Genomic DNA, 56,586 nt, shown 5'->3' with positions numbered 1-56,586 from the left:
TGAAATCCGAAATGTTTTATGGTTATGAGAAGACGTTTCAGTCACTTGAACAATTGAAACAAGCTATTGTAGACTATATTGATTACTACAATAACAAACGAATCAAAGTCAAACTAAAAGGACTTAGTCCTGTACAATACAGAACTAAATCCTTCACTTAAATTATTTGTCTAACTTTTTGGGGTCAGTACACTGCCGAAGGGCCTCTTTTTTATATGCCAATCTGATTGAGGTCCGCCAAGAGCAGCTGGCGGCGCTCATCTTGATTAGTAGCTGGGTCAAAGAGAACTTCTTTTTTGATCTTGCCATCTAAAATGAGTAGGATCTTGTCTGCATAGGTAGCCACGCTGGCATCATGCGTCACTAGGAGAATGCTTGCGCCCTGCTGGTGGAAGTGCTGCATGAGCTCCATAGCTTGACGGCCAGCCTGAGAGTTGAGCGCTCCTGTCGGCTCGTCAGCAAAAATGATTCGAGGATGGTTCATGAGAGAGCGGCAGATGCCGGCTCGCTGGATTTGGCCGCCCGATACCTGATGGATAGAGCGGTGAGCAATGTCCTTAATCCCAGTCAGAGCCATTAATTCCTTGGCTCTTTCGTAGGCTGCCTTTCGCTCATTGCTTTTCTTACCAATGATACTCGGTAGACAGATATTGTCTAGGATATTGAGATTTTTCAGGAAGGTTGCCTGCTGGAAGACAAAGCCGAAAGCCTCTCTGCGAAGGCGGTCTAAGTCTTTATCTTTCATGGCTAGCAAGTCCTGTTCCTGGTAAAGAATCTGGCCTTGGTCAGGTCTGTCAATGGTGGACAGAAGATTGAGCAGAGTGGATTTCCCGCAGCCAGACGGCCCCATGATGGCGATGAATTGGCCACTTTCAATCTTTAGCGATAAATCACGAAGAATGGGCTCCTGATTTTCCTGATAGCTTTTGCTGAGGTTGTGTGCTTCTAATAACATAGGCTTTTCCTTGGATGTAAAATAAGTGCTAAGCGCTTGGAAGCTATCTGCTTAAGGTCAATATTCCTTGAGATAGCGTCCAATTTCCAGCTTGTTCAGAGCTCGGAGACTGATGTGTGCTGCTGTAAGTCCGCTAAGAAGCAGAGCCAGCGGTGTCCATAGAAAAGTAAGGGACTTATTGATGATGAGCTGGAGTTTGCTGATACCGAAGCTGCTGAGCAGCAGACTGCAGACTTCTTGCCCTAGACTAAGGAGCAGCAGGTCGGCTATTGCCAGAGCCAGCATCAAGATGAAACAGACAGCGAGCAGGTAGTGGCTCCTGAGTCGTTCACTGCCAAATCCCAGCATCCGATAAAGTGCCAAGTCAGCTTGGTCCTTGGTGAAAATCATATAGACAAAGAGAGTCATAAGGATGAAGACAATGCTGAGTCCTGTCCAGAAAACGCTGGTCTGAATCAAGCGGAGCATGGCTAGAGTGTCATCAAAAGTCTGATGGAAAAAGTCTTCTACGTCGGTTAATTTATAATTGGAATAGCGTTTTTTCCATTCGTTGATTTTTTCAGCGTTTTTACTAGCATCTTTAAGGTGGATGGTCGTCAGACTATTGAGTGTTTGCGCTTGCTTTGTCACAAAGACAGCCTTGGCGGTCTTGCCGCTGTAGGTCAGGTCTGAGTAAATACCGACTACTTTTAATTTTCTGGGTTGACCGTCTACCGTCAAGGTCAGGCTGTCTCCTACTTTTAGCTTGAGCTCTTCTGCCTTAAGCTTGGAGAGGGCAATTTCATGCTCGTTTTTAGGATAGCGGCCTTGGCTGTATTTGACTGGAAATCCCGCATGGTTTCCCAGAGTTACCCGCAACTGCTGGGTCTGACCTTGCTGGTCTTGATAGGAGAAATTCTGGCTCTGGTACTGATTAATCTCTGCGATATCCTTGTCTGCCTGCAGTTCTTTCAGAAGCTGGGCAGCCTTGGTATCAATGTCTTCAGTCTGAGAAATATCAACCAACACATCTGCCTGACCAGCTCCCAGATACTGAATGAAATTCTTGTCCATCACAGTGCTGTAGAGACTGGCTGGCAGCAGGATAAGCAGGCTAATCAAACTGACAATGAACAACATTGTCAAATAGAGTTTTTTATGATTCAGAATCGTTTTCAGAGCGAAATAGGGCCTGTCTAAGAGGGGGATAGTCGGTAATCCCATTTTGGGAGTAGAAGGAGTCTCGGTCAGACTGTTGGAAGAAGCTAATCTTAAAGCTTGGCCAGGCGTCATTTTCTTAAAAGAGCTGAGAGGCCGGGCAGTCAGCCAGAAGACCAAGAGACAGAGCAGTAGAGCCACTAGCATTTCCAAAAGATAGCTATAGAAGGGCGTCGGACTTTGCCCCATAGACAGTGCCATCTGCTTTTTAAAAGGAGAACTCAGGAGAAAGGACAGTCCCCATCCAGCGATGGTTGCTAGAGCCAGGCAGAAATAATACTTGGTCAGGTAGACTCTGCTGATAAAGCTTTGGGGTAGTCCCATCACCTTCATAACGGCAATCTGCTGCAGTTCTTCTTGAATCTTGGTCAAGAGGGCAAAGCGCATGCAGAGAAAGGTGATGCCAATGATGGCCATAACCAGTAGTCCCATGACTAGGATGACTAGAGCATCATTGAAGCCGTTAATCATCTTGATAGTCGGATAGGTGATCATAGGCGGTCCATTGGACTCGAGCTCGGCATTTTTATAGGCTTGCTCAATGGTAGAGATCTGACTAAGCTTATGTACTCTAAAGGCAATCAGGTTCTCGTTAGATGCAAAAGCTTCTTTTTTTAGAGTCTGCAAATCAGTCTGTGAAATGAGGAAGCGCTTAGAGGAGACTAGACCAGCATTCATCTGGGCATCTCGAATAAAGCCCTGGACAGTCAGCTCTAGCTTGCCGACTTTTATTTGGTCACCGATTTTGATTTTTCCGCTATTGTAATAATAAAGGGGGATATAAACTTGGCCTGGGTGAGGCTGGGCTGGCTGGTTATTCTGATCCAGCAGAAAGTCAAAATTTTGGTTCTGACTGGAAAAGCCATTATCCTGGGAGCTGTCCTGAAGCGAGTCCTGTCCATTGATGCGGATGGCTGATCCTTCCACATTGACAAAGTCTGTCAGCTGCCAAGAGGCAATTTCCGGATGCTGCTGGACGAAGTTTTGCAGGCGTTCTCGATCGACGCTTCCGCTGTGCATCTGTAGCAGGTGAGGACTTTTAGCTGTTTCCACAAAGCGCTCAATTGAGCTAGTGAGGCTGACAGTCAGGCGCGTGGCTGCAAAGCTTAGGGTCAGAGTCAGAAGAAGGAAAAGCCCGATGACCAGCATGCTGACTTTGTTTTCTTTTAAATCATTTTTTATCAAGCGTTGAAACATATTCCAGCTCCTTTACTGAACGTGCTCGGGAGAGCAGATAAGCACCGATGCTGATAGAGATACCGGATAGGATAAAGAGCAGACCGTAGCCTCTGCCTCCTCCAACACCGATGATTTTTCCGACAGAATTTGCCAGCCAGCCAAAGTAAGTCAGTGAGGGCTTGAAAAGAGTATCCGCGACCCAACCCATGCCAGCATAAGCTAGCACATAGCCCAGCTGAGAGATAATGCCGATGGTCCCCCAGACCTTGCCTTGATCGGCTTTGTTAATATTGATGCGGACCAGATAGTCAATGGCTGTATTGGCGAAAGGTAGGGCAGCAAAGAGGAGAAAGCCAAAGCTGCAAATCCAGATGAAGTTTTCCTTCATTCCCAGCCCAACCATGAAGAGTCCCAGTAGAAATAGTGAGAGGCAGAGCATACGATGGAAGTGTTTTTTGATAGCAAATATCCCCAGAACTAAGCCTCCTATCAGCATCCCGCTGCTGGAGATGGTCATGACCCAGCCGGCTGTTTTGGCGTCTGCGAAAGCCAGCACCAAGGGAGAAAGCAGGATTTGGACAGTTCCCAGAAAGAAGGAAAAGCCTGTTCCAGCTAGGACTAAAATCCAGATTCCTTTTTTCCCATAGACGATTTGAAAACCTTTAAGGAAATCCACCCAGAAACGACTGTCACTGCTATAAACTTGCGAATGAATGGCCCTACGAGCCAGCAAGGTGCAGGCTACTGTCACAAAAATCGTTGAAAAATCTAGCACTAGAATCGTGCTGATATGTCCACTGGCCAAAATCATTCCAGCCAAGGCTGGTGAAATCAGATAGCGGGCAATGCCATTAATCTGGGACAAACCAGTTGCTTTTGATAACTGGTCCTCAGGCAGCAAGTCGGAAATTGTAGCTCGAAAGGCTGGATTGACCAAGGCTGAAAAGAGTGAGCTAATGGCAGCTCCGATACAGATAAAAATCAAAGCAGGATTCTTCAGACTAAAGTAAATCCAGAGAACTCCTAAGCCTGACAGACCATCTCCCAGAGCCATCAGCAATCTTCGGTCATAGCGATCTGCCAGAATTCCAGCCAGAGGAGTAACCAAAAGACCGGGTAGAAAAGCACAAAGCGTAACAAAAGAAGAAACAGAAACCAAACCGGTCAGCTGGAAGATATAAACACCTAAAGCGAAAGAAGTCATACCAGAGCCGATTTCCGAGATGAGGCTTCCAATCCAAATCAATAAAAAGAGTCTAAAACCTGATTGTTTCATAGTTGCCTCCTTATGTTTGCAATGGCAAGTAAGTGTAAATAGTGAATCTAGTGCTTAGCTGTCTAGCTGCTTTGAGTCTGAATCAAAGATAGAAAGGGATTGAAGTAGCCTTGCCGGCTGTGAAAAAGAGTTTCTAAAAGATAGAGAAAAGCTTGTAGTTTTTGCTGCTGTTTTTCTGGAGGTAGTGCCTGAAAACTGCTGCCAAAAGCTTGCAGGGAATAGGTAAGAATCATTTCCAAGCTTTCGTAGGGATAGTCGGTCCTCATATCTCCAGCGGTGATGCCGTCTTGGATGATGGGAAGTAGAATCTGAGGTGCCCGTTCAAGAAGAATTTGATTGGTCTTTTCGTGCAGGAGCGCATTTTGCGGCTGATTGAGATGCAGCAGCACTTCCTCTCCCTCTTGATGATTAAGATTCAGAGCAGCCATGCTGCCAAACAAGCGCTCTAGGACAGTTAGTTCACGATTATTGGCAAAGGCTTGAGAAGCCGTAAATGCTTGTTCAATAGTTCGCTCAATGATGGCATCCATTATCTCTTCCTTAGAAGAAAAGTAATAGTAGAGAGTACCGCGGGCGATTTGAGTCGCTTCTAAAATCTGGGAGATAGAGGTCTGGTCAAAGCCTTGCTCCATAAAAAGCTTTTGTGCGGTATCTAAGATAAAGTCTTTTTTATTAGCCATGCTTGCATCCTTTTTATTAGTAAAATTTTATTAGACCGACAGTCGGTTTATTCTTTCCTTTATCGTACATCTTTTCTAAATCAATGTCAAGAATAAAGACAGTTCTACTATTTTTTGATATAATAAGTCTAATCAAAATTGGAGGAGTATATCATGACTTTTATTATTGTTCTTATTATTGTCGCGGTTTTAGCATTCTTCGTTGTTGGTGCTTACAATACCTTGGTTAAAAGCCGCATGCAAACTCAGGAAGCTTGGAGTCAGATCGATGTGCAGCTCAAACGCCGTAATGACCTGATTCCTAACCTCTTGGAAACGGTCAAAGGCTATGGCAAGTACGAGCAGGCAACCTTGGAAAAGGTAACCCAACTGCGCAACCAGGTAGCTTCAGCTGCTTCACCAGCCGAAGCCATGCAAGCCAGCGACGCCCTTTCTCGTCAGATTTCTGGAATCTTTGCAGTAGCTGAAAGCTATCCAGATCTGAAAGCAAATACCAACTACTTGAAGTTGCAGGAAGAGCTGACCAATACTGAAAATAAAATTGCTTATTCTCGTCAGCTTTATAATTCAGTAACTAGCAACTACAATGTCAAGTTGGAAACATTCCCAAGCAATATTGTTGCAGGAATCTTTGGCTTTAAAGCTGCTGACTTCCTCAAGACACCAGAAGAAGAAAAGGCTGTACCAAAAGTTGACTTTGGCAGCACTGGACTAGGTGACTAAGATGCTATTTGATCAAATTGCCAGCAATAAAAGGAGGACTTGGCTCCTCCTTATCGCTTTTTTCGGACTCTTGGCTCTCCTTGGAGCAGCTATTGGCTATCTCTGGCTTCGCTCTGCTGTTGGTGGTGTCTTGCTAGCCTTGATCATCGGAGCGATTTATGCCGGAGTAATGATTTTTCAGTCTACAGAAGTGGTCATGGCGATGAATGGAGCTCGTGAGGTCTCTGAGCAGGAAGCGCCTGAGCTCTATCATATTGTTCAAGATATGGCCATGGTCGCTCAGATTCCTATGCCACGTGTCTATATCGTAGAGGATTCCTCTCCCAATGCTTTTGCGACCGGTTCTAAGCCTGAAAATGCGGCTGTCGCAGCAACGACAGGTATCTTGCAAATCATGAATCGTGAGGAGCTTGAGGGAGTGATAGGCCATGAAGTCAGTCATATTCGAAATTATGATATCAGAATTTCAACGATTGCTGTAGCTTTGGCCAGTGCTATTACCATGTTGTCTAGCCTGGCTGGCCGTATGATGTGGTTTGGTGGCGGACGGCGCAGTAGTAATGATCGAGATAACGATAGTGGTTTGGGAATTATTCTCCTTATCGTATCACTGATTACTATCGTTTTAGCTCCTCTGGCAGCTACCTTGGTGCAGTTGGCCATTTCTCGTCAGCGGGAGTTTCTGGCTGATGCTTCCAGTGTAGAGCTGACCCGCAATCCGCAAGGGATGATTAATGCCCTACTCAAGCTGGATCGCAGCGAGCCTATGGAACATCATGTCGATGATGCAAGTGCAGCTCTCTATATCAGCGACCCTAAGAAAGAAGGCGGACTGAAGAAACTCTTCTATACGCACCCTCCTATCTCAGAGCGGGTGGAGCGCTTGAGACAGATGTAAAAACTGGGAAACTTAAATTATTCCCAAAAGTTAGATAAACAACTAGTAAAAGGATTTAGTTCTGCATTGGACAGGACTAAGTCCTTTTCATTTTACTTCCTTTCATTCATGTCTAAAAAGATGTTTACTCAGATTGTGTTACAGTTTTATTTCAGTCATCTATAAACCTTAGATTATCCAAGTTTATTTTTGTATAAGTAAGGAGGCTAGATTTAAAAAAGCCAATGTTTTCAAGTTGTCAGGTTGAACCCTCCTGACTTTCTTGTAAAATTAGCATTTTCTTGAAAACCATAAAATTTTCAGAAAAAATCACTATATTGAGTTATTTTATTGTTCAAGTTAATCTATTTGTATCATTTAGAAATACAAAGTAGTTTTTTTGTAACAAAACAGAAATATATTACTAGTATATTAAATTTAGTAAAAAATTTTATTGCATATATGAAACCGGGGGTTCGGTATGTTGAAAACATTTGGAAAAATTTTCAAAGTCATTAGAGAATCAAAAAACATGTCTCTTAAAGAAGCGGCGGCCGGAGATATTTCAGTGGCTCAATTGTCCCGTTTTGAGCGGGGAGTCAGTGGTATCACGCTTGATTCTTTCTATTGCTGCTTAAAGAATATGGCTGTTTCTCTAGACGAGTTCCAGTATGTTTACCATAACTACATTGAGGCAGATGATGCGCTTTTCTCAAAAAAAGTAGCTGATGCTTATCAGGAAAACAATGTCGTCAAGCTCCAAAGTATTTTGGCTAGCTCAGAAGCTTTGGCTGAAAAGTTCCCTGAGAAGAAGAACTATAGGCTCAATACAATTGTTGTTAGAGCAGTATTGTCTTCCTGCAGTCCAGATTTTCAGATTAGCAAGAAAGATACAGAATTGCTGACTGATTATCTCTTTTCCGTCGAGGAGTGGGGACGTTATGAACTCTGGCTCTTTACTAATAGTGTAGATTTACTGACCTTGGAAACACTGGAAACCTTTGCTAGTGAGATGATTAATCGAACTCAGTTTTATAATGACCTACCAGAGAACCGCCGGCGTATTATTAAGATGCTGCTTAATGTTATCAGCGTCTGCATAGAAGGAAACCATTTGCAGGTTGCTATGAGATTCCTCAATTATCTTGATCATTCTAAAATCCCTGAGACAGATCTCTATGAACGGATGCTGATTAAGTATCATAGGGCCCTTTATTCCTACAAGGTTGGAAATAGCCATGCTCTAAGTGATATTGAGCAATGCTTATCTTTTTTGGAATTCTTAGATTCCTTCGGTGTTGCCCAGAAGCTCAAAGCTCAGTTTGAAAGAATTTGCCGATCACAATTGCAGATGTGCAAATAAAATAGACTCATTTCTAAAAATATACTAGAATAAGAGTATAACTTTATACCAAATTCAGAAGGAGGTTTTATGATGGAGAAAAAAATTCATTATAAGATGCATAAAGTTAAGAAGAACTGGGTAGCCATCGGTGTGACTACCTTAGCACTTATCGTAGCACCAAAAGTACTTGGTCTCGAAGCAGGTCTTGTCCACGCTGATGATGTCAAGCAGGTGGCAGTTCAAGAGCCAGCTGCAGCTCAGGATAGCAGTTCAGGGCAGCCAGTTCAAGTACAAGCCAACTCAGCTTCTCAGCTGGAAGCAGAAAAAGCAACTTCTGCAGACAAGGTGACTGATGCTGCTGTAGCCAGTGAAAAAACTACTGAAACTGCAGCAAATACGGAAGCAGCGGTTCAAACAGATGCTCAAGAGCCAGCTAAGCAGGCAGCAGCAGAAGCAGCAACTACAGAAAAATCAGCCGTTGCTGAAGAAGCAAAAGCAGCTAATGCAACATCAGAAACTGCTAAACCGGAAGCAACTGATCAGGATAGACAAGCAAGTCCAGCAACTGCTGACAAACAAGCAAAGAAGACTGTTACAGACAAGATTGTTGCAAATCCAAAGGTTGCAAAGAAAGATCGCTTGCCAGAACCGGCTCAAAGACAGGGAGCGATAGCTGAAAGAATGGTGGCTGCTCAAGCCCAAGCGGCACCTGTTAATACTGAGCATGATGATGATGTCTTATCTCACATCAAGACCATTGATGGCAAGAAATACTATGTTCAGGATGACGGTACAGTGAAAAAGAATTTCGCTGTTGAGCTCAATGGAAAAATTCTTTATTTCGATGCAGAGACTGGAGCATTGATTGATTCAGCTGAGTATCAATTCCAGCAAGGTACTAGCAGTCTCAATAATGAATTCACTCAAAAGAATGCCTTCCATGGCACTACGGAAAAGGATATTGAAACAGTTGACGGCTACCTGACAGCAGATAGCTGGTATCGTCCAAAGTTCATCTTGAAAGACGGAAAAACATGGACAGCATCGACAGAAACAGACCTACGTCCGCTTTTGATGGCTTGGTGGCCTGATAAGCAAACGCAGGTTAGCTATCTCAACTATATGAACCAGCAAGGTCTGGGAGCAGGAGCTTTTGAAAACAAAGTGGAACAAGCTATCCTGACAGGTGCTTCTCAGCAGGTTCAGCGCAAAATCGAAGAAAGAATCGGTAAAGAAGGCGATACTAAATGGCTGAGAACACTGATGGGCGCATTTGTCAAAACTCAGCCAAACTGGAACATCAAGACAGAGTCTGAAACAACTGGTACTAATAAGGACCACTTGCAAGGCGGAGCTCTGCTTTATACCAATAGTGATAAGACTTCTCATGCTAATTCTAAGTACCGCATCCTTAACCGCACACCTACCAACCAAACTGGTACACCTAAGTACTTCATTGACAAGTCAAATGGTGGTTATGAGTTCCTGCTAGCCAATGACTTTGATAACTCTAATCCAGCTGTTCAGGCTGAGCAACTCAACTGGCTGCACTTTATGATGAACTTCGGAAGCATCGTAGCCAATGATCCGACTGCTAACTTTGACGGAGTCCGTGTCGATGCGGTAGACAATGTCAATGCGGACTTGCTCCAGATTGCCTCTGACTACTTCAAGTCTCGCTACAAGGTTGGAGAAAGTGAAGAAGAAGCCATCAAGCATTTGTCTATCTTGGAAGCTTGGTCTGACAACGACCCTGACTACAACAAAGACACCAAGGGTGCACAATTACCGATTGATAATAAGCTTCGTCTATCCTTGCTTTATTCGTTCATGCGCAAGCTTTCTATCCGTAGTGGTGTAGAGCCAACGATTACGAATAGTCTGAATGACCGTTCTACTGAAAAGAAAAATGGCGAGCGGATGGCCAATTATATCTTTGTTCGGGCTCATGATAGTGAAGTGCAGACCGTTATTGCCGACATCATCCGGGAAAATATCAATCCAAATACGGATGGTTTGACCTTTACCATGGATGAACTCAAGCAAGCCTTCAAGATCTACAACGAAGATATGCGCAAGGCAGACAAGAAGTATACGCAGTTTAATATCCCAACTGCTCATGCTCTCATGCTCTCCAACAAAGACTCCATCACTCGGGTCTACTATGGTGATCTCTATACAGATGACGGTCAATACATGGAGAAAAAATCTCCTTACCACGACGCTATCGATGCCCTGTTGCGTGCTCGGATTAAGTATGTAGCTGGCGGACAGGACATGAAAGTCACCTATATGGGTGTCCCTCGTGAGGCTGATAAATGGTCTTACAATGGTATTTTAACCTCTGTTCGTTACGGTACTGGTGCTAACGAAGCAACAGATGAAGGAACAGCAGAAACTCGTACCCAAGGGATGGCAGTTATTGCTTCTAACAACCCGAATCTCAAGCTGAACGAGTGGGATAAACTGCAAGTCAATATGGGAGCAGCCCATAAGAATCAATACTACCGTCCTGTGCTCTTGACGACCAAAGATGGCATTTCCCGCTATTTAACTGACGAAGAAGTGCCGCAATCTCTCTGGAAGAAGACTGATGCTAATGGTATTTTGACCTTTGATATGAATGATATTGCAGGCTACAGCAATGTCCAAGTTTCTGGTTATCTGGCTGTTTGGGTACCAGTTGGTGCTAAGGCAGATCAGGATGCTCGTGTAACAGCCAGCAAGAAGAAAAATGCCAGCGGTCAGGTTTACGAGTCTAGCGCAGCCCTTGATTCTCAGCTGATTTACGAAGGATTCTCTAACTTCCAAGACTTTGCAACTCGCGATGATCAATATACCAATAAAGTCATTGCTAAAAATGTCAACCTCTTCAAGGAATGGGGAGTGACTTCATTTGAGCTGCCACCTCAGTATGTATCTAGCCAAGACGGTACTTTCCTAGATTCTATCATCCAGAATGGTTATGCCTTTGAAGACCGCTATGACATGGCTATGAGCAAGAACAATAAATATGGTTCTTTAGATGACCTGCTCAATGCTCTCCGTGCTCTTCACAGTGTCAATATCCAAGCCATTGCGGACTGGGTGCCAGACCAAATCTACAACCTGCCAGGCAAGGAAGTGGTAACAGCAACTCGTGTCAACAACTACGGAACCTACCGTGAAGGCGCAGAAATCAAGGAAAATCTTTACGTTGCCAATACTAAAACGAATGGTACAGACTATCAAGGTAAGTATGGTGGAGCCTTCTTGGATGAACTCAAAGCTAAATATCCAGAAATCTTTGAACGAGTACAGATTTCCAACGGTCAAAAGATGACGACTGATGAGAAGATTACCAAGTGGTCTGCTAAACATTTCAACGGTACTAATATCTTGGGTCGTGGTGCTTACTATGTTCTTAAAGACTGGGCTAGCAACGAATATCTCAACAACAAGAATGGTGAGATGGTACTGCCTAAACAATTAGTTAATAAGAATGCTTACACAGGATTTGTCAAAGATACTACTGGATTCAAGTACTATTCAACTAGTGGCTATCAAGCTAGAAATTCCTTTATCCAAGATGAAAATGGAAATTGGTATTACTTTGATAAGCGAGGTTATTTAGCAACAGGTGCTCATGAAATTGATGGCAAGCAAGTTTATTTCCTCAAGAATGGTATTCAGCTGCGTGACTCTCTCCGTGAAGATGAAAACGGCAATCAGTACTACTACGATAAGACTGGCGCCCAAATTCTCAACCGTTACTATACTACTGACGGCCAAAACTGGCGTTACTTTGATGCCAAGGGTGTCATGGCTAGAGGTCTGGTAACCATGGGCGGCAATCAGCAATTCTTCGACCAAAACGGCTACCAAGTCAAAGGCAAGGTTGTGCGTGCCAAAGATGGTAAACTGCGTTACTTTGATAAGGATTCAGGTAATGCTGCTGCTAACCGCTTTGCCCAAGGTGATAATCCAAGTGACTGGTACTATTTCGGAGCAGATGGTGTTGCAGTAACAGGTCTTCAAAAACTTGGCCAGCAAACACTTTACTTCGACCAAGATGGCAAGCAAGTCAAGGGTAAAGTAGTAACTCTGTCTGATAAATCAATCCGTTACTTCGATGCTAATTCCGGAGAAATGGCAGTCGGCAAGTTTGCAGAAGGATCTAAGAACGAATGGTATTACTTCGATCAGACTGGTAAAGCAGTGACAGGTCTTCAGAAGATTGGCCAACAAACCCTTTACTTTGACCAAGATGGTAAGCAAGTCAAAGGTAAAGTAGTAACTCTGGATGATAAATCTATCCGTTACTTCGATGCTAATTCAGGAGAAATGGCAGTCGGCAAGTTTGCAGAAGGTGCCAAGAACGAATGGTATTACTTTGATCAGGCTGGTAAAGCAGTGACAGGTCTTCAGAAGATTGGTCAACAAACCCTTTACTTTGACCAAAATGGTAAGCAAGTCAAAGGACAGCTAGTAACTCTGGCTGATAAATCTATCCGTTACTTCGATGCAAACTCAGGAGAAATGGCAGCCAACAAGTTTGTTGAAGGTGCCAAGAACGAATGGTACTACTTCGATCAGTCTGGTAAAGCAGTGACAGGTTTGCAGCAGATTGGCCAACAAACCCTTTACTTCGACCAAAATGGCAAGCAAGTCAAAGGTAAGATTGTCTATGTCAATGGTGCTAACCGTTACTTTGATGCCAATTCCGGAGAAATGGCGCGCAATAAATGGATTCAGCTAGAAGATGGAAGTTGGATGTACTTTGACCGCAATGGTAGAGGCAGACGCTTCGGCTGGAACTAATAGCAATAGAATAGGCTAAATGAAACTTAATCTTTAGCTTTCTAATACACAAAAACGATAACTTCTTATTTGGAAGTTATCGTTTTTTATTTATCACATTTTTGAGGAAATCAAAACAAGGGTTAGAACCAACAAGTAAAGTTCATCTCTCTTAGAAAATACCTTGTATTTATAAAATATATAAAAAATTTATAAACTAAATCAATTTATTTACCTTTATTACATTTTTGTCAACAGCTGACAAATAGCATTCAATTTACTTTTATAATATTCTTTGTAATTTGAATTCGTCAGCAAGGATAAAAGTAAGTGATGAGGATGAATTCTTTTATCACAAGCGCTTTACCATCTTGTTATCAGTTTTGAAAAAGGAACTATAATAAGAACAGGTGGGAAAAATTCTCTTACCTCAGGTGCTTTATCATCTTGTTATCGGTTTTGAAAAAGAAACTATAATAAGAATAGGTGAGATAGATTATCCCACAAATTTTAAAAACAAAGGAGAAAAAGAATTTGAAACAAAAGAAAAAATTTTTAGCTTTCATTTATTTTATTATTTTAAAAAAAGGAGATTCACTATTGAAAAATACTGAAAAAAATCTAGTAAAAGTTATAACACATTTTACTCCCTATGAGAAAAAAAGAATCGGAGAAAAATTGCTTAGTTTATCGCATAACATTCTTTCGTTAGCATATTGTGTCTTTCAACTTTATCAATTCGGTAATTCGTTTCCATATATTCTTTTATGTATTTCAAGGATTCAAAGGATTATAGAGCTTATTCAAGAAATAAAAAAGGAAGTTTTGGAGATTATTAAAATTTTCAAACGGAAACGGAAAGAACTTGAAGAAGGCAGTCATATCAAGCGATAGGAGATTATTTTAAGCAGTTTTCCAGCAATATTTTAAAAATTTTTAACAACAATTTTTAAAAAATGCGATTATTTCAAAAATTTATGCTTATAATACTTTTTGTAATTTGAATTTATCAGCAAGAATAAAAGGAGGTGATGAATATGAATCGCTTAACTACCGTTCAATAGCATAAATTTTTTCAGAAGAAAGGACTTATTCAGATGAGCAAAAAATATTTGGTGAATCGTATAAGTATCCTGAATAATAAAATTTCAATAGAATAGAAAGGAAATGTAATTATGAATAATATTTTTATAATTCTAAGCATATTCGAAAAGCTACTGCAACCAGAGTTGCTAACTACGTTGAGCAGTTTTCTAGAGGTTTTTAGTAACTTTCTACAAGTAGCAACTAACTTCGTAAATTCAGTAGTAGCGTTTCTGACTACTCTAGTTACGTTGTTAGAGCTCAATAAGAGAGCAAAAAAAGAGCCTAGAAGAAATCGCCCAACACGCAGATTCAAATAAGCTCTTATCATAAATGAGGAGTGGCAGCTCCTCGCTTATGATTATTTTACCATAATTTCTAGTAAATATGGTAAAAATTCAGCTTAAAATTCGCACGCGCCCCTTTCCCCCACTGACTCCCCTAATTTCGATATTCTCGGTAATTTTTGCAGAAAATACTAAAGAATTATAAGAAAAAGGAAGAATCAAACGAGGGTAGCGAGCGTGTTTTATCTAAAGGAGTAAAAGCCCTCTAAGGGCGATTAGGCGAAAAAAGGAATCAGACGATTATCGCCTGATTCCTTTTTGTTATGACTGTCTTACAGGCGAATAAATTTTGATTTAAAAGAAACAAGATTGATCTATCATATTTCTTTAACATCTTTCTTTTTTTCGATAGATAAGAGCAGAGCAATCACACCGATAATGCTGAAGATGAGCCAGCTAGCGTTCATATTCCAGAGGGCTAGGCTGCTGAAGACCATAGTGCCAAAGGGAACAGAGAAAGAAAAGAGCAGACTCAGAAAGCTGGAAGTCTGAGCGAGAACATCAGAAGGCAATTTGCTCAGTAAGAGGGTGTTGATTTTGGGATTAATCTTGCCGGAGATATAAGCTAGTAAAAATCCAAAAGCAATGCCGACGAAAACAGGCAGATGTAAGAAATTGCTGACAGCAAGCAGAATCATTGTGAGAGCAGCCCAGAGGGTTAGTTGATTTAGAGAGAGACGGCTAAAGTAATCGTTGGGCGTCAGGCTGGCTGCGATTATGGCTAGGACAAGAGTGGTCTGAAGAACCAAGAGAGACTGACTAAAGGACAGCTGGAAGATGGGGTTATCCAGCAAGTAGAGATTATAAAGAGCTATAAGAGAACCTGCCATAGCGTTGACAATCAGGATTTGAGCCAGCAGTTTGAGAAAATTGTTAGAACCTTCCTGCTCAAAAATGAGCTTGGACGATGTGTACATTTTCTTCAATTCTTCTTTCAGAGGAGCTTTTTTCTCAGAAATTACGACGGGGTCATGGGTCAATCGGCGACGGACTAGATAGAGGATGGTGGAGGATAGGAGAAAGGTTAAAGCATTGACCAAAGCCACTAGAAAAAAGTCTTGCTGGCTGATGGTTAAGAGCCAAACTCCCAAAGCTTGTCCGGCCAGGCTGCAGAGAAAGCTGATAAGCTGGGTAAAAGAGAAGGCTTCCATAAGGTCTTTCTCTGGAACATTCTTTTTCAAAATCGGCATTTGCAGGCCGCTGCGATAGTCGCTGATGATATCTGAAAGAATATTCATCAAGCAGACGGCTGAAAAGGCTAGATAAGAGCTAGATCGAGTCATGAAGGCAACGAGGACAAAGAGCAGGGCTTGAAGATAACCAAAATGAATCAACCAGCGAGCCTTATGGACGGTCTTGTCAGCTTTGATGCCGGCAAAGATAGTAAAGAAAGTCGGAACCAGGACGATAAAATTAGCCACAGCAATAGCGAACTTGGGATTGGGCATGCTGGAAGCAAATACCACAAAAACAATGTTGAAAATAGAAGCTCCCAAGGTGTTGAAGATTCGGGAAAGGCTGAGTGAGGCATAGACCCCATTTTTAAAGAATAATTTCATCGTAGACTCCTTTTCTAAACTGCTAGATTGTATAAAAGCTGATTGGGTGCATCTGTAATCTAGCTTTTGTTTTTTCTCTTTCTGATGACCATTATAGACCGTTTAAAGCCAAAAACAAGGGCTTTTCGGCAACTGGTCAGGTCTTGTAAGTAAGTGGTAAAGTTCTGAAAGTGACTTGCGCTAGCTCTTTCTGTTTTTAGTATAAAATAGAGAATCCAATCTGCAGGAAACGTTGCATATATTCAACGAATTTTTGAGTTCAATTGTTAAAATTAGTAAATTTGAGTCTATTTTGCATAAAAAAACCACTGTCCAACTCAAAATAGCTGAGTTTAAAAGTGGAGATTTGCATTATTTGCTATATTTTTGAAAAGCAGTATCAAGTGTGTCTTGATAGTAGTGGGCGCTATGTTGGCAGTTCAAGATTCGGAAAATGTCGACAGCTTGCTTCATTTGAGTGAGTCCCTCTTCTTTTTGCCCTTTCAAACAAGCTAACTCTCCCTGAGCAAAGAGATAGACAATTCGGAAGTAAGTCTCATTTTCTTCGTAAAAGTGTCGCTCAATGACTTGTTGGAAATAGTCTGCCTGAGTGATATTTTCCTGACTGATGGCCAGAAGATAGCCATTAAGAAAGGTGGTATGCAGGGTGTTGCGGTTGTTGGCAAACAAGGCGGCAAAATCCTTTCTTGAGAGGATTTCTTTGGTGTATTGGGAAAACAAGTCTAGAGATAAAACCGGAGTGCAGACAGAGAAAAGATTGAGCTCGTAGCGGCCCCAAATGTCAACTGAAAAGAGGTAATCATGGAGGAAATCCAGTTCTCCTGGACTGGCCTTTTCAGACTCCTTGAGGGCACAGAGATAGGCCTTTACAATCAGGCGCTCAACCCAATCGCTAGCCTTCTTGCTTTTTTGAGTGATTTTTTCTTTTTCCAGATAAAGTTCCTCTAAGAGGTCAAGCTGATTGGCTTGCAACAGGTCTTGAATTTGGCTTAAGAGTTCCTTGTGAGAATGATGATCCTGGATGCCGGCTGCAACGGTAAATTCTTCCGTTTCCGTGCGGATGGCGCTGAGAGCGCTAAAAAGTTTCTGTGCCGAAAGTTCGCTCTGCCCATTTTCAAAGCGAGAAAGCATAGATTTTGAAAATTCTCCGCCAGTCGCCTCGGATAAAGAGATGTGCCTTGCCTCTCGAAAAAATCTAAAAACCTGTCCTAGATGTTCCATTGTCTTCCCTCCTTGCATTTTATTATAACAAAATAATTTTCAATAACATCGTAGCGCCCAAACATGATATAATATAAAGAAAAAACAAAGAGGAACTTATGTTGCATATTCAAGAAATTCGGAAGAATCCAGATGGTCTAGCTTTTGAGAAAAAGCTGGACTTGGCAGAAGAGTTAAAAGAGCGTAATCCTGAGATTTTAGATGTTCAGGATATTGTAGCCAAAGGAAAAGTTCAATATGAAGATGGCCTCTATTTTCTGGATTATGACCTATCTTATACCATCACTCTGACGTCCAGTCGCAGTATGGAGCCCGTGGAGCTCAAGGAGTCTTATCTAGTCAACGAAATTTTCATGGAAGAAGGACAGGCTGCATCGCAGGATATGATTGATCAGGACTTGGTGCTACCAATTGAAAATGGCGAGATTAATATAGCCGAGAGTGTGGCTGATAATATCCTGATGAATATCCCGCTGAAAATTCTAACAGCTGAGGAAGAAGCCGGCCAAGGCTTTCTGTCAGGTCAGGACTGGCAGGTTATGACGGAAGAGGAATTTGCCGCTGCCCAGGAAGCTCAAAAAGAGAAGAACAATCCTTTCGCTGGTTTGCAAGGACTTTTTGATGAATAATTCTTGTAAAAATTTTGACACCGATAAAAAATAAAAGAAAAGATAATTCGCTTTGACTTTCACCCCAAAAGTTAGACAGAAAATCTAACGATTGGGGTGTTTTTAGTATGAAATTAGTTTATACAAATGAACTGAATAGATAACCTAAAAAGAATGGCGCTTCTTGGCTTTAAATATAGCTGGCTCAAATCTTTAATGTTATTTACCTGACTTAAAGCAATAAATAATTGAGAAGATACTAGTAGATGGCCAGCCCCATGTAATAAACTCCCAGACTCAGTTTGGGAGTTTATTGGTTTATATCTTCTGTTTGGCCTTGATAGTGGTAAATGCAGAGTCGGTTTGCTTGGTCTGGGCGACTGACGGTAAAGTGGAAGTAATGGTCCTTCTTGTCCAAACTTTTGGTCTTGGAAAGTTTGAAATGAGTGACCTGGCGGCTGGCCATGTGGAGTAGGATGTCATCTTCCATGACCATCAGAGGCTGGGGAAGATTGGAAAATTGATAAAAATCCTCTTGAAATTGATGGTAGTTCTGGGAAAAATAGTCGAATTGAAGTTCCTCATGTACATTCTGAGTGGTCATCTACGCCTCCTGAAGCATGTATCGAAATAATCTGATGGATAGCAAGGCCTTTGTAATGGTCACTTTCCTGCAGGAAGATCTGCTTGCAGTCCAGATGAAAGACGGTAGCAGTAACGTCGGTCAGCTTGTCTTGGTTTAGAAAGGTGATTCGGATGGGAACTTGCTGACTATAGGCTTGGTTGAGCAAGTGGAATTTCTCCTGTCTGTCAAGCTGGGGCAGACGACTGATATCTAGTTCTTTCTTGGTCAGAGCAGTACTGTGTTCAGAGAGGAAAAAACCAGCCCACTTAGCCATCCCCCGATCCTGAAAGTCACGTGCCGACTGATAGGGGAGATAGGAGCGGTCAGTCATGATAAGCCCTCCAGCCCTCCAGCAGAATGGCCACCGGTCAGCTTGCTTCGAGCGATGGTACGGGAGGAGCCCAGTAAGGCTGTTCCCTTCAGTAGAGAGGCAAAGCCGAAGCGATCTCTGATGCGGTCAATTGTCTGTTGGAGCTCCTCTTCTTTTTGAATTTGCAGAGGATCGTCAAAGAGAGAAATCAGACCATAACCTTGATCGACAAAGTCACTGTAAAAAACGCCAATCTGTCGGATAGCCCCGCCCTGATATTTGGAAAGAAAAAGCTGAACCACGATTTGAGCCAGTCGATCGCTGTTATTGGTAGGCTCAATTTTTCTCTGTGTATGAATGGAAGGCAGGCGCTCCTGTTTGGAATAGCGGGCATAGATGGAGACACGTTGGCATTTTTTGCCAGAGCGTCTGAGACGAATGGTGACCTGCTCAGCCATTTCTCGAAAAACAAGCTCAATCTCTGCCTGCTGTCTATAATCTCGGGGGAGAATTTGCGAATTTCCCAGGCCATGTGACTTAACCTGATAAGGCTTGTGCACATTGCTTTCATCAATGCCGTGAGCGTGAAACCAAAGCTGCAGGCCCATAACCCCCATTTCTTTTTTGAGAATATCGGGGTTAAAGTGAGCTAAATCATAAATGGAGTGGATGCCTAGCTTCTTAAGACGGGTAGCCGTTCGGTGGCCGATACCCCAAAAATCAGTCATGTTTGGAATAGTCCAGACCTTACTGGGAACATCCTCGTAGGACCAGTTGACCCGCATTTTTTTTGTGTGTTTGGCTTCAATGTCCAAGGCTAGCTTGGCGAGAAGAGGATTGGCGTTGCTCAGGCCGATAGAGGCATAAATCCCGGTTTTCTTCCAGATAGCCTGTTGAATGCGGGCAGCCAGCAGGTCCAGTTTGGTCCTGCGGTCCAGCGTCTGATCGGGAATGAAGTAGTTGATAGAGCTTGTCAAATCTAGAAAGCTCTCATCAATTGAGTAGGGGAAAATGTCATCGGGAGCTGCAAAATCCTGGAAAATCTTTTGGATTTCCATGTTTTTCTGGATGTAGTAGTTCATCCGAGGTGGGACCAATAAGGTCTTTTGAGCAGCATCTTCAATAAAGCGCACATAATCTGCTGTAATCGGCAGTCCTTGCTTGCGGGCAGCAGCATAGTTGAACTTACGAGTGTGGACATCGAAAGGAAGATTATAGCTTCGGCTGACATTCTGGCTGCCGAAATTCTTTTTAAAGAGAGGGGTGGCAGCTAGTATCAGTCCAGCAGAATTTTCAATTCGGCTCATGACACAGAGCGAGGTTTTTAAAGGGTCAAGGCCGAGGGAAATGCATTCACAAGAGGCATAAAAACTTTTCATATCCACAAAAGCAATGTCTGAACGAGGCTCGCGTGAATAATCAAATAGGACCATAGCTTATACCTCAATCGGCAGAAAATGTCCAACTACGATACCAACAATGCTAGGCTGGTCTTCATAAGGGGCAAAGAGGTCATCGTAGTCAGGGTTGATAGATTCTAAGCGTAGACCTTCAGCTTCTCGGTAGACTTTTTTGATATAGGTCTTGCCATTCCACATGAGAGCATAGACTGCCCCATCGTAGTCGAATCCCGTCTGTTTCATAAGGGCAACAGAGCCATTGGGATACTTGGGCTCCATAGAATCCCCAGAGACCCAAGATGCAAAGTCGTGCTGGATGTCTTGATCAAAGTAGACAGTTTCGTAGTCTGTCTCATTGTCATAATAACTGTGCCCGCGACCTGCAGCTAGCTCAACGGATAGAACTTTATAGGCTGTAAGAGAGCTAACCTTGCGCTGTCTCTCTAGGAGTTGACTAGCTAGCTGGTCTACTTCCTTTTTATGCGGTGGGGTTAGTAAAGGGTAGGTGTAGAGCGTACTGGTCTCATCCACAAAGTAGTTCTCTTGGACCTTGAGACAGGTGGCCAACCTCCTGAGATTTTTTGCGTGGGGTTCTGCTAGGCCATTTTCCCAGGCAGAGTATGTCTTTCTGGAAATTCCGAGCTCTTGGTAAATGGAAGCCTGTGCCAGATTAAGCTCCAGCCGGCGTTTTTTTAATTTTTCATGCGAAAACATATCACACCTCCTATGTAACGTTTTAAAAGTTACGTATAGTATACCAGATGAAATCGAGAAAAGCAAGTTCTTTATTGAATATTGTTATTTCCATCAAGAGTGTGGTAAACTGTAGGGAGGAATATGACTTGGAGGTAGAGAGATGTTTCCTATGACAGCAAAAACGATCATGACAGAAGAAGCTTATCGCCGTTTCGCTTGGACCAATTTTTGGTATAAAAAGAATGGCATCTTCTCGCTGATTCTCCCTGAGATAGTGGTGCTGATATGCGGTGCAATCTGTTTTTTTATCGGGGAACCTTTACCAGGCGTAGCTTTTCTTGTTACTGTGGCTGTCCTTCCTTTTCTTTACTATCTGTCCATGAATCGACATATTAAAAAGTTTTATAGAGGCAACCCCCTCTGGCATGATATAGAGCAGGAGTTTAGCTTCTATGAGACAGACTTTCGTGTCGTTAATCGGAATAACAATGCCAGATTTTACTACCAAGATATTATGGCGATTATAGACAAGCCAGAAACTTTTTATATTATGGTTGGTCGGTCAATGGGACTGATCTTGGATAAGGCAGACTGTCAGCCTGAATTAATTGATTTTTTACTAAAACTAAAAGAAAACAGAAGTCTCTAATTTGGGGCACTTCTGTTTTTTATCTGTCAAGTTTTCAAAAAATTGGCCTCTTGTGCGATGTGTGTTATAATGTTTTTTATGAGAGTTGTTGCAGGTAAATACGGGGGTAGGCCCCTCAAAACTTTGGACGGCAAGACGACTAGGCCTACGACCGATAAGGTCAAGGGGGCAATTTTTAATATGATTGGTCCCTATTTTGATGGCGGTCGGGTGCTAGATCTCTATGCGGGCAGCGGGAGTTTGGCCATTGAAGCTATTTCGCGAGGTATGGAGACAGCTGTCTTAGTCGAAAAGGATCGCAGAGCTCAGGCTATTATTTCAGAAAATATTCAGATGACCAAGGAGCCGGAACGTTTTGACTTGCTCAAGATGGAGTCTGGCCGAGCCCTAGATACTTTGACAGGTGCTTTTAACTTAGTTCTCTTAGATCCGCCTTATGCCAAGGAGCAGATTGTGGCAGACCTTGAGAAGCTGGAGGAGAGTCGGCTCTTGAGTCAAGATGTTCTGGTAGTCTGTGAGACAGACAAGGAAGTAGAGCTACCGGAGGAAATTGCAGGGCTGGGCATTTGGAAGCAGAAGATATATGGAATTTCAAAGGTGACGGTGTATGTCAGATAAGATAGGATTATTCACAGGGTCTTTTGACCCGATGACCAAGGGCCATGTGGACCTGATTGAGCGGGCCAGCAGGCTCTTTGATAAGCTCTATGTAGGGATTTTCTATAATCGGGAAAAGTCTGGCTTTTTCACAATTGAAGCCAGAGAGCGCATGGTCAAAGAAGCTCTAGAACATTTGGATAATGTCGAGGTCATCATTTCGCAGAATGAGCTAGCAGTGACAGTGGCCAGAAGATTGGGAGCTAAGGCCTTTGTGCGCGGTCTCCGAAATAGTCAAGATCTAGACTATGAAGCCAATATGAATTTTTTCAATCAGGAATTGGCAGAGGAGCTGGAAACGATTTTCTTGCTTAGCAAGCCGGACTATCAGCATATCAGTTCATCACGTATTCGTGAGCTGATTGCTTTTCAGCAGGATATCGCGGCCTATGTGCCCCAAAGTGTAATCAAAGAATTAGAAAGAATCAACCATGAAAAGAATTAAGAAGTATCTATGGCCGACGGTCATTGGCGTTACTATTGCCTTTTTTATAGCAGCTTTTTGGGTTCGTCTGCCTTATTATATAGAAGTTCCTGGTGGTGCCGAGGATGTTCGGCAGGTCTTGCTGGTTGATAATAAGGCTGACAAGGAAGCGGGTTCCTACAACTTTGTGACGGTCGGAGTAGAGCAGGCAACTTTTGCCCATCTGGTCTATGCTTGGCTGACCCCTTTTACCGATATTTATTCCGCCAAGGATATGACGGGTGGCTCCACGGACGATGAGTTTAATCGTATCAACCTATTCTATATGGAAACATCGCAAAATATGGCCAAATATCAGGGATTGACGACAGCTGGTAAAGAGATCAAAATGGACTATCTGGGAGTTTATGTCTTGCAGGTGGCTGATAACTCAACCTTCAAGGGAGTTCTCAATATTGCTGATACGGTAACTGGTGTCAATGACAAGACATTTGAAAGCTCTGAGGAGCTGGTCAAGTATGTCAACTCGCAGAAGCTTGGGGATAAGATCAAGGTAACTTTCCAAGAGGATGGCCAGGAGAAATCGGCAACCGGCAAGATTATCAAATTGGAGAACGGTAAGAACGGGATTGGGATTAGTCTGATAGACCGGACAGAAGTCAGCAGCAGTATTCCAATTACATTTTCAACTGAGGGTATCGGCGGTCCTAGTGCTGGTCTCATGTTCAGTCTCGCTATTTATACCCAGTTGGCTGAACCGACTCTTCGTGATGGCCGCGATATTGCAGGGACCGGCAGCATCAGCCGTGAAGGCGAAGTTGGCGAAATCGGCGGAATCGATAAGAAAGTCGTTTCAGCGGCCCAAAGCGGAGCAGATATCTTCTTTGCACCGAACAATGAACTCACAGAGGAAGAGAAGAAGCTTTCTCCTAATGGGAAAAACAACTACCAAACGGCTCTGGAGACAGCCAAGAAGATTAAAACGGATATGAAAATTGTTCCAGTTAAAACGCTGCAGGACGCCATTGATTATCTAAAAAAGAACAAATAAGATCTTAGCTTTTGCTAAGATTTTTCTTGTGAGACAGACAAAATCAGCTGGTCTTCTCTACTTTAAATCGTCTGACTTTTTTCAGAAAGATATTTTTGATGAAAAGTCCGCGAAATACTGGCTGATTTATGATAGAATAAAGTGTTGTAGATAAACTATCCAAGAGTGTTAAAGGAAGAGTATGCGTAAAGATATTTCACCTGAATTGTATAATTATAATAAATTCCCAGGACCGGAGTTTAAACATATTGATAGCAAGATTGTTGCAGAAAAATTCGAATTTGAATTGATTGAGAACTATAAGGAAGGCTTTGACTTGACGGCCTTTCATCAGCGCTTTTCAGAAATTCTCACCAAGTTTGACTATATTGTCGGTGACTGGGGCAATGAGCAGCTGCGCCTGCGCGGTTTTTACAAGGACGAGCGGGCTAATGAAAGCGATGAGAAGATCAGCCGCTTAGAAGACTATTTGCTGGAGTACTGCAGCTACGGCTGTGCTTATTTTGTCTTGGAAAATCCAAATCCCCAGCGCGCTTCCTTTGATAAGAAATCGCATGGTAAGAAAGAGGCAGAAGGTCGGTCAAAACGTTCTCGCAACAGCCGTTCAGGCGGTAACCGCAATCGCAGAAGCGAGCGAGACCGAGACAGCCGCTCTAAAAGGGACAATAAGCGCTCTCGCAACAATTCCCAGCAAGATAGGCAGAAAAAGCAAAAAGACAGCAATCGCCATTTTGTGATTCGCCAGAATAAAGGAGAAAAATGAAACCATCTATTTATAGCTTAACGCGTCAGGAAATGATTGAATGGGCGGAAGCTCAGGGAGAAAAGAAATTCCGTGCCGCCCAGATTTGGGAGTGGCTCTACCGCAAACGGGTTCAGTCTTTTGAAGAGATGACTAATCTATCCAAGGACTTGATTGCCAAGCTAAATGATCAGTTTGTCGTCAATCCGCTTAAACAGCGTATTGTTCAAGAGTCTGCTGACGGTACGGTCAAGTACCTCTTTGAGCTGCCGGACGGTATGCTGATTGAGACGGTGCTCATGCGCCAGCACTATGGACTTTCTGTCTGTGTGACCACCCAAGTTGGCTGCAATATCGGCTGTACCTTCTGTGCTTCCGGCTTGATTAAAAAGCAACGCGACCTCAATAACGGTGAGATTGTAGCTCAGATTATGCTGGTTCAGAAGTATTTTGATGAGCGTGGTCAGGATGAGCGGGTCAGCCACATTGTGGTTATGGGAATTGGTGAGCCTTTTGACAACTATGACAATGTGCTCAAGTTTGTCCGGACGGTCAATGATGATAAAGGTTTGGCTATCGGTGCCCGCCATATCACGGTTTCGACATCAGGGCTGGCGCATAAGATTCGTGACTTTGCCAATGAAGGTGTGCAGGTCAATCTAGCTGTATCCCTCCATGCCCCCAATAATGATTTGCGGACCAGCATCATGCGGATTAACCGGTCCTTCCCTATCGAAAAGCTTTTTGCGGCTATCGAATACTATATTGAGACGACTAACCGTCGAGTGACCTTTGAGTACATCATGCTTAATGAAGTCAATGACGGGGTAGAGCAGGCCAAGGAACTGGCTGAGCTGCTCAAGAACATTAAGAAACTGTCTTATGTCAATCTCATCCCTTATAACCCCGTTAGCGAGCACGACCAATACAGCCGCAGTCCCAAAGAGCGCGTGATGGCCTTCTACGATACCCTCAAGAAAAACGGAGTCAACTGTGTGGTTCGTCAGGAACATGGTACAGATATTGATGCAGCCTGCGGCCAGCTGCGCTCTAATACTATGAAGCGTGATCGCGAGAAAGCATTGGTAGAAAATGTTCAGCCTTAAGAACTACCTGACTTCAGACGGTGAGTTGACTGCTAAGGGACGGAAATTGCTGGTAGGGGGAAGCTGGCTCTATTTCTTGATGCTTTGCATTCTGTGCTTTATTCCTCAAGTTCCAGAGCCAGGAATGGAAACGCCGGGGATCCAGTATTTTGGTCGAATAGTAGTTTTGTTAATCCCTTTTAATTCCTTTGTCAATATTGGCGAGATTACTTCTTGGATTCAGCTGGTCAAGGTCTTTATCCAAAATCTAGCCAATATTTTCTTGCTGTCGCCTTTAATCTTTCAATTGCTTTGGCTCTTTCCGAAATTGCGGAAGACCAAGAAGGTTGTATGGCTGAGCTTTGGGATGAGTCTGTCTATCGAAGTGACTCAGATTCTGCTGGACCTTCTTATCAACGCCAATCGAGTCTTTGAGATTGATGATCTCTGGACCAATACTTTGGGTGGTTATCTGGCTTGGTGGGCATTTCAGCTTGGTCAAAAAATCTGGGAAAATCGTCAAGGCGACGCTTTCAAAAGAGATTAGCGAGAGAAAGGTTCGGATTTAGGAGAAAAAATTAAATTTTTTCTTGACAAGAAAAAGGGAAAGGCCTATAATAAAATAAATCATCAGAAAAGTAATAATTTTTTCTACTTTCAGGGAGCCTGTGGTTGGTGGAAACAGGTAGTGGAAGATTATGAAGTGGGCTGATGCAAAAGATGAATTTGAAGCAATAAAAATTCGGTGAGCACACCTTACAGTGCAGCTTGTTGTTAGACAAGACAGAGATATGGAGGCAGTCTATACTTTGCTCCATAATTGAGGTGGCACCGCGATTTTACGCCCTCACACAGATTTTTTCTGTGTGTGGGTTTTTGTTTTGCTTGAAAATAAAGAAATGAGGCAATCAAGATGACAGAAACTAAAGGATATTTTGGACAATTCGGCGGCTCCTTTGTACCGGAGCCTATCCAGGCCTTACTGGATGAATTAGAAGCGACTTTTGAGAAGTATAAGGATGATCCAGAATTTTTAAATGAATACCGGCATTATTTGGCAGATTATTCAGGCCGGGAAACTCCGCTTTACTTTGCAGAAAGTCTGACCCAGCATCTGGGGGGAGCTAAGATTTATCTGAAGCGGGAAGATCTCAATCATCTGGGCTCACATAAGCTCAATAATGTTTTGGGGCAGATTCTTCTAGCTAAGCGCATGGGCAAGACCCGAGTCATCGCTGAAACTGGAGCTGGCCAACATGGTGTGGCAACTGCTGCAGCAGCAGCTAAGTTTGGTATGAAGTGTGATGTCTACATGGGTGCAGAGGATGTAGAGCGCCAGCGCCTCAATGTCTTCCGCATGGAAATGATGGGAGCGACTGTTCACGCTGTGGAAACAGGAACCAAAACCCTCAAGGATGCTGTAGATGCGGCCTTTGGAGCGTGGATGAGTGATTTGGAAGCCTTCTATGTTTTGGGTTCTGCTGTCGGTCCTCACCCTTATCCGACGATTGTCCATGAGTTTCAAAAGGTGATTAGTGAAGAATCTCGCCGGCAGATTTTGGACAAGGAAGGCCGCTTGCCGGACTATGTCATTGCCTGTGTAGGCGGTGGTTCCAATGCTATTGGCGCCTTCTCCCAGTATGTGGCGGATGAAGAAGTCAAGTTAGTGGGGGTTGAAGCCGCCGGGCGTGGTCTTGATACAGATCAGCACGCAGCGACCATGACCAAGGGAAGTGTCGGAGTAGTGGATGGTATGAAGACCTACGCTGTCTTTGCTGAAGATGGTCAGGTAGCACCGGTTTACTCCATTTCAGCAGGATTGGACTATCCTGGAGTTGGTCCTGAACATGCTTTCTTTAAAGATTCCGGTCGAGTAGAATACGTGGCAGCGACAGATGATGAAGCTGTGGACGCCTTGCTTCTCTTGACACAAAAGGAAGGAATTTTACCGGCGATCGAAAGTTCTCATGCCATTGCTGAAGCCATCAAGCGGGCTCCGCAATTGTCATCTGACCAAATCATCATTATCAATGTCTCTGGTCGTGGAGACAAGGATGTGGCAGCCATTGCCGAATATCTAGAAAAACGAAAATAAAATACCCAGCAGAAGAGTAGTAACATCCCTCCTTTCAGAGAGTCTGTGGTTGCTGTAAACAGGCAGGAGAAGTTATGAAATGGGCTGTTGGAGTCAACATTTTGTCCTTTAGTTGATCTTTTATCATTTTGTTAGCTTACTTTGCCATGAGCCAGTACGCTGCCTTGTGCTAAAAGGGATCTAAATGACTGTAAATAGGTAAATGAGATGTGGAGCCTGAAAACTCCATAACTGAGGTGGCACCGCGATGACACGCCCTCACAGGATGAACTGTGCGGGCGTTTTTCTGTAGTTATGTGGCAAGTTATGACCGTAAACAGGTGCTATCTGTTCTTGTGAATGCAGTCATGGCTAGCAAATTACTCCTCCTTAAACGCTTCTGATTAACATAGAAAGAAACATTATGCAAAAGATTTTACCAGCTGATATTTTATCGCCGATTCTGGCTTATATGCGGATTCAGGGTGACCACAAGGTGATTTTGGAAAGTATTCCGAGAGATAGCGAGACAGCCCGCTTTTCTATCCTAGCCTATAATCCAGTCTTTGAAGTCCGCTATGAAAATGGCCAGTTAACAAAGAACGGGCAAGTAATCAAGGCAGATCCCTTGGACTATCTGCATGAGTTAGCCGTAAAAAAAGATCATCATTCAGACCTGCCTTTTGGCGGTGGAGCCATCGGTTTTGTTGGCTACGATATGATTTCCCTCTATGAGGAGATTGGTCAAATTCCAGCTGATGTGATTGGGACGCCGGACATGCACTTTTTCGTCTATGAGAGTTACATGGTTTTTGACCATAAAAAAGACAAGGTCTATATCGTTGAGGAGGCGCTCTACAGTGATAGGAGCGAAGCTGATTTGGCTGCTAGGCTGGAGAGGATTATGGCTGAGCTGGCGCAGCCAGCAGCAGATGAATTTTCACCACTGGAACTGTCCAGTTTGAACTTCCAGAGCCATATCGAGCAGGCAGCTTTTGAAAAAATGGTGGAAGAAGCGCGTAGCTTGATTCGGCAGGGCGACATGTTCCAATGTGTGCTCAGTCAACGCTTTTCAGCAGAATATTCTGGTAGACCGCTGGATTATTATCGCAATCTGCGCGTGACCAACCCTTCCAACTATCTCTACTTTTATGACTTCGGGGATTATCAGATTATCGGAGCCAGCCCGGAAAGTCTGGTCTCTGTCAAGCAAGGTCAGGTTACGACCAATCCTATTGCTGGGACCAGACCGCGCGGGAAGGATGAAAGAGAAGATAAAGCCTTGGCGAAGGAGTTGCTGGCTGACGAGAAGGAAGTGGCGGAACACCGCATGTTAGTTGATTTGGGGCGTAATGATATTGGTAAAATTGCCCAGAATAACAGTGTGGAAGTCACTAAGTATATGGAAGTGGAGTATTTCCGCTATGTCATGCACCTGACCAGTGTAGTTCGTGGTCAGCTTCTGCCTCAACTGACAGCTATGGATGCGCTCAAGTCAACCCTGCCGGCCGGCACCGTTTCGGGTGCGCCTAAGATTCGAGCTATGAAGCGCATTTATGAGCTGGAGCAGGAAAAACGTGGCGTTTATGCGGGGGCTATTGGCTATCTGTCTGCGACAGGGGATATGGATTTTGCCATTGCTATCCGGACTATGATTTTGAAAAACGGCAGAGCTTATGTTCAAGCTGGAGCGGGTATTGTTTATGACTCAATCCCTACTAATGAATACCAAGAAACCATCAACAAGGCCAAATCAATGACCAAGATAGGAGAGATGCAATGATTTTATTGATTGATAATTATGATTCTTTTACTTACAATCTAGCCCAATATATCGGCAATTTTGCAGAAGTTAAAGTCTTGCGAAATGATGATGCAGGCCTTTATCAAGCGGCAAAAGAAGCGGATGCCTTGGTGCTGTCTCCAGGTCCAGGCTGGCCAGCAGATGCAGGACGGATGGAGGAAGTTATCCGTGATTTTGCTGGTAAAAAGCCGATTTTGGGGATTTGCTTGGGGCACCAAGCCATTGCAGAAGTATTTGGCGGCAAGCTAGGTTTGGCTCCCAAAGTCATGCACGGCAAGCAAAGCATTCTGCGCTTTGAGGGGAATTCTCCTATCTATCGAGGGATAGAGGATGGGCAGCTGGTCATGCGCTATCATTCGATTTTAATCGAAGAGATGCCGGAGGATTTTGAAGTGACGGCTCGGGCGGCTGATGATAACTCGATCATGGCTATCCAGCACAGGAGTCTGCCTATTTATGGTTTTCAGTATCATCCAGAAAGTATTGGCACGCCGGACGGCTTGTCGTCTATCAAGAATTTCATTGACTTAGTAAAGTAAAGGAGGATGTATGAAAGAGATTATTGCAAAACTAGCTGATTTTAAGGATTTAAGCAGCGCTGAGATGACAGATGTGATTGAGCGTATTGTCACTGGACGGGTGACAGAGTCTCAAATTGTAGCTTTCTTGCTGGGGCTTAAGATGAAGGGGGAGACGATTGAGGAACGAACTGCTTTGGCTCAGGTAATGCGAGGCCACGCTAAGCAGATTCCGACCACTATTCGCACTGCCATGGACAATTGCGGTACGGGCGGAGACAAGTCTTTCAGCTTCAATGTTTCAACTACAGCAGCTTTTGTACTGGCAGGTGGCGGGATTAAGATGGCCAAGCACGGCAATCGATCTATTTCTTCTAAGTCAGGCTCAGCTGATGTCTTAGAAGCTCTGGGGATTAATCTAGACTTGGACGCTGCTAGCTTGGGCAAGGTTTTTGAGCAGACAGGTATCGTCTTTCTCTTTGCAAAGAATATGCACCCAGCAATGAAATATATCATGCCAGCCCGCCTTAGTCTCGGCATTCCCACTATCATGAATCTAACTGGTCCGCTCATCCATCCCATGAGTCTAGAAACTCAGCTTTTGGGGACCAGCCGGCCAGATATGCTAGAGAGCACAGCAGAGGTTTTGAAAAATATGGGCCGTAAGCGTGCAGTAGTTGTGTCGGGGCCAGATGGTCTTGACGAGGCGGGTCTTCATGGCCGAACCCAGTATGCTCTGCTGGAAAATGGGCAAATCAGCCTGCACAGCTTTCTGCCGTCAGATATTGGCATGGAAGAAATACCTCTTGAAGCGATTCGTGGAGGCAATGCCAAGGAAAATGCAGAAATTCTGCTATCTGTCCTGCAAAATCAAGCCAGTCCCTATCTGGAAACGACAGTTCTGAATGCTGGATTGGGCTTCTACGCTAATGGGAAATCAGACAGTATAGAAGCAGGAATAGCTTTGGCCCGCCAAGTGATTGCTAGTGGCGCAGCCTATGAAAAACTCAAGCAACTACAGGAGTATCAGAAATGAGTAAAGAATTTCTCCCAACCATTCTAAAGCAAAAAGAGCAGGAAGTGGCGGCTATGTCCTATGAAGAGCTGCAGCCCCTGCGCTCGACCTATTCTCTCTATGAGTATCTCAAAAGCAAGTTCCAAGAGCTGCAGCTGATTGCTGAGGTCAAAAAAGCCAGTCCAAGTCTGGGAGATATTAATCTCGGTGTGGATATTGTGGAGCAGGCTCGCACCTATGAACGATGCGGTGCAGCTATGATTTCAGTCCTGACAGATGAGATTTTCTTTAAAGGCCATCTGGATTACCTGAGAGAGATTTCCAGTCAAGTGACCATTCCGACCCTCAATAAGGACTTTATCATTGATGAAAAGCAGATTGTTCGCGCCCGCAATGCTGGAGCGACAGTTATTCTTCTGATTGTGGCTGCCTTGTCTGAAAAGCGGCTGCAAGAACTCTATGATTTTGCGACAGGTTTAGGCTTGGAAGTTCTGGTCGAAACCCATAATCTGGCGGAGCTGGAAATTGCCCATAGAATAGGAGCACAGATAATCGGTGTCAATAACCGCAATCTAGTTACTTTTGAGACAGATATCAATACAAGTCTCCAGCTGTCTGCCCATTTCAAAGATGACAGGGTTTACGTATCTGAGTCCGCTATTTTCAGTAAGGAAGATGCTAAGCTAGTAGCTCCTTATTTCCATGCGATTTTAGTCGGAACAGCCCTGATGCAGGCTGAGGATGTGGCAGAAAAAATCAAGGAGCTGAAAATTGACAAAGGTTAAGATTTGCGGCTTATCAACGGCCAGCGCTGTGGAAACGGCATGCCAGGCTGGTGCAGATTACATTGGATTTGTCTTTGCTGAGAGCCGTCGGAGGGTCAGTTTGGAGCAAGCTCAGAAGTTAGCTGCCTTGGTGCCGCCTGCTGTCCGAAAGGTAGGAGTTTTCGTCTCTCCGAGCTTGGCAGAGCTACAGGAAGCTATTTCAGTGGCAAATCTCGATTTGGTGCAGATTCATGGCGATTTTGATGAAGAGTTCCTGACTCAGATTGGCCGGCCGGTTATTCGAGCTTATCAGGTCAAGGGAGCGTTAAAAGATGTCAGCCAACAAGCGGACTACCTGCTCTTTGATGCACCTCTTGCTGGTAGTGGTAAGACCTTTGATTGGCAATCTTTCGACAAGAATCAAATCCACCAGCCCTTCTTTATCGCCGGTGGTTTGAATGCAGGAAATGTCCGAGAAGCGATTCAGCACTTTGCTCCTTACGCAGTTGATGTCTCAAGCGGGGTCGAAACTGACGGCCAGAAGGACTTAGAAAAGATAACAGAATTTATAGAAAGAGTGAAACATGGCATATAATCAACCCAATCAAGAAGGATTTTACGGTGAGTTTGGCGGGCGCTTTGTTCCAGAAACTCTGATGACAGCAGTTTTGGAGCTGGATAAAGCTTACCGTGAGAGTAAAAAAGACCCAGCCTTTCAGGCTGAGCTGGATGAGTTGCTGAAGCAGTATGTAGGGCGAGAAAATCCTCTCTATTTTGCTAAAAATCTGACAGCCTATGCTGGCGGTGCTAAGATTTATCTGAAGCGGGAAGACCTCAACCATACCGGGGCCCATAAAATCAATAACGCTCTAGGCCAGGTCCTATTGGCCAAGCGAATGGGCAAGAAGAAAATTATTGCAGAGACTGGTGCAGGTCAGCACGGAGTAGCCACGGCCACAGCTGCAGCTCTTTTCAATATGGACTGTACTATCTATATGGGCGAAGAAGATGTCAAGCGCCAAGCCCTCAATGTCTTTCGAATGGAACTTTTAGGAGCCAAGGTAGAGTCAGTGATCGATGGCTCTCGAGTCCTCAAGGATGCAGTTAATGCTGCCTTGCGAGCTTGGGTGGCTCAGGTTGATGATACTCACTATATTATGGGCTCAGCCTTAGGTCCCCATCCTTTCCCAGAGATTGTCCGCGATTATCAGAGTGTGATTGGGCGTGAGGCCAAGCGCCAGTTTGCTGAGCAAAATGTAGGTTCCTTGCCAGATGCTTTAGTGGCCTGCGTTGGCGGTGGTTCCAACGCTATTGGGCTCTTTTATCCCTTTGTAGACGATAGCTCAGTGGCTATGTATGGAACAGAAGCAGCTGGGCGGGGCGTGGATACAGATGAACATGCTGCGACCTTAACTAAAGGCCGGCCGGGTGTTTTACACGGTGCCTTGATGGATGTCCTACAGGATGAGCAAGGGCAGATTCTGGAAGCTTTCTCTATCTCTGCCGGACTAGACTATCCGGGCATCGGTCCTGAACATTCTCATTTTAATGCTATCCAGCGCGCCACTTATGTCCCAGTCACGGATGAAGAAGCTTTGGAAGCCTTTCAGCTCCTGTCTCGTATTGAAGGGATTATCCCTGCTCTAGAGTCTAGCCACGCTATTGCTTACGCAGTTAAGTTGGCTAAGGAGTTGGGACCAGATAAATCAATGATTGTCTGCCTATCCGGCCGTGGTGACAAGGATGTCGTTCAGGTAAAGGAACGCTTGGAAAGTGAAGCGGCTCAAAAAGGAGGTGCCCATGACTAAAACACTCACTCAGCATTTAGAAGCCATCAAAAAAGCAGGAAAGGGGATTTTCCTTCCTTATATCATGGCTGGTGATCATGAGAAAGGTTTGGCAGGATTACCAGAAACCATCTCATTTTTGGAAAACTTGGGTGTGTCGGCCATTGAAATCGGTCTGCCGTTTTCAGACCCGGTTGCAGATGGGCCTGTTATTGAAGAAGCCGGTCTGAGAAGCCTGGGCAATCATACTTCGGCCAAGTCTTTAGTGGCAAGCTTGCAGAAGTTGGACACTCAGCTTCCTCTCATTATCATGACCTACTTCAATCCCATTTTCCAGTACGGTCTCAAAGATTTTGTCAAGGATTTGGCTAGGACACCGGTTAAAGGATTAATCATTCCGGATCTGCCCTACGAGCACAGGAACTTTATCTTGCCTCTGCTGGAAGATTCAGATATTGCTCTAGTTCCTTTAGTGAGCCTGACGACTGGCCTAGAACGTCAGCAGGAGCTGATCAAGGAAGCGGAAGGTTTTATCTACGCTGTAGCCATCAACGGTGTGACGGGTAAGAGCGGAAGCTACCGCAATGATTTGGACCAGCATCTGAGTAAGCTTCATGATATTGCAGAGATTCCAGTACTGACGGGCTTTGGCGTTTCAACTTTAGAAGATGTTGACCGTTTCAATCAAGTCTCAGATGGAGTCATTGTCGGATCTAAGATTGTCAAAGCTCTTCATGAAAAGGACGCCAGTATAGCAGCCTTTATCAAAGAAGCAGCAGCTTATAAGAAATAAGAACCACGACACCAAACAAAAGACAGGGTACAAAAGCCAGCCTGTCTTTTTTCTTTTTAAAGCAGAAACAGGCAAGACCAGAGAAGCTAGCGATTTGGATAAGAATGAGAATCTCCGTTAGGCTGAAAATAGCAGAGCAGGACGCCAGAAAGAGAAAGTCGCCAGCTCCAATACGAAGATTATAAAAGAAGGCTAGAAGTCCTAGGGCTAAAAAGAAGAGCATGGGAGGATTGACGCCTGCTGTCACCATCAGCAAGAGCTGAAAAATCAGCCAGACCATCAGGGGATATTGCTGCTCTCTTTGATCGTAGATGGCTAGGGTCAAGCCCATAGTGAATAGTAGGAGTTGACTGATGGAAATCGTGCCAAGCGAAGTTGCCAGAAAAAGACCGCCCAAGGTAGATTCAAAAAATAAATAGCGTAAAGGAATCTGGCCTCCACAGAAGCGGCAACGAAGACGGTTCATGACTTGAGAAAAAATAGGAATCAAATCACGGGGAGCCAATCTTTTCCCGCAGGCATTGCAATGGCTAGCTGGAGCGATGATAGACTGCTCTGGGAAGCGGTCGATGACCAAGCCTAGGAATGAGGCAAAGACAGTACCAACGATAAAAAAGTATAGGTGAATCATACTTATTTATTCGTAATTTTAAACAGAAAAATTCTGAAATTTTGCAACTTTTCTAATAAAGTCTTTTTTTGAATCTTTTGCCTTGACTTTCTTATTTAGAAGCATTATAATTAAACCATAATCTAAAAAGATTAGAATCATTATAAATAAAAACGAGGTAAATACAATGACACAAGTAAAAAATGGTGCAGCAACTGACGTAGCTACTTTCAGCAATCAAAAGGCTTTGCCAAAGACTAAGGCTATTCTTAACCAAGTAGTGGCAGACCTTTATACAGCTCATATCGCTCTTCACCAAGTTCACTGGTATATGCGTGGCGCGGGCTTCATGGTTTGGCATCCAAAAATGGATGAATACATGGAAACTTTGGATACAACTTTGGATGAAGTCAGTGAACGTTTGATTACATTGGGTGGTAAACCATACTCTACTTTGACAGAATTTATCCAACATAGTAAGATCGAAGAAAAAGCTGGTGAATTTAGCAAAAACGTAGAAGAAAGCTTAGCGCGTGTGATTGAGATTTTCCGTTATCTGACAGGTCTTTACCAAGAAGCTTTGGATGTAACAGACCAAGAAGGGGACGATGTAACCAATGATATCTTTGTCGGTGCCAAGGCTGACCTTGAAAAGACTATCTGGATGCTGACAGCTGAAATTGGTCAAGCACCAGGTTTATAAAAATGATCCATGCGAAGCAGAAAGGAAACAGGCTTTCCTTTCTGCTTTTTTCATCTTGAAAAGCGCTGGAAAATCTGATAAAATATAGCTCATGAAAACCCTGTATGATGTTCAGCAATTTCTTAAAAGTTTCGGAATCATTATCTATATGGGCAAGCGCCTTTACGATATTGAGATGATGAAAATCGAGCTGAAGAGAATTTATGATGCTGGTCTAATGGATAAGCTAGCTTATTTTGAGGCAGAGGCAGTCTTGCGCCGAGAACATCGCTTAGAGTTAGAATATTTAGAAAAGAAAAAGGAGACTTGAGATGACAATTTGGATTTTGTGGGCGGTACTTTTGGGAATAATTGGCTGGATGGGCTTTAATTATCTGCGCCTTCGTCAGGCAGCAAAAATCGTGGATAACGGGGAATTTGAAGATTTGATTCGCCAAGGTCAGTTGGTTGATCTGCGGGATCCAGCTGATTTCCATCGGAAGCATATCTTAGGTGCTCGCAATATTCCATCTCAGCAGCTGAAGGATAGTGTCGGTGCACTTCGTAAGGACAAGGCTGTTCTCCTCTATGAAAATAGTCGTGGTCAGCGCGTAACCAATGCTGCTCTGTATCTGAAAAAACAAGGATTTAAAGAAATTTATATTCTTTCTTATGGGTTGGATTCTTGGAATGGCAAGGTGAAGGCTAGCTGATAAAACGCTTCATGAACGGATTGGTGAAATAACAAAAAAAGCTTTACTTTTTAAAGCTTTTTTGTTTTACTAACTTTTCTCCAAATATTTTTTAATAATCGCTAATTCTTCTCGGTTTAAAGGACGGTAATCACCTGTTGCTAGATCTGGGTCTAATGTAAAATCTCCAAACTGAATCCGCTTGAGATAAACGACCTTGACACCAACTGCCAGAAACATCTTTTTGATCTGGTGGAATTTTCCCTCAGAAATCTTGACGGTAGCATGGCTCAGACTGGAGCTGCTAGAGAGGATAGAAAGCTGGGCTGGCTGACAGACGGTGCCGTCTAAAAAGCGAATGCCTTCTTGAAAGGCAATTTTTTCCTGCGAGGTTAAAGGTCCATTGACTTCTACATAGTAAGTTTTTTCGACATGGTATTGAGGGTGCAGCAGCTGAAATCCCAAGGGACCATTATCTGTAATCAGAAGAAGTCCTTCTGTATCTCTATCCAGCCGTCCGATAGAGTAAAGATTTTCTTTCTCTGCCTCCTTGTCCAGTAAATCCAGAACAGTCAATTTTTCAGCGTCGCGATTGGCAGTGACTGCACCTGCGGGTTTATTCAGCATGTAGTAACGGTGGGCAGGACCGCTGACCTGTTTTCCTTGAAAAGTAATCTGCTGCAGGCCGGTATCAACGTTTTGGCTGAGTTTGCAGGCGGGCTTACCATCCACAAAAATCTGTTTTTGTAAAAGGCTTTGTTTCATCTTTTTTCGGCTGATATGATTGGCAGCCAGCAGTTGGTCGAGGCGCATCTGTTTTCCTTCTTTTTTCTAAATCATATCATAAATTTTCAGGATGAGAAATGCAAATCCTCATGGAGCTCCCATATTTTTTAATGAAAACATTTACACTTATCAAAGCCGTGTTTTTTGCCTGCGTCTGTGGTATAATTGTTCAGTTAGAAATAAAATTTAAAAATTCAGAGGAAATCATGACAAAATTAAGAGAAGATATCCGTAACATTGCGATTATCGCCCACGTTGACCACGGGAAAACAACCTTGGTCGATGAGTTGCTGAAGCAATCTCATACACTAGATGAACGTAAAGAGCTGCAAGAGCGGGCAATGGACTCAAACGATATTGAAAAGGAGCGCGGTATCACCATCCTTGCTAAAAATACAGCCGTTGCTTACAATGGAACTCGTATCAATATCATGGACACACCAGGACACGCGGACTTCGGTGGAGAAGTTGAGCGTATCATGAAAATGGTTGACGGTGTTGTTTTGGTGGTAGATGCCTACGAAGGAACCATGCCACAAACTCGTTTCGTATTGAAAAAAGCCCTTGAACAGGATCTTGTCCCAATCGTTGTTGTAAATAAAATCGACAAACCATCAGCTCGTCCAGCAGAAGTAGTTGACGAAGTCTTAGAACTCTTCATTGAGCTTGGTGCAGACGATGACCAGCTTGATTTCCCAGTTGTTTATGCTTCAGCTATCAACGGAACTTCTTCACTTTCTGACGATCCTGCTGATCAAGAAAAAACAATGGCACCAATCTTTGATACCATTATCGACCATATCCCTGCTCCAGTGGACAACTCAGATGAGCCTTTGCAGTTCCAAGTCTCACTCTTGGACTACAATGACTTCGTAGGTCGTATCGGTATCGGGCGTGTCTTCCGTGGTAGTGTGAAAGTTGGGGACCAAGTTACCCTTTCTAAACTAGACGGAACAACGAAGAACTTCCGTGTCACAAAACTCTTTGGTTTCTTTGGCTTGGAACGTCGTGAAATCCAAGAAGCTAAAGCGGGTGACTTGATTGCCGTATCCGGTATGGAAGATATCTTTGTTGGTGAAACCATTACTCCAACAGATGCCGTTGAACCTCTTCCAATACTACACATCGATGAGCCAACGCTTCAAATGACCTTCTTGGTAAACAACTCACCATTTGCAGGTCGTGAAGGAAAATGGGTAACCTCTCGCAAGGTGGAAGAACGCTTGCAAGCAGAACTGCAAACAGATGTATCCCTTCGTGTTGACCCAACGGACTCACCAGATAAATGGACTGTTTCAGGACGTGGAGAGTTGCACTTGTCAATCCTTATCGAAACCATGCGTCGTGAGGGGTATGAACTTCAAGTATCTCGTCCAGAAGTTATCGTAAAAGAGATTGATGGCGTTAAGTGCGAACCATTTGAACGAGTCCAAATCGATACTCCAGAAGAATACCAAGGTTCTGTCATCCAAAGCCTTTCAGAACGTAAGGGTGAAATGCTAGACATGGTGGCTACAGGAAATGGACAGACTCGTTTGGTCTTCTTGGTTCCTGCTCGTGGTTTGATTGGCTACTCTACTGAGTTCTTGTCAATGACTCGCGGTTATGGGATTATGAATCATACCTTTGATCAATACCTGCCAGTAATTCCAGGTGAAATTGGTGGCCGTCACCGTGGAGCCCTTGTTTCAATAGATGCTGGTAAGGCAACGACCTACTCTATTATGTCTATCGAAGAGCGCGGAACGATCTTTGTCAACCCAGGTACTGAGGTTTACGAAGGAATGATTATCGGTGAAAACTCTCGTGAAAATGACTTGACTGTTAATATCACTAAAGCTAAGCAGATGACTAACGTACGTTCTGCAACCAAGGATCAGACAGCAGTTATCAAGACGCCGCGTATCTTGACATTGGAAGAATCTTTGGAATTCTTGAACGATGATGAGTACATGGAAGTAACGCCAGAATCTATTCGTCTGCGCAAGCAAATTTTGAACAAACAAGAACGCGAAAAAGCCAATAAAAAGAAAAAATCAGCTGCAGCTGAATAAGCAAAAGGGAAAGGAGCAGCAAGATGGTTTATCTTATCATTGGGATTTTAATCCTCTTTTTCTACATTTTTGCTGTTCCATCCAGTATTAAAGGGACTGTTAATGCTGTGACCATGGTTTTACTGATTGTGGCCTTAATTATCTTATTTGGTTTAGGCATTTTTAAAATTTTCCAGTTGCCGGCTGAATATTTTGTAGGTTTCGGCCTATCCGTAGTGACCGTCTTGGCTTTGCGGGATATTAATCGTCTCAAGCCGCCTAAAAAATCAAAAAAGAATTTTGATGAAGAATAATAAATGAGCAAGAACTTAGAAGGTCGGATAGACGTTTTAAGCTCTTGTTCTTTTTCTTTTGTTGAATTATTTTTTACAAAAACAATAGGCTTATGTTACAAAATATTTCAAATTGATGAAAACATATCATTTTTTTCAAAACTTGCTAACAGTCGAAAATAAAAGACTCCTATGTCTTTTTTATTTTCACAAAAAAAGGTAAAATAGAATGAAGTATGAATGGAAGAGGTTGCTTATGAAAAAAATAGCAAATTTTGCCAATAAGAAGGTCTTGGTTCTGGGATTGGCCAAGTCGGGTGAGTCAGCTGCTCGCCTTTTAGATAAATTAGGAGCCATCGTGACAGTTAACGACGGTAAACCTTTCGAGGAAAATCCTGCTGCTCAATCCTTGCTAGAAGAAGGTATAAAAGTGGTGACAGGAGGCCATCCTTTGGAGTTATTGGACGAAGATTTTGAACTGATGGTGAAAAATCCAGGTATTCCCTATGACAATGCCATGGTCGTCCGAGCTTTGGAGAAGAAGATTCCAGTTATTACTGAAGTCGAGTTGGCTTATCTAATTTCTGAAGCACCGATTATTGGTATTACGGGTTCAAATGGTAAGACGACGACCACAACCATGATTGCGCAAGTCTTGACAGCTGGTGGTCAAAATGGTCTCTTGTCTGGTAATATCGGCTTTCCTGCTAGTCAGGTAGCCCAAACAGCCAGCAGCAAGGATACACTGGTCATGGAACTGTCTTCCTTCCAGTTGATGGGGATTGAGGCTTTTCATCCGCAAATCGCTGTTATTACCAACCTCATGCCGACTCATTTAGATTATCACGGATCTCTTGAGAACTATGCAGCTGCCAAGTGGAATATCCAGAAAAACATGACAGCTGATAATTATCTGGTTTTGAATTTCAATCAAGAATGGGCCAAGGAAATGGCTAGCCAGACTCAGGCTACTGTTGTGCCTTTTTCAACGACTGAAAAGGTGGATGGTGCCTATTTAGAGGGTGATGTCTTGACCTTCCGTGGAGAAGCGATTATGCAGGCGGCTGAAATCGGCGTTCCTGGCAGTCACAATGTTGAAAACGCTCTGGCTACGATTGCAGTAGCCAAGCTTCGTGGTATTGACAATCTGACGATTAAAGAAGTCTTGTCAGCTTTTGGGGGTGTTAAGCACCGTCTTCAGTATGTGGGGCAGGTAAATGAGGTTGCCTTTTACAATGACAGTAAGTCTACCAATATCTTGGCAACCCAGAAAGCCTTATCTGGTTTTGACAATAGCAAGGTGATTCTGATTGCAGGTGGCTTGGACCGTGGCAATGAATTTGACGAGCTAGTGCCTGACCTCAAAGGACTCAAGAAAATGGTTATCTTAGGACAATCGGCTGCACGTGTAAAGAGGGCGGCTGATCAGGCTGGTGTTTCTTATCTGGATGCGACTGATGTCCGGGATGCGGCTCATAAGGCCTTTGCTCAATCGGAGCCAGGAGACATTGTCTTGCTCAGTCCTGCCAATGCTAGCTGGGATATGTATAGTAATTTTGAAGTTCGTGGCGATGAGTTTCTCGCTGCATTTGAAGAATTAAAAGGTTAAAATGAAAAAGATTGTATTTACAGGCGGAGGAACGGTCGGGCATGTAACCCTCAACCTTCTCCTGATTCCAAAATTTATCAAAGAAGGCTGGCAGGTTCATTATATTGGCGATAAGCATGGTATTGAGTACCAGGAAATCCAAAAGTCTGGACTGGACGTGACCTTCCATTCGGTAGCTACGGGTAAGCTTCGCCGCTATTTTTCATGGCAGAATCTGCTGGATGGCTTTAAGGTTGTTTGGGGCATTTTCCAGTCGCTGGGTATTATGCTCAAGGTTCGGCCGCAGGCCCTCTTTTCTAAGGGAGGCTTCGTATCCGTTCCGCCCGTGATTGCAGCTCGGCTGTCCGGAGTGCCCGTCTATGTTCATGAGTCGGATCTATCCATTGGCTTGGCCAATAAAATCGCCTATAAGTGTGCGACCAAGATGTATGCAACCTTTGAGCAAAGCTCTAGTCTAACCAAGATTGAGCATGTCGGAGCTGTAACCAAGGTCGGCAGTCAAGAGTCAGTCCCACCGCAGGAACTAGAAGAAATTCGTCAGTATTTTGATAAGGAACTGCCAACCCTGCTTTTCGTCGGTGGTTCTGCAGGTGCTAAGGTCTTTAATGACTTTGTCAGCCAGAATCAAGCTGCACTGACCGAGCATTATAACATCATCAATCTGACAGGCGATGCAAGTTTGGATGTTTTGTCTGACCGTCTCTTTCGCAGAGCCTATGTGACCGAACTCTATCAGCCTTTGATGGACTTGGCAGATGTAGTGGTGACCCGTGGCGGTTCCAATACAATCTTTGAGCTCTTGGCCATGGCTAAGCTGAACATTATTGTTCCTCTGGGACGCGAAGCCAGCCGTGGTGATCAGATCGAAAATGCGGATTATTTTGTGAAAAAGGGATATGCCAAGCAATTGGCAGAGGAGCAGCTGGATATGAGCAATTTACAGGCAGCACTTGATGACCTTTTGGCGAACCAGGCTTCTTATCATCAAGCTATGAAAAATTCTCAGGAAATCAAGTCTGTAGATGAATTTTATGCTTTATTGAAAGCGGATATTGATAAAGGAAAGAAATGAGCAAGAAAAACAATGATGAGCCAAAGGAAGAGGTAAGTGAGCACCTCTCTGAATGGCAGAAACGAAATAAAGAATATCTTGAAAAGAAGGCTCAGGAAGAAGCAAGTAAACAGAAGGAGCTGGAAGAAGAGGAAGTAAAAGAAGCTGAAGCTGAGGACTCAATCGAAGGCGGAGAAATAGCTGAAGAGACGGAAGAAGACGACTCATCTTATGAAGAGGAAGAAACAGAATATTTGGAAGATGACTCATCTGAACCTGAGCTAGAGACCGAATTGGGCGAGAAAGAGCGCAAAAAACTGGAGAAACTTCAGAAAAAGGCAGAAAAAGAAGCTGCTAAGGTGCATATCTCGAGGATTCATATTTATCGAGCGCTGCCGGTTTTGCTGGGCAGTGGCTTGATTTTTCTCCTGTCAGTCTATTTTTTGACGCCACTGGCGACCATGAAGACAATCAAATTTTCAGGGAATCAAATGGTCAGTCAGGAAGATCTGCTCAAAAGCAGTAAGATTGATGAGAAGGACTATACTTTAACAACCTTTATCAATGGTGGCAATCATATCCGCAATATGAAAGCTTCTAGTCCTTGGATTAACAACTTGGAGATGGCTTATCAGTTTCCGATTACTTTTCAGGTAAAAGTCAAGGAGTACGGAGTTCTGGCCTATCTGCACGAGGGTGGCCAGTATTATCCTATTCTGACAAATGGGGAGATTATTTCGGAACCAACTGCTGCAAATTCTATGCCGGAAACCCATATTTCGATAGAATTTTCAGATAAAAAATTGATTAAAGAATTTGCTCTTCAAATTGAAAAGGTACCGGCTTCGGTTAAGAAAAATATTAAGATAGTTCAGCTGACCCCGAGCAAGGTGACACCGGATTTGGTTACGCTGACCATGCATGATGGCAATAAAATTTTGGTACCAATTTCACATATTGCCAAAAAACTGCCATATTACAAGGGAATCCAATCGCAGCTGGAAGAGGGTGTACCTAGTGTTGTAGATATGGAAGCAGGGATTTTTAGTTATGTTGAAGGAGCTCAAAACGAGTCGTCGTCTTCTGACGAAGAAAAGCAGAAAGCAGAAGAGGAATCGACGGGACAGCCAACAGAACAAGCGGCTGAGCAGGTGACAGAAAGTCAAGAACAAGAATCTGCAGAGCCACAAAATTCAACAGAAAACCCGGGAAATACCGAAAATCGCTAAATTATATGTAGAAAAACTGCGCATTTTCATTTTCTTTATGTTATAATAAAGCTTGGGTAACTCTAATTTTTAGCGTTATTAGTATAGACTGGAAACATGGAAGATAGAGAGGACTGGTGTAATGGCTAGAGACGGCTTTTTTACTGGATTAGATATAGGAACTAGCTCAATTAAAGTGTTGGTGGCAGAGCACATCAACGATGAAATGAATGTTATTGGAGTCAGCAACGCGAAAAGTGCTGGCGTTAAAGATGGAATTATTGTTGATATTGAGGCTGCTGCTGCTGCCATTAAGACAGCTATTTCTCAAGCAGAAGAAAAAGCAGGCATTTCAATTGGTTTAGTTAATGTCGGACTTCCGGCTAATCTCTTACAGATTGAGCCTACTCAGGGTATGATTCCTGTGACTAGTGATTCTAAGGAAATCACAGATACAGATGTAGAGAATGTTGTTAGATCTGCTCTGACTAAGAGTATGACTCCTGATCGCGAAGTGATTACTTTCATCCCAGAAGAGTTTGTAGTGGATGGTTTCCAAGGGATTCGTGACCCACGCGGTATGATGGGGATTCGCTTAGAAATGCGTGGTCTCCTCTACACTGGACCACGAACTATCCTGCATAACCTTCGTAAGACAGTTGAGCGCGCGGGAGTTCAGCTTGAGAACGTTATTATCTCCCCATTGGCTATGACTAAGTCAATCTTGAACGAAGGGGAACGTGAGTTTGGGGCAACTGTTATTGATATGGGTGGCGGTCAAACTACAGTGGCTTCTGTTAAAGGTCAAGAGCTTCAATATACGAATATATACCAAGAAGGTGGCGACTACGTAACTAAGGACATCTCCAAGGTTTTGAAGACTTCGCAAAAGTTAGCTGAAAGTCTCAAGTTTAACTATGGTTCTGCTTATGTTCCTGAAGCTGGGACAGAGTCTTTCCAAGTAGAAGTGATTGGAGAGATTGAGCCGGTTGAAGTAACTGAAAAGTATCTGGCTGAGATTATTTCTGCTCGTATCCAACACATTTTTGAGCAAATCAAACGCGATTTGGATAGAAGGCATCTCCTCGAGTTGCCAGGCGGCATTGTGATTATTGGTGGAGCAGCTATTCTTCCAGGAGTGGTTGAACTGGCTCAGGAAGTGTTTGGCGTGAATGTCAAGCTTTATGTGCCGAATCAAATCGGCATTCGCAATCCAGCCTTTGCACATGTTATCAGCCTGTCAGAGTATGCTGGAAACTTAACAGATGTGGATATGCTGGCTCAGGTTGCTGTTCATGGTGATGAGCAACTGCGCCACCGACCTGTATCCTTTGAGCGTCCTGCTCAGTCAGTACCACGCTTTGAACCTCAACCAGCTGATGAGATTCCTGAGGAGCCGGTCCAAGAAGTTCCAGTTGCCAGTGCTGATGTGCCAAACCAAGAACCGAAAACCGGTATTACAGATCGGATGCGCAACCTAATTGGCAAAATGTTTGATTAAGGAGAATACAGAGAATATGACATTTTCATTTGACGCTGCTGCTGCACAAGGCGCAGTAATTAAAGTTATTGGTGTCGGTGGAGGTGGCGGTAACGCCATCAACCGAATGATTGATGAAGGTGTTGCTGGTGTTGAATTCATCGCAGCAAATACAGATGTTCAAGCTCTTAGCAGTGCTAAAGCTGAAACAGTTATTCAGCTCGGTCCTAAGCTGACTCGCGGACTTGGTGCTGGTGGTCAGCCTGAAGTAGGCCGTAAGGCAGCTGAAGAAAGTGAAGAAGTCCTGACTGAAGCTCTGCAAGGAGCAGATATGGTCTTCATCACTGCTGGTATGGGTGGTGGATCTGGGACAGGTGCTGCTCCAGTGATTGCTCGTATCGCAAAAAATGTTGGCGCTCTGACTGTTGCTGTAGTTACACGTCCTTTCGGTTTTGAAGGAAGCAAGCGTGGAACCTTTGCAGTAGAAGGAATCAACGAACTTCGCGAGCATGTAGATACACTCTTGATTATTTCAAATAACAACTTGCTTGAAATTGTAGACAAGAAGACTCCGCTCCTTGAAGCACTCAGTGAAGCAGATAATGTTCTTCGCCAAGGTGTCCAAGGGATTACTGACTTGATTACCAGCCCAGGACTGATTAACCTTGACTTTGCCGACGTGAAAACAGTTATGGCAGACAAGGGTAATGCTTTGATGGGAATTGGTGTTGGTAGTGGTGAAGAACGTGTCATCGAAGCTGCTCGCAAAGCTATCTACTCACCTCTTTTAGAAACAACCATTGATGGCGCAGAGGACGTGATTGTCAACGTTACTGGTGGTCTAGATATGACCTTGATTGAAGCTGAAGAAGCTTCAGAAATTGTCAACCAAGCAGCAGGTCATGGTGTGAACATCTGGCTCGGTACTGCGATTGATGAGTCTATGAAGGATGAAATCCGCGTGACTGTTGTGGCTACTGGTGTCCGTCAGGATAAGGTTGAAAAGGTCAGCGGTATTCGTCAGACCCAGCAGCCTACTAGTCCAAGCCGTCCGCAGCAAGTTGAGCCAAATCGCGAAGTTCGCTCAGGACAGTTTGAACGAAACTTTGATATGACCGAAACAATTGATATTCCTGCTCCAACTCGTCAAAGAACGGATGCGCCTAAAGGTTCAGCCTTTGGTGATTGGGATCTTCGCCGCGAAGCGATTGTTCGTCAGGCTGAACCAAGTTCGTCAGCCCGCGTGGAACGCTATGCAGAAACTAATGAAGATGATGATGAATTGGAAACACCTCCATTCTTCAGAAATCGTTAATCTAAATCATGAATTTGCAGAATAATAAAGAGTTGGTCTTTCAATCCGTCGCTCAAGCGGCGGAGCAAGCCCATCGTTTGAAAGATTCAGTAAATATCATTGCAGTTACCAAATATGTTGACTGCGAAACAACTCAGGAGCTTGCACGTACAGGTATTCAGCATATCGGAGAAAATCGGGTAGATAAATTTCTAGATAAATACCATGCTCTGAAAGATGAGAATCTGACATGGCACCTGATCGGCAGTTTGCAGAGGAGAAAAGTCAAGGATGTGATTAACTATGTTGATTACTTTCACGCTTTAGATTCTGTAAAATTGGCCAAGGAGATTGACAAACGGGCTGAACATGTGATTAAATGTTTCCTGCAGTTGAATATTTCTAAAGAAGAGAGCAAGCATGGCTTTTTAGTTGAAGATCTTGAAGTTGTCCTGCCTGAACTTGAAAAATTAGAAAATGTTCAAATTGTGGGATTGATGACTATGGCTCCGTTTGAAGCTAGTCATGAGGAGCTGAACCAAATTTTTGAAAAGGCTCATCAACTACAAAAAGAATTAAAAAAGAAACAGTTAAATAATATGCCCTTTTCTGAATTAAGCATGGGAATGAGCCGTGATTATCCTGAAGCAATTGCCCATGGCTCGACCTATGTCAGAATTGGTACAGCATTTTTTAAATAGGAAAGAAATATGTCATTAAAAGATAGATTTGATAAATTTATAGATTATTTTACAGAAGATGGAGATGAGACTGAGGTTCAGGAGCAGACTGTCAGCAGACCTGCAGCGCCTGTTAAGCAGAAGCCTGAATTGGTTCAGCCTAAGCCAGTCAGAGAGAGCAAGCCAGCTCCTCGTCCGGCTGCTGCGGCGAAGCCACAGCCTAAACCACAGCCACAACAGAAATCTTCGACAGAGAATATTACCAGACTGCATGCACGTCAGCAGGAATTGGCTCAGCACCGTGCAAATGCGGATGAGAAGATTACGATTGATGTTCGCTATCCGAGGAGATATGAGGAAGCGACTGAAATTGTTGACCTGCTTTTGGCCAATGAAAGCATCCTGATTGACTTCCAGTATATGACTGAGGTACAGGCTCGTCGCTGTTTAGACTACCTAGACGGTGCGCGTTATGTCTTGGCTGGAAATTTGAAAAAAGTTGCAAGCACTATGTATTTGCTGACACCGATTAATGTAGTGGTAAATGTGGAAGATATCCGCTTGCCTAACGATGTTGAAATCAGCGAATTCGACTTTGATATGAAGCGCAGTAGATAAGAGATATGTTATATTTTGTAATTCGTGCCATCTCTAATCTTTTCGATCTTTATAGCATTGCCTTGATTGTCTATGCACTTCTGTCTTGGTTTCCAGGAGCCTATCAAACCAAATTCGGAGAGTTTCTAACACGAATTGTAGAACCGTATTTAAAACTTTTCCGCCGTCTTCCCTTGCAGTTTGCAGGGCTGGACTTTACCGTTTGGGTTGCAATTCTGGCTTTAAACCTTTTAAATCGTGTGGTCTTTTATTTAATAAGCGTCTTACTAATGTTATTATGATGAAAGATTTATATCAACATTTTTCGCATGAGGATCGAGAGTTTATTGATAGGAGTCTGGAGCTGCTTCAGCGGGTTCAAGATACCTATGCGTTTGAAACAACGTCTTTTCTGAATCCCCATCAGGTCTCAATCCTGAAGAATATTGGCAAGCAATATGATGTGCAAGTCTTTGCTAGTTCGGATTATTTTCCAAGTGAATTGGCAAGAGTTCTTGTGGCGCCTTCTTATTACCAACTGAATATGGATGATTTTGAATTGAGCTTGCTGGAAATTTCCTATGCAAGCAAATTTTATAAAATCAGTCATTCACAGATTATGGGCACTCTTCTCAATCAATTAGGGATTGAAAGACGGACCTTTGGCGATATTCTTGTGGTTGGAGACCGTGCTCAGCTCTTTGTAGATAAGAGACTGGCTCAGTATTTTATAGATCATGTCACTAAAGTAGCAAAGATGCCTGTTAGACTAAAGGAAGTTTCCTTTGCAGAGCAGCTGAAAGAGCAGAAGCAGGCTGTTACCAGAGAAATTTTAGCATCTAGCCTTCGCTTGGACAAGTTGGTAGCCAGCACCTTTAAGTTATCAAGAAGCCAGGCTGCTCAGCTGATTTCTGGCAAGCATGTGAAAATGAACTACGCTGTTAATGACAATCCCAGCCAGCAGGTCGGGCTTGAAGACTTAATTAGCGTTAGACGATTTGGAAGATTTAAGGTTTTAAGAGAAAATGGCCTTTCCAAGAATGGAAAACATAAGTTAACCGTTGAATTATTAGCTAGTAAATGAGGAGGAACTATGACACTTACAGCATTAGAAATTAAAGATAAATCCTTTGGAACCAAGTTTAGAGGCTATGATGTTGAAGAGGTAGATGAATTCCTTGACATCGTTGTCCGTGATTATGAGGACTTAGTTCGTGAAAACCACGAAAAAGAAGCAAAAATTCGTAATCTGGAAGAACGTCTGACATATTTTGATGAGATGAAAGACTCTCTCAGCCAGTCTGTCTTGATTGCTCAGGATACGGCTGAGCGCGTTAAAGTGGCTGCTAACGAGCGGTCTACGAATATTGTCCGTCAGGCAGAGCAGGATGCGCAGCATTTGTTGGATGGAGCTAAGTATAAGGCTGATGAAATTTTGCGTCAGGCAGCTGACAATGCTAAGAAAGTAGCCATTGAAACTGAAGAACTGAAAAATAAAACACGTGTCTTCCACCAACGCTTGAAATCAACCATTGAGAGCCAACTCAGTATTGTAAATTCATCTGAATGGGAAGAAATCCTGCGTCCGACAGCTACTTACCTGCAGACCAGCGATGAGGCCTTCAAGGAAGTTGTATCGGAGGTTCTGGGAGAAGAAGCAGTTGTCCGCGAGGAAGAGGTGGATGTGACTCGTCAATTTTCTCCAGAAGAAATGGCTGAGTTGCAAGAGCGCATTGAAGCTGCAAACCGAGAATTGGCTGCGACCCAAGCTTTTTCTCCGCTCAGCGATGAAGATATTGAAGCTCACGCAGCTGAGGAAAACTCAGAAGCTGATCATCACGATGATGATACAAATGGGGAACAAAAAGTTCCAGTAAATATTTTATAATTTTTAAAGAAGCTAAGATTGTAAAAACACAGGCCAAGCAAAATACTTTCAGCGAGCAGATGATGGTGAGAGATCTGCAGTCCATCTTGCTTGGGCTATCATTTTACAGAACTTTCGTCTGAAATCAGTAGGATGAGACGGCGGTCCACGTTACGGACAAAGAGGGGCAAGAGGAGCATCATGCTATTGTCTTGCCTAAACAAAGGTGGTACCGCGAATTTTCGTCCTTTTTGGAGAAGTTTGCGGTTTTTAATTTGTAATTTTAAAAATAAAGAGGAATACAATGAAACTGAAAGAAACACTTAATCTTGGGAAAACTGCTTTTCCTATGCGGGCCGGTCTTCCAAATAAGGAGCCAATTTGGCAGAAAGAATGGGATCAAGCTAAGCTGTATCAACGCCGTCAGGAACTGAATGAAGGCAAGCCACATTTTATCCTACATGATGGCCCTCCTTATGCTAACGGGAATATTCACGTCGGCCATGCTATGAACAAGATTTCCAAAGATATCATTGTTCGCTCAAAGTCTATGGCTGGCTACTATGCACCTTACATTCCAGGATGGGATACGCATGGTCTTCCAATCGAGCAGGTATTAGCAAAGCAAGGCGTTAAGCGTAAAGAGTTGGACTTGGTAGAATACCTCAACATGTGTCGGGACTATGCGCTTAGCCAAGTCGAAAAGCAAAAAGAGGACTTCAAGCGTTTGGGTGTTTCTGGTGACTGGGAAAATCCTTATGTAACCTTGACACCAGATTATGAAGCGGCTCAAATCCGTGTCTTTGGCGAAATGGCTAAGAAAGGCTACATTTACCGTGGTGCTAAGCCCGTTTACTGGTCTTGGTCTTCTGAGTCAGCTTTGGCTGAAGCGGAAATTGAATACCATGACTTGGTTTCCACCTCTCTCTACTATGCTAACCGCGTCAAAGATGGTAAAGGGGTACTAGACACAGATACTTACATCGTCGTATGGACAACGACTCCATTTACCATTACAGCCTCTCGCGGTTTGACTGTAGGAGCAGATATTGACTACGTTTTGGCCCAGCCAGCGGGAGAAAGTCGCAAGTTTATTGTAGCGTCTGAATTATTGAACAGCTTGTCCGAGAAATTTGGCTGGGCCGATGTTCAAATTTTGGCTACCTACCGTGGTCAAGAATTGAACCACATCGTGACAGTTCACCCATGGGATACCGCTGTAGATGAACTTGTTATCCTGGGTGACCACGTTACGACTGACTCTGGTACTGGTATTGTCCATACAGCTCCTGGTTTTGGTGAGGACGACTATAATGTCGGTGTAGCTAACGGCTTGGAAGTATTTGTCACAGTCAACGAGCGCGGTATCATGATGGAAAATGCTGGTCCAGACTTTGAAGGCCAGTTCTATGACAAAGTTGCGCCAACAGTTATTGAAAAGCTTGGTGACTTGCTCCTTGCTCAGGAAGAAATTTCTCACTCATATCCATTTGACTGGCGTACGAAAAAACCAATCATCTGGCGTGCAGTGCCGCAGTGGTTTGCATCTGTTTCTAAATTCCGCCAAGAAATCTTGGACGAAATTGAAAAGGTTAAATTCCATTCTGAATGGGGCAAGGTACGTCTCTACAATATGATTCGTGACCGTGGTGATTGGGTTATCTCTCGCCAGCGAGCTTGGGGTGTGCCGTTGCCAATCTTCTATGCTGAAGACGGAACGCCAATCATGACGGCCGAAACCATCGAACACGTAGCTCAACTCTTTGAGGAGCATGGCTCTATCGTCTGGTGGAAGCGTGAAGCCAAGGACCTCTTGCCAGAAGGATTTACTCATCCAGGTTCTCCAAACGGCGAATTTACCAAGGAAACGGACATCATGGACGTTTGGTTTGACTCAGGCTCATCATGGAATGGTGTAGTGGTAAACCGTCCGGAATTGACTTACCCAGCTGATCTTTATCTAGAAGGTTCAGACCAATACCGTGGTTGGTTCAACTCATCCCTCATCACTTCAGTTGCCAACCATGGCGTAGCTCCTTACAAACAAATCTTGTCACAAGGATTTGCCTTAGATGGTAAGGGTGAAAAGATGTCTAAATCACTTGGAAATACCATTGCTCCAAGCGATGTAGAAAAACAATTTGGTGCGGAAATCTTGCGTCTCTGGGTAACCAGTGTTGATTCTAGCAACGACGTTCGCATCTCTATGGATATCTTGAGCCAAGTTTCTGAAACCTACCGTAAGATTCGGAATACCTTGCGTTTCTTGATTGCCAATACCTCTGACTTTAATCCCGTTGAGGATGCTGTAGCTTACGAAGAGCTTCGCTCCGTTGATAAGTACATGACTATCCGCTTCAATCAATTAGTAGAGACTATTCGCAAGGCTTATGCGGATTTTGAGTTTCTGACTATTTATAAAGCGATTGTCAACTTTGTGACCGTTGACTTGTCTGCTTTCTATCTGGACTTTGCCAAAGATGTCGTCTATATCGAAGCCGCTAAATCATTGGAACGTCGTCAGATGCAGACTGTTTTCTATGATGTTTTGGTCAAGATTACCAAGCTGTTGACGCCAATTCTGCCACACACAGCAGAAGAGATTTGGTCTTATCTGGAGCATGAAGAGGAAGAATTTGTTCAGTTATCCGAATTGCCAGAAGCTCTGACTTTCCCAAATCAAGAAGAAATCTTGGACACTTGGTCTGCTTTTATGGACTTCCGCAGTCAGGCTCAGAAAGCCTTGGAAGAAGCCCGCAATGAAAAGGTTATCGGAAAATCGCTGGAAGCGCACCTGACTGTCTATCCGAATGAAGTCATCAAGACCTTGCTGGAAGCAGTTAACAGCGATGTGGCCCAGCTCCTCATCGTTTCTCAATTAACGATTGCTGAAGGACCTGCTCCAGAAGGCGCTCTAGTCTTTGAAGATGTAGCTTTTGTCGTAGAGCATGCGCAGGGACAAGTCTGTGATCGCTGCCGTCGCATTGATACAACAGTTCAAGAGCGCAGTTATCAAGCTCTTGTCTGTGACCACTGTGCAGAAATTTTAGAAGAAAACTTTGCTCAAGCTGTCGTAGAAGGCTTTGAGAGCAAGTAAGTTTTCCAAAATAAAAAATGGCTTTGCCCTTTAGTGGTAAGCCATTTTTTAGATAGATTGATTTTAAAATTTGTTAAATTAAAACTAAATTAGAAAAACAAATAGTTGCATTTGCAACTGTTTTCTGTTATACTAGTCATAACTTAGGTGTGTCTATTTTAGCCAAAATATTTTGGAGCTGAAAGAGCTCAGAGGAAGTTAGTTGCTGCAGAGCCTGACTGGCGTAGGTGTTTTCAAAGCCAATCAGTTGGTCGTAGAGTTTGAGAGCCTGACTGCTAGGATAGAGCTCTTTGAACTTCTTATTTTGAGCTTTGGTCTTCTTGATAATCAAGCCTCTATCTTCCAGCTTTCCTAGAGAACGGCTGAGAGTAGTCTTGTCAATCTGCACCAGTTCTGCCAGTTGTGACTGGCTGAGACCTTCGTTTTCGACGATACGAATGAGTAGTAGAAATAAATTATTGTCTAGGCAGTAGTTACTGGCTTTCTGATTCATTTTCATCATGGCTTGTCTAGAAATAAAGCCCATTTGCCGGAAAAGTTGACGATAATCCATAGGAACTCCTTGATAGTTGCGTTTGCACTTATTATACATTAAAAAGTTAGAGGAAACAAGTATGTGGTCTAGGAAAAAATTAACAGAGCTGAACTCGATAGAATTTTATCAAATCTTAAAACTTCGCATTGACACCTTTGTGGTGGAGCAGGAGCGCATTTATCATGAGCTGGATGAGAAGGACCTAGAAGCAGTGCATGTTTACCATGCTAATAAACAAGGGGAAATTGATGCTTATGCCCGTGTCTTTGAAGAGGGAGAGCATTTGGTCTTTGGTCGAGTAGTCACAGCTCAGTCTGCACGAGGACAGGGCTTAGGAGGACAGCTTATCAGAGAAATCTTGCAATTATGTGCTGAGAAATGGCCAGGAAAGGAAATTGAAATAGAGGCTCAGGTTCAGGTGGCTGCTCTCTATGAAAAGTATGGCTTCAAATCAGTTGGCCAACCTTTTATTTTTGAATCGACACCTCACATTACCATGATCTATAAACAATAAAAAAACTAAGGCGATTGCCTTAGTTTTTACTGTTTCACAGGAATGGAAATTTCGATTAGATTATTAGCGTAAATCGTGCGGATAGCAGCTCTATCAATAGCATTTGCATCAATTTTTCTCTTCAAGAAAAATTCTCTGATTTTTTCGATTTCCTGTTCGCGTACAGCACGGTGCATGTTTGAAATCAAAATTTCATAGTGAAGAGGAGCTTGTGTAAAAACAACATCGCTGTTTCCAGCAGAATAAACTTCGACTAATATCGCATCGGTGCTTTCCAATTGGCTTTTGACAAGGTCAGCATGACTGTTTGTTGTATTAATAAGCTTCATACGATTTCCTCCTGCTTTATACCTGCTATTATTATAACATGTTTGCTATGAATTGTGAATGATTTCTTTAAGCTTTAAGTGTATTTTTCCAGGCTTGGATACCCCATTTATGGCTGCCGCGTTTTAGTGTTTCAATAGCTTCTTCGACTGGGAACCAGGCAAGCTGGTTGAAATCTTCCAGCGGTTTTTGGACTTCTTGGAAAGAGGTGACCTCATACAGGTAGGCCGGGTTGTAGAAATGGGTGTCGCGATGGCGGGAGTAAAAATATTCATCAGCTTGTCCAAGATAGCGTCCAAGCTGGGCCGTGAATCCAAGTTCTTCCATCAGCTCGCGTTCAAGCGCAGTCTGATGGTTTTCCCCCTCTTCAATCTCTCCACCGGGCAGAAACCAAGCCCCGTTAGGTGCCTGAACCAAAATAATCTTTTCTTTCTTTTCGTCTGGGATAACGGCATAGACTCCGTAGCGGGTCACATATTCTACATTTGCTTCCTTTTCACCAAAGGTTGGATTTGTCATTCTAATATCCTCAATCTCTAGTCAGTTTACTATCTATCATAATGGACTAAGGACCAGCTGTCAAGAATTTACTCGGTTTATTGGACAGAAAAAGAATGATAGTCCTTGAAAGAAATCCCCTTCAAATAATAAATTCCTTCCTCCGACCGTTTAGAAAACTCTTCTTTATAGGAATGGTAAAACATTTTTAGAAGAAATTGTTATAATAGGAGCGAGGTGGTTTTATGACAGAAAGCAGACTTTTTAAAATCCTATATCTTCTTTTAGAGCAGGGCCGCACAACAGCTCCCGAATTGGCCTCACTATTTGAAGTATCCATTCGGACCATCTATCGAGATGTGGACAAGCTGAGTTTGGCAGGAATCCCTATCTATTGCAACCCAGGCAAGGGCGGGGGTATTTTTCTGATGAAGGATTTTGTCTTAGACAAGGCCTTATTTTCAGAGTCTGAGAGGGATGAGCTATTAGCTGCTCTTCAAGGATTGCAGATTTTAACAGATGGCGAGCAAGTAGAGACCCTGTCTAAGCTACAGTCCTTGTTTCAAGTTCAGGCAACTTCCTGGCTGGAGGTGGATTTCACTGACTGGCGCAAAAAAGCAGATCAGAAAGAACTGTTTGATACGATTAAGCAGGCAATCTTGCAAAGAAGAGTCTTGTCTTTTTCTTATTTGAATGGGCGGGGAGAAAGAGAGCAGCGCAAGATAGAGGCGCTGAAGTTAGTATTTAAAAGCCAAAACTGGTATGTTGCTAGCTTTTGTCGCTTAAGACAAGCTCCGCGCTTTTTTAAACTCAGCAGAATGAGAGACTGTCAGATGTTAGAGGAACGATTTAAGCAGAGAGTCTTGGATGAGAAATTTAGTCCTGAGGAGTGGCTAGGAGATACTGTAAAAGTCCTCTTGAAATTTGACCGGAAGTATGCCTTTCGGGTGTACGAGGAGTTTTCAGAAGCAGAGATAGAGGAGACTGAGGGGAGCCTTTATGTCCAAACGCATTTGCCGAGTCACGATAGTCTTTATACCTACTTGCTATCCTTTTTGGAGGGAGTTGAAATCATGGAGCCGCCTCGATTACGGGAAGAATTCAAAGAAAAGTTAAAAGCTATTGCCGATATTTATAAAAGCTGACAGAGGTTGTCAGCTTTTCTTTGCTATACTGTTTGTAGTAAAGAAAGGAGGGCTCTCTCATGAAATATGAATGGAGAAAAGCCAATCGAGAATTCTATCAAATCAAGTCTGCACCCTGTCTCATAGATGTTCCTGCCCAGTCTTTTATCATGATTGACGGCAAGGGCAATCCTAATGCTGCTGACTTTTCGGAACGAGTTGGTACTCTGTACAGTTTAGCCTATGCTATCAAAATGAACTACAAAAAGACAGCGGCCGAGCAAGAATTTACTGATTTTACAGTTTATCCCTTGGAAGGGATTTGGCAGCAAGAGCAAGTAGGAGAACTGATTAAAGAAGAATTGATTTATACCATTATGATTGGGCAGCCGGACTTTATCACTGAAGAGATGGTGAAAAAGGCTCTGGAACAAGTCCGTGTCAAAAAGCCTAATCCTCTCTATGATGAGATTCGCTTTGAAGAAATGACGGAAGGAGTGTGTGTCGCCATGCTGCACCTAGGACCTTTTGACGAAGAACCTCAATCCTTTGCTAAAATGGATGCCTTTTGCCAGAGTCACCAGCTGACACGGATTTCACACACTCATAGGGAAATCTATCTCAATAATCTGAATCGGACAGACCCTAGCAAGCTGAAAACAATTCTGCGCTACAAGGTTCAGAAGGATCAATAAAGAAATAGAGCAGAAAACTAATTGTTTTCTGCTCTATTTTGTCGAAAATTATTTTTCTTCTTGTGATGAATGAACGGACTCTGTGCTTTCAGTTTTCTTGGCTGACTTGATGAGAATCTTGCCATTGCTGGTCATGATAGCTTTAAGCTCTTTTTCGCTTGGATTTTCTAGATAGAAGTCAGTAATAGCATCTTCGATATGGTCCTGAATGGTACGGCGCAATGGGCGAGCGCCCATTTTTGGATCGTAGCCCAGATCGACCAATTTTTCCTTGACCTTCTCCGTAACATCCAGATGAATGTCGTTGGTTGCCAAACGTTGATTGACATCGTCCAGCATCAGGTTGACGATTTGCAGCAGATTGTCCTTGCTGAGCGCCTGGAATTCGATAATGCCGTCAAAGCGGTTCATAAACTCAGGACTGAAGAAGTTCCCTAATTCACCCAAAACGGAGTTAGTGCGGCCTTCACGCGCTGCCCCAAAGCCAACGCTGGCTTCAGCTTTGCCGGTTCCGGCATTGGATGTCATGATGATAATGGTGTCCTTGAAGCTGACAGTTCGGCCTTGGCCATCAGTCAGGCGGCCATCATCTAGAACCTGCAGGAACATGTGCATCACATCGGGATGGGCCTTTTCCACCTCATCCAGCAGAATGAGTGAGTATGGATTGCGGCGGACGCGCTCAGTCAAT

Annotated in this window: 57 protein-coding genes and 1 other annotated feature (2 of these 58 running past the window's edge); of the genes, 41 read left to right on the top strand and 16 right to left on the bottom strand. The window is 43.5% G+C overall.

Annotated features, from left to right (window positions below):
* Positions 1–161: part of an IS3 family transposase coding region (locus K1I94_RS05730; protein WP_223314700.1), annotated on the top strand (this coding region is incomplete at its 5' end). 348 nt of the annotated region lie to the left of the window's left edge; the window shows 161 of its 509 annotated nt.
* A gap of 50 nt (positions 162–211) precedes the next feature.
* Here the strand turns inward: K1I94_RS05730 and K1I94_RS05725 are convergent.
* From K1I94_RS05725 to K1I94_RS05710, 4 genes are all read right to left on the bottom strand, one after another.
* On the bottom strand, positions 212–955 hold the full coding sequence (locus K1I94_RS05725; RefSeq protein ID WP_223314699.1) for an ABC transporter ATP-binding protein: 744 nt from the start codon (positions 953–955) through the stop codon (positions 212–214).
* Between the two features lie 57 nt (positions 956–1,012).
* Positions 1,013–3,349 (bottom strand): ABC transporter permease, encoded by a 2,337-nt coding sequence (locus tag K1I94_RS05720; protein WP_223314698.1) that lies wholly within the window; start codon positions 3,347–3,349, stop codon positions 1,013–1,015.
* Positions 3,324–4,607 carry an MFS transporter gene (locus tag K1I94_RS05715; RefSeq protein ID WP_223314697.1) on the bottom strand — a complete coding sequence of 428 codons (1,284 nt, stop codon included), beginning with the start codon at positions 4,605–4,607 and terminating at the stop codon, positions 3,324–3,326. Before K1I94_RS05715 ends, K1I94_RS05720 begins: the two co-directional genes overlap by 26 nt.
* A gap of 62 nt (positions 4,608–4,669) precedes the next feature.
* Entirely contained in the window at positions 4,670–5,287 is a 618-nt protein-coding gene (locus K1I94_RS05710) for a TetR/AcrR family transcriptional regulator (RefSeq protein WP_011836620.1), read from the bottom strand.
* Positions 5,288–5,440: 153 nt separating this feature from the next.
* On the opposite strand from K1I94_RS05710, the gene K1I94_RS05705 reads away from it, so the two are divergent.
* The 5 genes from K1I94_RS05705 (at position 5,441) to K1I94_RS05685 (ending at position 13,905) form a co-directional block, all read left to right on the top strand.
* Entirely contained in the window at positions 5,441–6,010 is a 570-nt protein-coding gene (locus K1I94_RS05705; protein WP_072073563.1) for a LemA family protein, read from the top strand.
* A 1-nt stretch (position 6,011) separates the two neighbouring features.
* The gene (gene htpX / locus K1I94_RS05700; RefSeq protein ID WP_223314696.1) at positions 6,012–6,908 is read left to right on the top strand and encodes a zinc metalloprotease HtpX; all 897 of its coding nucleotides are present in this window, start codon (positions 6,012–6,014) and stop codon (positions 6,906–6,908) included.
* 460 nt (positions 6,909–7,368) lie between these two features.
* Positions 7,369–8,250 carry a helix-turn-helix domain-containing protein gene (locus K1I94_RS05695; protein WP_002896237.1) on the top strand — a complete coding sequence of 294 codons (882 nt, stop codon included), beginning with the start codon at positions 7,369–7,371 and terminating at the stop codon, positions 8,248–8,250.
* 69 nt (positions 8,251–8,319) lie between these two features.
* Positions 8,320–13,032 carry a glycoside hydrolase family 70 protein gene (locus K1I94_RS05690; protein WP_223314695.1) on the top strand — a complete coding sequence of 1,571 codons (4,713 nt, stop codon included), beginning with the start codon at positions 8,320–8,322 and terminating at the stop codon, positions 13,030–13,032.
* A 513-nt stretch (positions 13,033–13,545) separates the two neighbouring features.
* Positions 13,546–13,905 carry a hypothetical protein gene (locus K1I94_RS05685; protein WP_223314694.1) on the top strand — a complete coding sequence of 120 codons (360 nt, stop codon included), beginning with the start codon at positions 13,546–13,548 and terminating at the stop codon, positions 13,903–13,905.
* An 853-nt stretch (positions 13,906–14,758) separates the two neighbouring features.
* Here K1I94_RS05685 and K1I94_RS05680 read toward each other — a convergent pair.
* Both K1I94_RS05680 and K1I94_RS05675 read right to left on the bottom strand, forming a co-directional pair.
* A complete protein-coding gene (locus K1I94_RS05680) occupies positions 14,759–16,000 on the bottom strand; it encodes an MFS transporter (protein ID WP_223314693.1) in 1,242 nt (413 codons plus the stop codon).
* Positions 16,001–16,351: 351 nt separating this feature from the next.
* Entirely contained in the window at positions 16,352–17,221 is an 870-nt protein-coding gene (locus K1I94_RS05675; RefSeq protein ID WP_223314692.1) for an Rgg/GadR/MutR family transcriptional regulator, read from the bottom strand.
* 98 nt (positions 17,222–17,319) lie between these two features.
* Here K1I94_RS05675 and K1I94_RS05670 point away from each other — a divergent pair, with 98 nt between their 5' ends.
* On the top strand, positions 17,320–17,850 hold the full coding sequence (locus K1I94_RS05670) for a YceD family protein (protein WP_101771113.1): 531 nt from the start codon (positions 17,320–17,322) through the stop codon (positions 17,848–17,850).
* Between the two features lie 289 nt (positions 17,851–18,139).
* Here the strand turns inward: K1I94_RS05670 and K1I94_RS05665 are convergent, their stop codons facing one another.
* Genes K1I94_RS05665 through K1I94_RS05650 form a run of 4 tightly spaced genes read right to left on the bottom strand, consistent with a single transcriptional unit; the run spans position 18,140 to position 20,878 of the window.
* The gene (locus K1I94_RS05665) at positions 18,140–18,433 is read right to left on the bottom strand and encodes a DUF5960 family protein (protein WP_223314691.1); all 294 of its coding nucleotides are present in this window, start codon (positions 18,431–18,433) and stop codon (positions 18,140–18,142) included.
* Entirely contained in the window at positions 18,411–18,785 is a 375-nt protein-coding gene (locus K1I94_RS05660; protein WP_223314690.1) for a hypothetical protein, read from the bottom strand. The genes K1I94_RS05665 and K1I94_RS05660 overlap by 23 nt, the downstream gene beginning before the upstream one ends.
* Positions 18,782–20,197 (bottom strand): Y-family DNA polymerase, encoded by a 1,416-nt coding sequence (locus tag K1I94_RS05655; RefSeq protein WP_223314689.1) that lies wholly within the window; start codon positions 20,195–20,197, stop codon positions 18,782–18,784. Before K1I94_RS05655 ends, K1I94_RS05660 begins: the two co-directional genes overlap by 4 nt.
* Positions 20,198–20,200: 3 nt before the next feature.
* The gene (locus K1I94_RS05650) at positions 20,201–20,878 is read right to left on the bottom strand and encodes a helix-turn-helix domain-containing protein (RefSeq protein ID WP_223314688.1); all 678 of its coding nucleotides are present in this window, start codon (positions 20,876–20,878) and stop codon (positions 20,201–20,203) included.
* Positions 20,879–21,020: 142 nt separating this feature from the next.
* Here K1I94_RS05650 and K1I94_RS05645 point away from each other — a divergent pair, with 142 nt between their 5' ends.
* The 15 genes from K1I94_RS05645 (at position 21,021) to trpA (ending at position 34,223) form a co-directional block, all read left to right on the top strand.
* Complete coding sequence (locus K1I94_RS05645) at positions 21,021–21,509, top strand: YcxB family protein (RefSeq protein ID WP_223314687.1); 489 nt, start codon at positions 21,021–21,023, stop codon at positions 21,507–21,509.
* 69 nt (positions 21,510–21,578) lie between these two features.
* Complete coding sequence (rsmD, locus tag K1I94_RS05640; RefSeq protein WP_223314686.1) at positions 21,579–22,127, top strand: 16S rRNA (guanine(966)-N(2))-methyltransferase RsmD; 549 nt, start codon at positions 21,579–21,581, stop codon at positions 22,125–22,127.
* Positions 22,117–22,611 (top strand): pantetheine-phosphate adenylyltransferase, encoded by a 495-nt coding sequence (coaD, locus tag K1I94_RS05635; RefSeq protein WP_223314685.1) that lies wholly within the window; start codon positions 22,117–22,119, stop codon positions 22,609–22,611. Before rsmD ends, coaD begins: the two co-directional genes overlap by 11 nt.
* Positions 22,598–23,641, top strand: coding sequence for a SepM family pheromone-processing serine protease (locus tag K1I94_RS05630; RefSeq protein ID WP_223314684.1), 1,044 nt, complete (start codon positions 22,598–22,600; stop codon positions 23,639–23,641). Before coaD ends, K1I94_RS05630 begins: the two co-directional genes overlap by 14 nt.
* Before the next feature lie 181 nt (positions 23,642–23,822).
* Entirely contained in the window at positions 23,823–24,404 is a 582-nt protein-coding gene (locus K1I94_RS05625) for a YutD family protein (RefSeq protein WP_223314683.1), read from the top strand.
* On the top strand, positions 24,401–25,489 hold the full coding sequence (gene rlmN, locus K1I94_RS05620; protein ID WP_002911938.1) for a 23S rRNA (adenine(2503)-C(2))-methyltransferase RlmN: 1,089 nt from the start codon (positions 24,401–24,403) through the stop codon (positions 25,487–25,489). Before K1I94_RS05625 ends, rlmN begins: the two co-directional genes overlap by 4 nt.
* On the top strand, positions 25,476–26,015 hold the full coding sequence (locus tag K1I94_RS05615) for a VanZ family protein (protein ID WP_223314682.1): 540 nt from the start codon (positions 25,476–25,478) through the stop codon (positions 26,013–26,015). Before rlmN ends, K1I94_RS05615 begins: the two co-directional genes overlap by 14 nt.
* Positions 26,016–26,090: 75 nt before the next feature.
* Positions 26,091–26,320 (top strand) — a binding site (T-box leader).
* A 61-nt stretch (positions 26,321–26,381) separates the two neighbouring features.
* Positions 26,382–27,563, top strand: a complete 1,182-nt coding sequence (gene trpB, locus K1I94_RS05610; RefSeq protein WP_223314681.1) for a tryptophan synthase subunit beta — start codon at positions 26,382–26,384, stop codon at positions 27,561–27,563.
* Between the two features lie 403 nt (positions 27,564–27,966).
* Entirely contained in the window at positions 27,967–29,325 is a 1,359-nt protein-coding gene (gene trpE, locus K1I94_RS05605) for an anthranilate synthase component I (protein ID WP_223314680.1), read from the top strand.
* The gene (locus K1I94_RS05600) at positions 29,322–29,885 is read left to right on the top strand and encodes an aminodeoxychorismate/anthranilate synthase component II (protein WP_223314679.1); all 564 of its coding nucleotides are present in this window, start codon (positions 29,322–29,324) and stop codon (positions 29,883–29,885) included. Before trpE ends, K1I94_RS05600 begins: the two co-directional genes overlap by 4 nt.
* A gap of 10 nt (positions 29,886–29,895) precedes the next feature.
* The gene (gene trpD / locus K1I94_RS05595) at positions 29,896–30,900 is read left to right on the top strand and encodes an anthranilate phosphoribosyltransferase (protein ID WP_223314678.1); all 1,005 of its coding nucleotides are present in this window, start codon (positions 29,896–29,898) and stop codon (positions 30,898–30,900) included.
* Positions 30,897–31,664, top strand: a complete 768-nt coding sequence (gene trpC / locus K1I94_RS05590; protein ID WP_223314677.1) for an indole-3-glycerol phosphate synthase TrpC — start codon at positions 30,897–30,899, stop codon at positions 31,662–31,664. The genes trpD and trpC overlap by 4 nt, the downstream gene beginning before the upstream one ends.
* The gene (locus K1I94_RS05585; protein ID WP_223314676.1) at positions 31,651–32,238 is read left to right on the top strand and encodes a phosphoribosylanthranilate isomerase; all 588 of its coding nucleotides are present in this window, start codon (positions 31,651–31,653) and stop codon (positions 32,236–32,238) included. Before trpC ends, K1I94_RS05585 begins: the two co-directional genes overlap by 14 nt.
* The gene (gene trpB / locus K1I94_RS05580; RefSeq protein ID WP_223314675.1) at positions 32,228–33,451 is read left to right on the top strand and encodes a tryptophan synthase subunit beta; all 1,224 of its coding nucleotides are present in this window, start codon (positions 32,228–32,230) and stop codon (positions 33,449–33,451) included. The genes K1I94_RS05585 and trpB (K1I94_RS05580) overlap by 11 nt, the downstream gene beginning before the upstream one ends.
* The gene (gene trpA, locus K1I94_RS05575; protein WP_223314674.1) at positions 33,444–34,223 is read left to right on the top strand and encodes a tryptophan synthase subunit alpha; all 780 of its coding nucleotides are present in this window, start codon (positions 33,444–33,446) and stop codon (positions 34,221–34,223) included. Before trpB (K1I94_RS05580) ends, trpA begins: the two co-directional genes overlap by 8 nt.
* Here the strand turns inward: trpA and K1I94_RS05570 are convergent.
* On the bottom strand, positions 34,195–34,854 hold the full coding sequence (locus K1I94_RS05570; RefSeq protein WP_223314673.1) for a prepilin peptidase: 660 nt from the start codon (positions 34,852–34,854) through the stop codon (positions 34,195–34,197). The two genes, trpA and K1I94_RS05570, sit on opposite strands and share 29 nt — an antisense overlap.
* A gap of 166 nt (positions 34,855–35,020) precedes the next feature.
* On the opposite strand from K1I94_RS05570, the gene K1I94_RS05565 reads away from it, so the two are divergent.
* The 3 genes from K1I94_RS05565 (at position 35,021) to K1I94_RS05555 (ending at position 36,228) form a co-directional block, all read left to right on the top strand.
* Entirely contained in the window at positions 35,021–35,536 is a 516-nt protein-coding gene (locus K1I94_RS05565; RefSeq protein ID WP_002911956.1) for a Dps family protein, read from the top strand.
* Positions 35,537–35,627: 91 nt separating this feature from the next.
* Positions 35,628–35,846, top strand: coding sequence for a YqgQ family protein (locus tag K1I94_RS05560; RefSeq protein ID WP_002898045.1), 219 nt, complete (start codon positions 35,628–35,630; stop codon positions 35,844–35,846).
* 1 nt (position 35,847) lies between these two features.
* Positions 35,848–36,228, top strand: a complete 381-nt coding sequence (locus K1I94_RS05555; RefSeq protein WP_049543380.1) for a rhodanese-like domain-containing protein — start codon at positions 35,848–35,850, stop codon at positions 36,226–36,228.
* Positions 36,229–36,297: 69 nt separating this feature from the next.
* Here the strand turns inward: K1I94_RS05555 and K1I94_RS05550 are convergent, their stop codons facing one another.
* Positions 36,298–37,020 carry a pseudouridine synthase gene (locus K1I94_RS05550; protein ID WP_049543379.1) on the bottom strand — a complete coding sequence of 241 codons (723 nt, stop codon included), beginning with the start codon at positions 37,018–37,020 and terminating at the stop codon, positions 36,298–36,300.
* Between the two features lie 179 nt (positions 37,021–37,199).
* Between K1I94_RS05550 and typA the strand changes: the two genes are divergently transcribed.
* From typA to ileS, 13 genes are all read left to right on the top strand, one after another.
* Entirely contained in the window at positions 37,200–39,047 is a 1,848-nt protein-coding gene (typA, locus tag K1I94_RS05545; protein ID WP_223314672.1) for a translational GTPase TypA, read from the top strand.
* A 23-nt stretch (positions 39,048–39,070) separates the two neighbouring features.
* Entirely contained in the window at positions 39,071–39,340 is a 270-nt protein-coding gene (locus K1I94_RS05540; RefSeq protein ID WP_002898040.1) for a DUF3165 family protein, read from the top strand.
* Between the two features lie 235 nt (positions 39,341–39,575).
* Entirely contained in the window at positions 39,576–40,928 is a 1,353-nt protein-coding gene (murD, locus tag K1I94_RS05535) for a UDP-N-acetylmuramoyl-L-alanine--D-glutamate ligase (protein WP_223314671.1), read from the top strand.
* A 1-nt stretch (position 40,929) separates the two neighbouring features.
* Entirely contained in the window at positions 40,930–42,000 is a 1,071-nt protein-coding gene (locus tag K1I94_RS05530; RefSeq protein ID WP_223314670.1) for a UDP-N-acetylglucosamine--N-acetylmuramyl-(pentapeptide) pyrophosphoryl-undecaprenol N-acetylglucosamine transferase, read from the top strand.
* Positions 41,997–43,208, top strand: coding sequence for a cell division protein FtsQ/DivIB (locus K1I94_RS05525; protein ID WP_002904043.1), 1,212 nt, complete (start codon positions 41,997–41,999; stop codon positions 43,206–43,208). Before K1I94_RS05530 ends, K1I94_RS05525 begins: the two co-directional genes overlap by 4 nt.
* 121 nt (positions 43,209–43,329) lie before the next feature.
* On the top strand, positions 43,330–44,688 hold the full coding sequence (ftsA, locus tag K1I94_RS05520) for a cell division protein FtsA (protein WP_002896169.1): 1,359 nt from the start codon (positions 43,330–43,332) through the stop codon (positions 44,686–44,688).
* A gap of 16 nt (positions 44,689–44,704) precedes the next feature.
* The gene (gene ftsZ / locus K1I94_RS05515; RefSeq protein ID WP_032916021.1) at positions 44,705–45,982 is read left to right on the top strand and encodes a cell division protein FtsZ; all 1,278 of its coding nucleotides are present in this window, start codon (positions 44,705–44,707) and stop codon (positions 45,980–45,982) included.
* An 8-nt stretch (positions 45,983–45,990) separates the two neighbouring features.
* The gene (locus K1I94_RS05510; RefSeq protein WP_002907044.1) at positions 45,991–46,662 is read left to right on the top strand and encodes a YggS family pyridoxal phosphate-dependent enzyme; all 672 of its coding nucleotides are present in this window, start codon (positions 45,991–45,993) and stop codon (positions 46,660–46,662) included.
* A 9-nt stretch (positions 46,663–46,671) separates the two neighbouring features.
* A complete protein-coding gene (locus tag K1I94_RS05505) occupies positions 46,672–47,259 on the top strand; it encodes a cell division protein SepF (RefSeq protein WP_002904047.1) in 588 nt (195 codons plus the stop codon).
* Between the two features lie 5 nt (positions 47,260–47,264).
* Complete coding sequence (locus tag K1I94_RS05500; RefSeq protein ID WP_002896162.1) at positions 47,265–47,540, top strand: YggT family protein; 276 nt, start codon at positions 47,265–47,267, stop codon at positions 47,538–47,540.
* Positions 47,537–48,322 carry a YlmH family RNA-binding protein gene (locus tag K1I94_RS05495; RefSeq protein ID WP_223314669.1) on the top strand — a complete coding sequence of 262 codons (786 nt, stop codon included), beginning with the start codon at positions 47,537–47,539 and terminating at the stop codon, positions 48,320–48,322. The genes K1I94_RS05500 and K1I94_RS05495 overlap by 4 nt, the downstream gene beginning before the upstream one ends.
* A 9-nt stretch (positions 48,323–48,331) precedes the next feature.
* Positions 48,332–49,126 (top strand): DivIVA domain-containing protein, encoded by a 795-nt coding sequence (locus K1I94_RS05490; RefSeq protein ID WP_002898030.1) that lies wholly within the window; start codon positions 48,332–48,334, stop codon positions 49,124–49,126.
* A 283-nt stretch (positions 49,127–49,409) separates the two neighbouring features.
* Positions 49,410–52,202, top strand: coding sequence for an isoleucine--tRNA ligase (ileS, locus tag K1I94_RS05485; protein ID WP_223314668.1), 2,793 nt, complete (start codon positions 49,410–49,412; stop codon positions 52,200–52,202).
* Positions 52,203–52,338: 136 nt separating this feature from the next.
* On the opposite strand, the gene K1I94_RS05480 is transcribed toward ileS, so the two are convergent.
* On the bottom strand, positions 52,339–52,794 hold the full coding sequence (locus K1I94_RS05480) for a MarR family winged helix-turn-helix transcriptional regulator (RefSeq protein ID WP_223314667.1): 456 nt from the start codon (positions 52,792–52,794) through the stop codon (positions 52,339–52,341).
* 22 nt (positions 52,795–52,816) lie between these two features.
* Between K1I94_RS05480 and K1I94_RS05475 the strand changes: the two genes are divergently transcribed.
* Positions 52,817–53,251: a GNAT family N-acetyltransferase gene (locus K1I94_RS05475; protein WP_002910315.1), complete on the top strand. Its 435-nt coding sequence runs from the start codon at positions 52,817–52,819 to the stop codon at positions 53,249–53,251.
* Between the two features lie 26 nt (positions 53,252–53,277).
* Here the strand turns inward: K1I94_RS05475 and K1I94_RS05470 are convergent, their stop codons facing one another.
* Both K1I94_RS05470 and K1I94_RS05465 read right to left on the bottom strand, forming a co-directional pair.
* Entirely contained in the window at positions 53,278–53,580 is a 303-nt protein-coding gene (locus tag K1I94_RS05470) for a DUF1827 family protein (RefSeq protein ID WP_002896152.1), read from the bottom strand.
* A gap of 67 nt (positions 53,581–53,647) precedes the next feature.
* On the bottom strand, positions 53,648–54,097 hold the full coding sequence (locus K1I94_RS05465; protein WP_002896150.1) for an NUDIX hydrolase: 450 nt from the start codon (positions 54,095–54,097) through the stop codon (positions 53,648–53,650).
* Between the two features lie 224 nt (positions 54,098–54,321).
* Between K1I94_RS05465 and K1I94_RS05460 the strand changes: the two genes are divergently transcribed.
* Complete coding sequence (locus K1I94_RS05460) at positions 54,322–55,221, top strand: helix-turn-helix transcriptional regulator (RefSeq protein ID WP_223314666.1); 900 nt, start codon at positions 54,322–54,324, stop codon at positions 55,219–55,221.
* Positions 55,222–55,280: 59 nt separating this feature from the next.
* A complete protein-coding gene (locus K1I94_RS05455) occupies positions 55,281–55,895 on the top strand; it encodes a GyrI-like domain-containing protein (protein ID WP_223314665.1) in 615 nt (204 codons plus the stop codon).
* Between the two features lie 48 nt (positions 55,896–55,943).
* On the opposite strand, the gene K1I94_RS05450 is transcribed toward K1I94_RS05455, so the two are convergent.
* Positions 55,944–56,586, bottom strand: partial view of an ATP-dependent Clp protease ATP-binding subunit gene (locus K1I94_RS05450; protein WP_223314664.1) — the 3' portion only. Its footprint extends 1,628 nt past the window's final position; 643 of the gene's 2,271 nt are visible here — the last part of the coding sequence; its start codon lies off the right edge, out of view — the gene reads right to left on this strand; its stop codon occupies positions 55,944–55,946.

The organism is Streptococcus sanguinis (assembly GCF_019929145.1).
In the GTDB taxonomy this organism is placed as follows: domain Bacteria; phylum Bacillota; class Bacilli; order Lactobacillales; family Streptococcaceae; genus Streptococcus; species Streptococcus sanguinis_U.
The sequence above is the reverse complement of the archived record's forward strand: the minus strand, read 5'-3'. Positions and strand labels throughout refer to the sequence as shown.

Excerpts from the sequence above, each read along its gene's own strand:
- K1I94_RS05725 (WP_223314699.1), bottom strand. The coding sequence starts at position 955 with ATGTTATTAGAAGCACACAACCTCAGCAAAAGCTATCAGGAAAATCAG.
- K1I94_RS05720 (WP_223314698.1), bottom strand. The coding sequence starts at position 3,349 with ATGTTTCAACGCTTGATAAAAAATGATTTAAAAGAAAACAAAGTCAGC.
- K1I94_RS05715 (WP_223314697.1), bottom strand. The coding sequence starts at position 4,607 with ATGAAACAATCAGGTTTTAGACTCTTTTTATTGATTTGGATTGGAAGC.
- K1I94_RS05710 (WP_011836620.1), bottom strand. The coding sequence starts at position 5,287 with ATGGCTAATAAAAAAGACTTTATCTTAGATACCGCACAAAAGCTTTTT.
- K1I94_RS05705 (WP_072073563.1), top strand. The coding sequence starts at position 5,441 with ATGACTTTTATTATTGTTCTTATTATTGTCGCGGTTTTAGCATTCTTC.
- htpX (WP_223314696.1), top strand. The coding sequence starts at position 6,012 with ATGCTATTTGATCAAATTGCCAGCAATAAAAGGAGGACTTGGCTCCTC.
- K1I94_RS05695 (WP_002896237.1), top strand. The coding sequence starts at position 7,369 with ATGTTGAAAACATTTGGAAAAATTTTCAAAGTCATTAGAGAATCAAAA.
- K1I94_RS05690 (WP_223314695.1), top strand. The coding sequence starts at position 8,320 with ATGATGGAGAAAAAAATTCATTATAAGATGCATAAAGTTAAGAAGAAC.
- K1I94_RS05680 (WP_223314693.1), bottom strand. The coding sequence starts at position 16,000 with ATGAAATTATTCTTTAAAAATGGGGTCTATGCCTCACTCAGCCTTTCC.
- K1I94_RS05675 (WP_223314692.1), bottom strand. The coding sequence starts at position 17,221 with ATGGAACATCTAGGACAGGTTTTTAGATTTTTTCGAGAGGCAAGGCAC.
- K1I94_RS05670 (WP_101771113.1), top strand. The coding sequence starts at position 17,320 with ATGTTGCATATTCAAGAAATTCGGAAGAATCCAGATGGTCTAGCTTTT.
- K1I94_RS05665 (WP_223314691.1), bottom strand. The coding sequence starts at position 18,433 with ATGACCACTCAGAATGTACATGAGGAACTTCAATTCGACTATTTTTCC.
- K1I94_RS05660 (WP_223314690.1), bottom strand. The coding sequence starts at position 18,785 with ATGACTGACCGCTCCTATCTCCCCTATCAGTCGGCACGTGACTTTCAG.
- K1I94_RS05655 (WP_223314689.1), bottom strand. The coding sequence starts at position 20,197 with ATGGTCCTATTTGATTATTCACGCGAGCCTCGTTCAGACATTGCTTTT.
- K1I94_RS05650 (WP_223314688.1), bottom strand. The coding sequence starts at position 20,878 with ATGTTTTCGCATGAAAAATTAAAAAAACGCCGGCTGGAGCTTAATCTG.
- K1I94_RS05645 (WP_223314687.1), top strand. The coding sequence starts at position 21,021 with ATGTTTCCTATGACAGCAAAAACGATCATGACAGAAGAAGCTTATCGC.
- rsmD (WP_223314686.1), top strand. The coding sequence starts at position 21,579 with ATGTTTTTTATGAGAGTTGTTGCAGGTAAATACGGGGGTAGGCCCCTC.
- coaD (WP_223314685.1), top strand. The coding sequence starts at position 22,117 with ATGTCAGATAAGATAGGATTATTCACAGGGTCTTTTGACCCGATGACC.
- K1I94_RS05630 (WP_223314684.1), top strand. The coding sequence starts at position 22,598 with ATGAAAAGAATTAAGAAGTATCTATGGCCGACGGTCATTGGCGTTACT.
- K1I94_RS05625 (WP_223314683.1), top strand. The coding sequence starts at position 23,823 with ATGCGTAAAGATATTTCACCTGAATTGTATAATTATAATAAATTCCCA.
- rlmN (WP_002911938.1), top strand. The coding sequence starts at position 24,401 with ATGAAACCATCTATTTATAGCTTAACGCGTCAGGAAATGATTGAATGG.
- K1I94_RS05615 (WP_223314682.1), top strand. The coding sequence starts at position 25,476 with ATGTTCAGCCTTAAGAACTACCTGACTTCAGACGGTGAGTTGACTGCT.
- trpB (WP_223314681.1), top strand. The coding sequence starts at position 26,382 with ATGACAGAAACTAAAGGATATTTTGGACAATTCGGCGGCTCCTTTGTA.
- trpE (WP_223314680.1), top strand. The coding sequence starts at position 27,967 with ATGCAAAAGATTTTACCAGCTGATATTTTATCGCCGATTCTGGCTTAT.
- K1I94_RS05600 (WP_223314679.1), top strand. The coding sequence starts at position 29,322 with ATGATTTTATTGATTGATAATTATGATTCTTTTACTTACAATCTAGCC.
- trpD (WP_223314678.1), top strand. The coding sequence starts at position 29,896 with ATGAAAGAGATTATTGCAAAACTAGCTGATTTTAAGGATTTAAGCAGC.
- trpC (WP_223314677.1), top strand. The coding sequence starts at position 30,897 with ATGAGTAAAGAATTTCTCCCAACCATTCTAAAGCAAAAAGAGCAGGAA.
- trpB (WP_223314675.1), top strand. The coding sequence starts at position 32,228 with ATGGCATATAATCAACCCAATCAAGAAGGATTTTACGGTGAGTTTGGC.
- trpA (WP_223314674.1), top strand. The coding sequence starts at position 33,444 with ATGACTAAAACACTCACTCAGCATTTAGAAGCCATCAAAAAAGCAGGA.
- K1I94_RS05570 (WP_223314673.1), bottom strand. The coding sequence starts at position 34,854 with ATGATTCACCTATACTTTTTTATCGTTGGTACTGTCTTTGCCTCATTC.
- K1I94_RS05565 (WP_002911956.1), top strand. The coding sequence starts at position 35,021 with ATGACACAAGTAAAAAATGGTGCAGCAACTGACGTAGCTACTTTCAGC.
- K1I94_RS05560 (WP_002898045.1), top strand. The coding sequence starts at position 35,628 with ATGAAAACCCTGTATGATGTTCAGCAATTTCTTAAAAGTTTCGGAATC.
- K1I94_RS05555 (WP_049543380.1), top strand. The coding sequence starts at position 35,848 with ATGACAATTTGGATTTTGTGGGCGGTACTTTTGGGAATAATTGGCTGG.
- K1I94_RS05550 (WP_049543379.1), bottom strand. The coding sequence starts at position 37,020 with ATGCGCCTCGACCAACTGCTGGCTGCCAATCATATCAGCCGAAAAAAG.
- typA (WP_223314672.1), top strand. The coding sequence starts at position 37,200 with ATGACAAAATTAAGAGAAGATATCCGTAACATTGCGATTATCGCCCAC.
- K1I94_RS05540 (WP_002898040.1), top strand. The coding sequence starts at position 39,071 with ATGGTTTATCTTATCATTGGGATTTTAATCCTCTTTTTCTACATTTTT.
- murD (WP_223314671.1), top strand. The coding sequence starts at position 39,576 with ATGAAAAAAATAGCAAATTTTGCCAATAAGAAGGTCTTGGTTCTGGGA.
- K1I94_RS05530 (WP_223314670.1), top strand. The coding sequence starts at position 40,930 with ATGAAAAAGATTGTATTTACAGGCGGAGGAACGGTCGGGCATGTAACC.
- K1I94_RS05525 (WP_002904043.1), top strand. The coding sequence starts at position 41,997 with ATGAGCAAGAAAAACAATGATGAGCCAAAGGAAGAGGTAAGTGAGCAC.
- ftsA (WP_002896169.1), top strand. The coding sequence starts at position 43,330 with ATGGCTAGAGACGGCTTTTTTACTGGATTAGATATAGGAACTAGCTCA.
- ftsZ (WP_032916021.1), top strand. The coding sequence starts at position 44,705 with ATGACATTTTCATTTGACGCTGCTGCTGCACAAGGCGCAGTAATTAAA.
- K1I94_RS05510 (WP_002907044.1), top strand. The coding sequence starts at position 45,991 with ATGAATTTGCAGAATAATAAAGAGTTGGTCTTTCAATCCGTCGCTCAA.
- K1I94_RS05505 (WP_002904047.1), top strand. The coding sequence starts at position 46,672 with ATGTCATTAAAAGATAGATTTGATAAATTTATAGATTATTTTACAGAA.
- K1I94_RS05500 (WP_002896162.1), top strand. The coding sequence starts at position 47,265 with ATGTTATATTTTGTAATTCGTGCCATCTCTAATCTTTTCGATCTTTAT.
- K1I94_RS05495 (WP_223314669.1), top strand. The coding sequence starts at position 47,537 with ATGATGAAAGATTTATATCAACATTTTTCGCATGAGGATCGAGAGTTT.
- K1I94_RS05490 (WP_002898030.1), top strand. The coding sequence starts at position 48,332 with ATGACACTTACAGCATTAGAAATTAAAGATAAATCCTTTGGAACCAAG.
- ileS (WP_223314668.1), top strand. The coding sequence starts at position 49,410 with ATGAAACTGAAAGAAACACTTAATCTTGGGAAAACTGCTTTTCCTATG.
- K1I94_RS05480 (WP_223314667.1), bottom strand. The coding sequence starts at position 52,794 with ATGTATAATAAGTGCAAACGCAACTATCAAGGAGTTCCTATGGATTAT.
- K1I94_RS05475 (WP_002910315.1), top strand. The coding sequence starts at position 52,817 with ATGTGGTCTAGGAAAAAATTAACAGAGCTGAACTCGATAGAATTTTAT.
- K1I94_RS05470 (WP_002896152.1), bottom strand. The coding sequence starts at position 53,580 with ATGAAGCTTATTAATACAACAAACAGTCATGCTGACCTTGTCAAAAGC.
- K1I94_RS05465 (WP_002896150.1), bottom strand. The coding sequence starts at position 54,097 with ATGACAAATCCAACCTTTGGTGAAAAGGAAGCAAATGTAGAATATGTG.
- K1I94_RS05460 (WP_223314666.1), top strand. The coding sequence starts at position 54,322 with ATGACAGAAAGCAGACTTTTTAAAATCCTATATCTTCTTTTAGAGCAG.
- K1I94_RS05455 (WP_223314665.1), top strand. The coding sequence starts at position 55,281 with ATGAAATATGAATGGAGAAAAGCCAATCGAGAATTCTATCAAATCAAG.